This window comes from Kribbella qitaiheensis (assembly GCF_042657745.1).
Classification (GTDB): Bacteria; Actinomycetota; Actinomycetes; order Propionibacteriales; family Kribbellaceae; genus Kribbella; species Kribbella qitaiheensis.
On the sequence record NZ_JBHSKE010000079.1, the window covers coordinates 1 to 57,671 of the forward strand.

Consider the following 57,671-nt stretch of genomic DNA (forward strand, 5'->3'; position numbering starts at 1 on the left):
GGGTCGGTGGGGGGCTGAAGGAAGGGCCGGTGGGTGGGACGCCGGGGAGGGGGTCGGGCGAGGGCGGGATGTGCGTGCGGTTTGCGGAAAGTGGGGTGCGGGGTGTCGGTGGGGTGGTGTGTGATCGGGGTATGACTATCGAACTGGGGTTGGCGGGGGTCGGCGGGTTGGGTGAAGTTGCCGGGAAGCTGGGGGAGTGGCAGTACGGCGGGGGCGCGGTGCAGGTGCATCCGGGGGATCTGGGGTGGTTCTGGCGGTTCGGGGCCGAGCGGACCGCGGACGCCGTGCGGGTGTGGAGGCGCGACCACGAGATCCTCGCGGTCGGCCTGCTCGACGAGCCGGACATGTTGCGGCTCGCGCTGGCGCCGGCCGCTTTCGACGACGCGGAGCTCGCCCAGCAGATCGTCGACGACAGCTCGGACCCCGCGCGCGGAGTACTGATCGAGGGGACCGTGTACGTCGATGCTCCGGAGGGTGCGCGGGTTCGCGATCTGCTGTTCAAGGATGGGTGGGACGCCGACGAGCCGTGGGTGCCGCTCGAGCGTGACCTCGCGGAGCCGATCGAGGATCCCGGTCTTGCGGTCGAGGTGATCGGGCCTGACCAGGCGCACGTGCGGACCGCGGTCCAGCGCGCGTCCTTCGACGGGTCCACCTTCACCGACGAACGCTGGCACGCGATGGCCGCTGGTACGCCGTACGCCGAGGCCAGGTGTCTCGTCGGGAAGAACGACCAAGGTGACCCGGTGGCCGCGGTCACCGTGTGGTCGGCCGGAGCCGGCAAGCCGGGGCTGATCGAGCCGTTGGGGGTGCACCGTCAGTTCCGCGGCGCCGGACACGGCAAGGCGATCACCGTCGCCGCGGCCGCCGCGCTCCGGGACCTGGGTTCGTGCAGCGCCGTCGTCTGCACCCCCGGCTTCAACGTCGGCGCCGTCGCCACCTACCGTGCGGCCGGCTTCCAGCCCCTCCCCGAGACCCGCGCCCAGCTCCGGAAAGCCTGAAACGCGGAGCCCGAGACGCAGGGTCCGAAACGCGGAGCCGGAAACCTACCCGGCGACCTCGTCGGCGGCGCGCAGTACTCGAAGGATGTTGCCTCCGGCAAGTTTCGCGAGGTCGTCGTCGCTCCAGCCTCGGTCGGCGAGGGCGTAGAAGAGCGACGGGTACGACGCGACGTCCGGCAGCCCGACCGGGAACTCCGGGCAGCCGTCGTAGTCGCCGCCCAGTCCGATGTGGTCGATCCCGGCCACCTCGCGGACGTGCTCGACGTGTGCCACCACGTCGTCGAGGGTGATCTTCGGCTTCGGTACGCCGTACGCCTCCTTCAGCTTCTTCTGCTGAGCCGGCACCAGCGGATCGAGGCCGAGCTCACCCGCCAGTTCGCGGACACCCGCCACCCAGTCGACGTACGCCTGCGATACGAAGACCGGCACGAACGTCACCATGCAGACGCCGTCGTTGCCGGCCAGGGTCTGCAGTACGTCGTCCGGCACGTTGCGCGGGTGGTCGCAGACCGCCCGGGCGGACGAGTGGCTGAAGATCACCGGGGCACTGGTCACCCGGAGGGCGTGCCGCATCGTGTCCGCGGAGACGTGCGAGAGGTCGACCAGCATGCCGAGCCGGTTCATCTCCCTCACCACGTTCTCGCCGAACTCGTTCATCCCGCCGAGCACCGGCTCGTCGGTGGCGGAGTCGGCCCAGGACACGTTGTTGTTGTGCGTCAGCGTCATGTACCGGACGCCGAGCTCGCGCATGATCCGCAGGACGCCGAGCGACTCGCCGATCGAGTGGCCGCCCTCCATCCCCATCAGCGAGGCGATCCGGCGCTCCTTGAAGGCGATGTCGACGTCGTCCGCGGTGTCGGCGAGCTGGAGCGCCTCCGGGAAGCGCGCGACCATCCGGTGCACGAAGTCGATCTGCTCGAACGTCCGGCGGACCGCGTCGGCGTCCTGCGGCACCCACAACGACCAGAACTGGGCCGCGACCTGGCCGAGCCGGAGCCTGGGCAGGTCGGTGTTCAGCTTGGGCACCGAGACGCTCAGGTCGTACGCGTCGAGGTCGTACCCGCACAGCTCGTAGAAGGCGATCGGGAGATCGTTGTGGCCGTCGATCAGGGGATGGTTCTGCAACAGGGTCTGCACCCGGGCGACACTCGTCATTCCGGCATTTTGTCAGGCCAGGCGTCGTCTCGCATGCCCACCCGAGCCCGGGTTGTCGTCAGCGAGCAATGCCCACCCAGGCCCGTGAGCCGTCCTACCCGACCCCGGGCGGTCGGGGAGTGACGGGGGATCGGGGACAATGGGGTGGTGGATACCGAGGAGCTGACCTTCGACGCGGCCGGGCTGATCCCTGCCGTCGTGCAGCAGTACGACACCCGCGAGGTCCTGATGGTCGGCTGGATGAACGCCGAGGCCGTCCGCCGGACCGCCGAGTCCGGCCGCAGTACCTTCTGGTCGCGCAGCCGCCAGGAGTACTGGGTGAAGGGTGAGACGAGCGGTAACCGTCAGCACGTCAAGCAGATCCTGGTCGATTGCGACGCCGACACCCTGCTGGTCCTGGTTGACCAGGAGGGCCCGGCCTGCCACACCGGGACGCGAAGCTGCTTCGAGCACGGCGAGATCGAGGTCAAGGCGTGAACACTCCCGACCTCGAGACCTTCCGCGAGTACGCCAAGGACCGCCGTGTCATCCCGGTGACGCGACGGCTGCTGGCGGACGCGGAGACCCCGATCGGCGTCTACGGCAAGCTCGCGGCCGAGCGCGAGGGCACCTTCCTGCTGGAGTCCGCGGAGAACGGCGGCGTCTGGTCGCGGTACTCGTTCATCGGGGTGCGCAGCGCCGCCACCCTGACCGAGCGCAACGGTGAGGCCGTCTGGACCGGCAACCCGCCGGTCGGGCTGCCACAGACCGGCGACCCGCTGAAGGCACTGCGCGAGACGGTGGAGATCCTGCACACCCCGCGACTGCCGGACCTGCCTCCGCTGACCGGGGGCATGGTCGGCTTCCTCGGGTACGACGCGGTCCGCCGGCTGGAGAAGTTGCCAGATACAACGACCGACGACCTCGGCCTGCCCGAGCTGACCTTCCTGTTCGCCACCGACCTGGCCGCGCTGGACCACGAGACGGGTGAGATCTGGCTGATCGCCAACGCGGTCAACTGGGACGACTCCGACGAGCGGGTGGACGAGTCCTACGCGGACGCCGTCCGCCGGCTGGACGCGATGGAGAAGGACCTCGCCCAGCCGACCCCGTCGTACGTCGTGCACGCGAACCGGCAGGCGCAGCCGGACCCGCACCGGCAGCGGTCCAGCGCGGAGTACCGGGAGGCGGTGGAGACCGCCAAGGAGGAGATCCGCGCGGGTGAGGCGTTCCAGATCGTCGTCTCGCAGCGGTTCGAACTGCAGACGACGGCGAGCGCGCTCGACATCTACCGAGTGCTTCGCCGGTCGAACCCCAGCCCGTACATGTACCTGGTCCGCCTGGACGGCTTCGACATCGTCGGGTCCAGCCCCGAGGCGCTGGTGAAGGTCACCGACAACAAGGTGATCCTGCATCCGATCGCCGGCACCCGCCCGCGCGGCGCGACGCCGGAGGAGGACCGGGCGCTGGAGGAGGAGTTGCGCGCCGACGCCAAGGAGCGTGCCGAGCACCTGATGCTGGTCGACCTCGGCCGCAACGACGTCGGCCGGGTCTGCGCGCCGGGCACGGTCGAGGTGGTCGACTTCATGGACGTCCGCCGCTACAGCCACGTGATGCACCTGGAGTCGACGGTCACCGGGCGCCTGCAGGCCGGCAAGACCGCCTTCGACGCGCTCACTGCCGCGTTCCCGGCCGGAACGTTGTCCGGAGCACCGAAACCGCGGGCGATGGAGATCATCGACAAACTGGAGGTGACCCGGCGCGGCGTCTACGGCGGCGTGGTCGGTTACCTCGACTTCGCCGGTGACGCCGACACCGCCATCGCCATCCGTACCGCGGTGCTGCGCGGTACGACGGCATACGTGCAGGCGGGCGCGGGCATCGTCGCGGACTCGGACCCGGCCTCCGAGGACGCCGAGTGCCGCACGAAGGCAGCGGCCGTCCTGAACGCCATCGCCGTCGCCGGCACGTTCGCCGAGGTCTGATGCGCCCACAACGAGTGGTGGACCTGCTGGCGGTGGTGGCCCTCGTGCTGCTCGGCCTGTCGGCCTACCTGACCTGGTCGATCGCCGACCCCGGCAGCGGCCGTCCGGTGGTGAACTTCAACGGGTACGCCGTGACCCGGGCGCCGGCGACCCTGGCGCTGGCAGGCGTGGTGGCCGTCATCGTCACCAAGCTCGCCGGTACTGCGCTCCGGCGTGTCCTGGCCGCGCTGGTCGCGCTGATGGGCGTTGCCGCGATCGCGGTAGCCCTGCAGGTGCGACCGGATGCCGCGGAACTCGGTAGGCTCCGGCCAGAGCTCAGTCAAGCGGTGACGGACCGGGTGATTCTCAGCACCGGACCGGCGCCCTGGCTTGCTCTGGCGGGTGGGGTGGCTTTGCTGGCGGCGGGGGTGATCGCGCTGCTGACGGCGCATCGATGGCGGCGCCCGACGCTGCGGTACGAGCGTGATCCGGCCGCTACACCGGCCGATCAGTGGAAGGCGATCGACGCCGGTGAGGACCCGACGATCTGATTGTCGGGGGCTACCGCCACAATAGGACGGGACGACAAGAGGAGTGGCGCCAACGATGGACAATACGACCGCAGATCAGACGGTGGACTACGAGAGCGAAGAAGCTCACGCAGGCGGCCTGCACGGCAGCACTCCGGCGGCCTGGACCGCCGTGACGATCGTGCTGGTCGGGTTCACCGTCGGAGCCATCGCGATGGTGATGGGGCCGAACTGGGTGTTGTTCTGGATCTCGGTCGGGATCGCCGTGGCGGGCGGCCTGGTCGGCAAGGTGATGCAGCTGCTCGGCTTCGGTGCACGGTCCAGCGACCACCACTGACGGACGGACCACAATCATGACTGTGCTTGACGACATCCTCGCCGGGGTCCGGGAGGACCTCGCGGAGCGCCAGGCGCGGGTCAGCCTGGACGACCTCAAGCTGGAAGCCCGGCGCAAGCCCGACGCCAAGGACCCGATGCCGGTGTTCCGCGGTGACGGGATCGCGATCATCGCCGAGGTGAAGCGGTCCAGCCCGTCCAAGGGCGCCCTGGCCGACATCGCCGACCCCGCCGCGCTCGCCTCGGAGTACGCGGAGGGTGGTGCGGCGGCGATCAGCGTGCTGACCGAGCAGCGCCGCTTCGGCGGCAGCCTGGAGGACCTGCGCGCGGTCCGCGGCCGGGTCGACGTACCGGTGCTGCGCAAGGACTTCATCCTGTCCTCGTACCAGCTCTGGGAAGCCCGGGCGGTCGGCGCCGACATGGTGCTGCTGATGGTGGCCGCGCTGGAGCAGGAGGCGCTGGTCTCGCTGATCGAGCGGGCTCACTCCATCGGGTTGTGCCCACTGGTGGAGGTGCACGACGAGGAAGAGACGCTGCGGGCGGTGGACGCGGGGGCTCAGTTGATCGGCGTCAACAACCGCAACCTGAAGACCCTCGAGGTCGACCGCAACACCTTCGCCCGGGTCGCGCCGTCGATCCCGACCAACCTGGTCCGGGTGGCGGAGTCCGGCGTTCGTGGTCCGCATGATGTAATCGAGTTCGCGCGCGCCGGGGCCGATGTCGTCCTCGTCGGTGAAACCCTGGTGACCGGCCGCGATCCGCGGGCCTCGGTCGCCGATCTCGTCGCTGCGGGATCGCACCCCGCCATCCAGCAGCGTCACTGAGACGTGCCGGCCCCCGCCGAGGGGGTCGTCACCGAGACGTGAAACCCCTGTGTGAGCAGGGGTTTGGAAGGCGAACATGACTGCTGTGCTGCCCGACCAGCTCGGGCACTTCGGCCGCTTCGGCGGCAGGTTCCTGCCGGAGGCGCTGATCGCGCCGCTCGACGAGCTGACCACCGCGTGGCAGCAGGCGATGGCGGACAAGACCTTCACCGACGAGTTCGAGCGGATGCTGCGCGAGTACGCCGGCACCCCGAGCCTGCTGTACGACGCGACCCGGCTGTCGGACGTCGTCGGGGCGCGGGTGCTGCTGAAGCGCGAGGACCTGAACCACACGGGTGCGCACAAGATCCGCAACGTGCTCGGTCAGGCGCTGCTCACCAAGCGGATGGGCAAGACCCGGGTGATCGCCGAGACCGGTGCCGGCCAGCACGGGGTCGCCGCGGCGACCGCGTGCGCCTACCTGGATCTCGAGTGCGTCGTCTACATGGGCGAGGTCGACACCGAGCGGCAGGCCCTGAACGTGGCCCGGATGAAGCTGCTCGGCGCCGAGGTGATCCCGGTCAAGACCGGTAGCCGGACGCTGAAGGACGCGATCAACGAGGCGCTTCGCGACTGGGTCGCCAGCGTCGACAACACCCACTACCTGCTCGGTACTGCCGCCGGCGGGCACCCGTTCCCAGCCATGGTGCGCGACTTTGTCCGGGGGATCGGTGACGAGGCCCGGGCTCAGTCGCTCGAGCTGCTCGGCCGGCTCCCCGACGCGGCCGTCGCCTGTGTCGGTGGCGGATCGAACGCGATCGGCCTGTTCGCCGCCTTCGTCCCCGACACCGAGGTGAAGCTGTACGGCATCGAGGCCGGTGGCGACGGTTACGAGACCGGCCGGCACGCGGCGACGATCACCGCGGGCCAGGTCGGCGTGCTGCACGGCGCCAGGTCCTACCTGCTGCAGGACGAGGACGGGCAGACGATCGAGTCGCACTCGATCTCCGCCGGACTGGACTACCCGGGCGTCGGCCCGGAGCACGCCTGGCTGGCGGAGACCGGCCGGGCGACGTACCGGCCGGCGACGGACGCGGCGGCGATGGAGTCGCTGCGGCTGCTGGCCCGCACCGAGGGCATCATCCCGGCGATCGAGTCGGCGCACGCGATCGCCGGCACGCTGGAGATCGCCAAGGAACTGGGGCCTGAGGCAACCATCCTGGTATGTCTGTCCGGTCGTGGTGACAAGGACATGGACACGGCCGGCGAGTGGTTCGGCCTGATCGACGGGAACGGCAAGGCATGAGCGACGTGAGCGCCGAACTGGGCAACGCGGGCACCGCGATCCGGAAGGCGAACGACGAGGGCCGGGCCGCGCTGGTCGGCTACCTGCCGGCCGGCTACCCGACCATCGACGGTGGCGTGGACGCGATCAAGGCGCTGGTCGACGGCGGCGTGGACGTGCTCGAGATCGGCCTGCCGTACAGCGACCCGGTGATGGACGGCGTGACGATCCAGCGCGCCGCCGAGATCGCGCTGGCCGGCGGGCTGCGGATCCGCGACGTGCTCGGCACCGTCGAGAAGGTCGCCGCGTACGCCGACGTGCCGGTGCTGGTGATGACGTACTGGAACCCGATCGAGCGGTACGGCGTGGATCGGTTCGCGGTGGACCTCGCCGCCGCCGGGGGAGCCGGCCTGATCACGCCCGACCTGATCCCGAACGAAGGCGCCGAGTGGATCGCCGCCGCCGACAAGAACGAGCTGGACAAGGTGTTCCTGGTCTCGCCGTCCTCCACCGACGCACGGATCGGGCTCACCACGGCTTCCTGCCGGGGATTCGTCTACGCGACTGCCGTGATGGGCGTCACCGGGGCCCGTGACCAGGCGTCGGACCTGGCCGCGCCGCTGGTCGCCCGGACGAAGGCGGCCACCGGGCTCCCCGTCGGGGTCGGACTCGGCGTTTCCAACGCGGACCAGGCGGCGGCCGTCGCGGCGTACGCGGATGCTGTGATCGTGGGCTCGGCGTTCGTGAAGGCGCTCGACGCGGGCGGCCCGGCGGGAGTGAAATCGCTCACGGAGAGCCTCGCCGAAGGGGTCCGGCGGGAACGCCGCACCCCCGTCGCTCGTTAGAACCGCCGTGAGTCGAACCAGGAACGCGGCCGTTTTCTTCGCCGCGGTGGCTCTGCTTGCCCTCACGGGCTGCAGCAGCGCGCCGAAGCAGTCAGCCGACAACCCCGGTGGGGCGATCATCCGTACCCCGGCCGGTGATCCGAGCGGGTTGCGCGGGGCGACACTGGACCGGCCGTACTCGTTACCGGCCACCTCGCTGACCGACACCTCGGGCAACGAGTTCAACCTGGTGACGTCGACGAAGAAGCCGGTCACGCTGGTGTTCTTCGGCTACACGAACTGCCCGGACGTCTGCCCGACCGTGATGGCCGATGTCGCCTCCGCGCTGACCAAGCTGGACGAGTCGGTGCGCGACCAGGTGCAACTGCTGTTCATCACCACTGATCCGGCGAGGGACACTGGACCGGTGATTCGCAAGTACCTGGACCGGTTCGACCCGTCGTTCGTCGGGCTGACCGGCAACCTGACCTCGATCAAGGACATCGCCAAGCATGTCGGCGTGCCGGTGGAGGGCATGAAGAAGCTGCCCTCCGGCGGGTACGAGGTGGGCCACGGCGCCCAGGTGCTCGGCTTCGGGGCGAACGACAAGGCCACCGTGCTGTGGCTGTCGAACGCGGCGATCGGCGACCTTGCGCACGACTTCGGCAAGCTCGTCGAGGAGAACCAGTGAAGCAACAACCTTGGTTCCCGTGGGTGTCGCTGGTCGCCCGCCTCGTGCTCGGTGGCGTGATGCTGGTGGCCGGGGCACTCAAAGTCACCGACCCGGAGGTCGCCGCGCAGGCGGTCCGGGCGTACGAACTGCTTCCGTCCGGGTTCGACAGCATCGTGGGGCTCGTGCTGCCTTTCCTGGAGATCGCGATCGGGTTGCTGTTGATCGTCGGTTACGGTGTCCGGCCCGCCGCGGCGGTGGCCGGTGTTTTCATGGTGGTGTTCATCGCCGCGGTGTCCTCCGCCTGGGCTCGTGGTCTGGCGATCGACTGTGGCTGCTTCGGCGGCGGCGGTCAGGTTGCGCCCGGCCAGACGAAGTACTTGCAGGAGATCCTGCGGGACGTCGGTCTGCTGGTGCTCGCGGGGTGGCTGTGGTTCAGCCCGCGCAGCAAGTTCGCGCTCGAATCGGATCCGCACGTGTCGACAGGAGTAACCGCGTCGTGAGCAAGACCCAGCCCAAGCCCCCGGTCAATCCGCTGCTGCAGCAGAAGCGGCGGATCTCGCCCGGCATCGTCATCGTGGTCGTGGTGGTGCTCGCCATCATCGCCGCCGTCGGTGTCGACTACTGGCGCAAGCACTCCAAGGTCGAGGTGACCACGAGCGGCCGGCCCGAACCCGCCGTGATCACCGGACCTGGCACCAGCGGCAAGGGCGTCACGGTCGGCAAGGCCGGCGCCAAGTCTCACATCGACCTGTACCTCGACTTCCGCTGCCCGCACTGCGCGGACTTCGAGGAGGAGTCCGGCCCGACCATCGACAAGCTGGTCGAGGACGGCACCGCCACCTTGACCTACTGGCCGCTGGCCTTCGTGAGCCCGGATGACTCGCCCCGGCTGGCCAACGCGTTCTCCGCGGCCGCCGCGAACGGCAAGGCACTGAGCTACGCCGACGGCATCTACGGCGACTTCTCCAAGGCCTGGACCACCGACCAGCTGATCGACCTGGGCAAGCAGCTCGGCATCGACGACCAGAAGTTCGAGGCCGCGGTCAACGACAACAGCTACAAGGGCTGGCTGGACACGATCGCCCAGGCGGCCAACGACCGCAAGGTGGAAGGCACTCCCACGGTCTTCGTGAACGACAAGATGCTGAGTGGCGACCAGCTCACTCCTGAGGGCCTGGAGAAGGCCGTCGGTGCGACGAACTGACGCACCGAGTCCCCATCGTGACCACGTGTTGGTGGTCGCGATGGGGCCGGTCGAGTAGCGTTCCTGCTTGCCATGTCTAGTCTGCTGCCCGCCGTGATCATCCCGGCGTTCATCCCCAGTCCAAGCCAGGGTGTCTGGCACCTCGGTCCGTTGCCGCTACGTGCCTACGCCATCTGCATCCTGCTCGGCATCTTCGCCGGTTACTGGCTGGGCCGGAAACGGTGGGTCGCCCGCGGCGGCTCGGCCGAGGTGCTCGCCGACATCATCATGTGGGCGGTGCCGTTCGGCCTGGTCGGCGCCCGGATCTACCACGTGATCACCGACGCCGAGCTGTACTTCGGCGCGGGCAAGCACCCGATCGACGCGCTGAAGATCTGGCACGGCGGCCTCGGCATCTGGGGCGCGGTAGCGTTCGGCGCGCTCGGCGCCTGGATCGCCTGCCGCCGGCACAAGGTGCCGTTCCTCGCCGTCGCCGACGCGATGGCGCCCGGGATCGCGCTGGCCCAGGTGATCGGCCGGTTCGGGAACTACTTCAACCAGGAACTGTTCGGGAAACCGACGGACCTGCCCTGGGGTCTGGAGATCGCCCCGGAGCACCGGCCCGCGGGGTACATGGACTTCGCCACCTTCCACCCGACGTTCCTCTACGAAGCGATCTGGAACCTCGGCGTGATCGCGCTGGTGATCCTGGTCGACCGGCGCTACAAGCTCGGCCACGGCCGTGCCTTCGCCCTGTACGTCGCCGGGTACACCCTGGGCCGCGCGTGGATCGAGAACCTGCGGATCGACACGGTGAACGAGTTCGCCGGCCTCCGGCTGAACGTGTGGGTGTCGATGGTGATGTTCGTGCTCGCCGTCGCCTACTTCATCATCAGCCTCCGCCTGAGGCCCGGCCAGGAAGACATCTCGGTCGGCCCCGCGGCCGGCGGCGACAAGCCCTCCGACACCGCGGCGGACGCCGGCGAACCGGCGGACACCGCCACCGAGGCCCCTTCGTCGGCGGAGGAGGAGGAGGTCCCGGCTGACGCGGACCAGCCTTCCGCGGACGCCACCGCCCCCGGCGGCGACAAGGACGCCAAAGTCGAAGCCGGATCCCCGACTGACAGGCCCCGTGACTGAGCCCGTTGTACCTGCTGCCGGCGGCGAGGATTCCACCTCGCCGCCGACCTCCGGCGTACCGCCGACTTCCGGCGTACCGGGGGTGTCCGCGGAGCATTCCGGGGATCACACCCATCGCGACGTGACGGGTGGCTGGCTGCGGCCGGCGGTCTTCGGGGCGATGGACGGGCTGGTGTCGAACTTCGCGCTGATCGCCGGCATGGACGGCGGCACCGAGTCCGGATCGCAGTTCATCGTGCTGGCCGGACTCGCGGGGCTGGCGGCCGGCGCCTTCTCGATGGCGGCGGGCGAGTACACCTCGGTCGCCTCGCAGCGTGAGCTCGCCCGCGCCGAGATCGAGGTCGAACGGCGCGAGATCCAGCGCCACCCCGGCGACGAGGAACTGGAGCTCGCCGAGACCTACGAGGCGAAGGGCCTCGACCCGGAACTGGCGAGCCAGGTCGCCCAGCAGTTCCACGCGAACCCCGACCAGGCGCTCGAGGAGCACGTCCGCGAGGAGCTCGGCCTGGACCCCAACGACCTGCCGTCCCCGGTGGTCGCGGCCTCGTCGTCGTTCGTCTGCTTCGCGATCGGCGCGATCATCCCGGTCCTGCCGTACCTGCTCGGCGCCTCGAACGTGCTGCCCGCGCTGATCATGTCCCTCACCGCGCTCTTCATCTGCGGCGCGGTCGTCAGCCGCGTGACCACCCGCTCCTGGTGGTACTCCGGCCTCCGCCAACTAATCCTCGGCGGCATCGCCGCAGCCCTCACCTACTTCGTCGGCACCCTGGTAGGCCCAGGCATTTAGCGTCGCAGCCTTCTATGCCGCCTGGCGGGAGGCCTCTTCGATGACGTCACCGACCGAGACCATTCGCTCGACGTGATCGCCTCGAGCCTCCTGATCGAGGGACCAGGCTGCTCGCGAGACCGCGGTGAAAGCTGCCGTCAGAACTGCACCTCGCCGTACTGCGGAGTCCGCGCCGTGGGCGTCCAGGAGAGAGGAGAGCGGCAGGTCGGTGGCTAGCAGGAGATAGCCGAGGTCGAAGCCGGACGGGCCGAGGCCGAACTGCTCCCAGTCGAAGGCGATCACGTCGTCGCCGCGCCTGCCGCAGAGGTTCACCGGGTGGGCATCCCCATGCGTCGGAACTCGCGGCAGGGCGTCCAACTCGGTCAACGCCGCGTCCCGCCGTACCCACAACGCTTGAGCGGTCCGCCACAGAGGCTCGTCGACCACTCGGGAGAGCGCCGTCCAGCCCCCGCGGCGCTCCACAGTGCGCAGACGGTCGCGTAGGACGTCGCGAGCACCCCATGCAGGCTCGACCACCCGGGCCTGCGCAAACCGCCCGAGCGCCCGGGCGAGCGCTAGCGGATCCACCACCGCGCTCTCGACGTACTCGGACCACAGACTGATCCCCTCCGCGTCCCGGACGACCCGGAGGTACCTCGGCGTGCGCAGCCCGGGAGTCCGCGCGACGATGCCGGATTCGGCGACGAATGCCTGGCGCTGCCAGTACGCGTGATGGCGCACGTCCTCGATGCCGGGCAGCAGCCTCTTCACCACCCAGCCGTCACCGGTGACCCAGACGCCACCGTTGGCCTGCCCGGTCCCGGAGGCGAGCGGCTGCCAGTCGTCCTTCGGTCCCCAGGTCACCTGCCAGAACTACCACGCTCAAGAAGGCTTCGCGGGTGAATTCTCGGGGTCGTATCTGGTCGGTGAGAAGCGGTTGCTGTCACCATGGGTAGATCACGAGTGAGCGCTTGCTCACGAGGCGTGACGGTGGCGTGTGAAAGGCGTTGTGACGGTGGAATGGCTGTCCATCTGTCGGGCGTCATGAGGTAGTCTCGGGACTCCCGGCTTGGGCCAGTGTTGTCCCGCGGCCAGTTGTTGACCGTAGGACGACGGGAGCCCTGAATGTATGGTCGCCCCCCCTCTTTAATCGGGCACAGGCCGAGCGAGGGTCTGTACGACGGACGCCACGAGCACGACGCCTGTGGTGTCGCCTTCGTCGCAACCCTCACCGGTGAACCGAGCCACGACATCGTGGCCAAGGCTTTGACCGCCCTGCGCAACCTAGAACACCGTGGTGCCTCCGGCGCCGAGCCCGATTCCGGCGATGGCGCCGGCATCCTGCTGCAGGTCCCGGACGCGTTCTACCGCAAGGTGTGCGACTTCGAGCTCCCCGTACCGCGGAGCTACGCGACGGGTATCGCCTTCCTCCCGGAGGAGGCCGACGACGCAGCCAAGGCCGTCGCCCGGATCGAGGAGCTCGCCGCCGAGGAGAACCTGACGGTGGTCGGCTGGCGCGACGTGCCGACCGACCCCGAGCTGCTCGGGGCCACCGCGCGTTCGGTGATGCCGGTGTTCCGCCAGCTGTTCGTGGCGGCCAAGGCCGGCCGGGTGATGGGGCTGGCGCTGGAGCGGATGGCCTTCCGGCTGCGCAAACGGGCCGAGCGGGAGACCGCGACCTACTTTCCGTCGCTGTCGGGCCGCACCATCACCTACAAGGGGATGCTGACGACCGACCAGCTGGACAAGTTCTTCCCCGAGCTGACCGACCCGGACCTCGCCTCGGCGATCGGCGTCGTGCACTCGCGGTTCTCCACCAACACCTTCCCGTCCTGGCCGCTGGCCCACCCGTACCGGTACATCGCCCACAACGGCGAGATCAACACCGTGCAGGGCAACCGGAACTGGATGCGCGCCCGCGAGGCGCTGCTCGCCAGCGACCTGATCCCGGGTGACCTCGAGCAGATCTACCCGATCTGTACTCCGGACGCGTCCGACTCCGCGTCGTTCGACGAGGTGCTGGAGCTCCTGCACCTGGGCGGCCGCTCGTTGCCGCACGCGATGCTGATGATGATCCCGGAGGCGTGGGAGAACGCCACCACGATGGACCCGAAGCGGCGCGCTTTCTATGAGTTCCACTCGACCCTGATGGAGCCGTGGGACGGACCCGCCTCGGTGGTGTTCTCCGACGGCACCAAGGTCGGCGCCGTACTCGACCGGAACGGTCTGCGCCCCTCGCGGTACTGGGTGACCGAGGACGGTCTCGTAGTACTGGCGTCCGAGGCCGGCGTGCTCGACATCGACCCGGCGACCGTGACCCAGAAGGGCAGGCTCGAGCCGGGCCGGATCTTCCTGGTCGACGTCGACGCGCACCGGATCATCACCGACCAGGAGGTGAAGGCGGCACTGGCCGACGAGCACCCGTACGACGAGTGGCTGCACGCGGGCCTGATCCGGTTCGAGGATCTGCACGAGCGCGAGCACGTCGTCCACAGCCATGCTTCGGTGACCCGTCGCCAGCAGGTGTTCGGGTACACCGAGGAAGAGCTGCGGGTGCTGCTCACCCCGATGGCGAAGTCCGGTGCCGAGCCGATCGGCTCGATGGGCACGGACACCCCGATCGCCGTACTGAGCGACCGGCCGCGGCTGCTGTTCGACTACTTCGCCCAGCTCTTCGCGCAGGTCACCAACCCGCCGCTGGACGCGATCCGCGAGGAGCTCGTCACCTCGCTGTCGTCGTCGCTGGGGCCTGAGGCGAACCTGCTCAACCCGAGCCCGGCGTCCTGCCGTCAGGTGGTACTGCCGTTCCCGGTGATCACCAACGACGAGCTGGCCAAGCTGCGCCACATCAACCTGGACGGCGACCTGCCGGGCCTCGCGACAACCGTGCTGCGCGGCGTCTACGAGGTCGAGGGCGGCGGTGCCTCGCTGAAGGCCAGGCTCGAGCAGATCTGCGCGGAGGCCGACGCGGCCATCGCGGACGGCGCCCGCATCCTGGTGCTGTCCGACCGGCACTCGAACGCCGAGAACGCGCCGATCCCGTCGCTGCTGCTGACCGGCGCGGTTCATCACCACCTGGTGAGGGAGAAGACCCGCACGCAGGTCGGCCTGGTCGTCGAGGCGGGAGACGTGCGCGAGGTCCACCACGTCGCCCTGCTGATGGGCTACGGCGCGGCCGCGGTCAACCCGTACCTGGCGCTGGAGTCCGTCGAGGACCTCTGCCGCCGCGGCACCTACCTGCCCGGGATCGAGCCCGAGCAGGCCGTCCGGAACCTGGTGAAGTCGCTCGGCAAGGGCGTCCTCAAGGTGATGTCGAAGATGGGCGTCTCCACCGTCGCGTCGTACACCGGTGCGCAGATCTTCGAGGCCAACGGCCTGTCGCCGGATCTGGTCGACGCCTATTTCACCGGTACGTCGTCCAAGCTCGGCGGGATCGGGCTGGACGTCATCGCCGAGGAGGTACGGCGCCGGCACCTGCGGGCGTACCCGGCGGACGGCATCGTCGCCGCGCACCGCAAGCTCGAGATCGGCGGCGAGTACCAGTGGCGCCGCGAGGGCGAGCCGCACCTGTTCGACCCGGAGACGGTGTTCCGGCTGCAGCACTCCACTCGCACCGGGCGGTACGACATCTTCAAGCAGTACACGGCCCGGGTGGACGAGCAGTCCGAGCGGCTGATGACGCTGCGCGGCCTGTTTGGCTTCAAGTCCGGTCGCGACCCGATCCCGCTCGACGAGGTCGAGCCGGTGTCGGCGATCGTCAAGCGGTTCTCCACCGGCGCGATGAGCTACGGCTCGATCAGCGCCGAGGCGCACACCACGCTGGCGATCGCGATGAACCGGATCGGCGGCAAGTCGAACACCGGTGAGGGCGGCGAGGACTCCGACCGGCTGCACGACCCGGCCCGGCGCAGCTCGATCAAGCAGGTCGCGTCCGGCCGGTTCGGCGTCACCTCGGAGTACCTGACGAACTCCGACGACATCCAGATCAAGATGGCGCAGGGCGCGAAGCCCGGCGAGGGCGGTCAGCTGCCCGGGAACAAGGTGTACCCGTGGGTGGCGAACACGCGACACTCCACTCCGGGCGTCGGCCTGATCTCGCCGCCCCCGCACCACGACATCTACTCGATCGAGGACCTGGCCCAGCTGATCCACGACCTGAAGAACGCGAACCCGTCCGCACGGATTCACGTGAAGCTCGTCTCGGAGGTCGGGGTCGGCACGATCGCCGCCGGCGTCAGCAAGGCGCACGCGGACGTCGTACTGATCTCCGGCCACGACGGCGGTACCGGTGCGGCTCCGCTGACCTCGCTGAAGCACGCAGGCGGTCCCTGGGAGCTCGGCCTTGCCGAGACCCAGCAGACCCTGCTGCTGAATGGTTTGCGCGACCGGATCGTCGTCCAGACCGACGGTCAGCTCAAGACCGGCCGGGACGTCGTCATCGCGGCGCTGCTCGGCGCGGAGGAGTACGGGTTCGCCACGGCTCCGCTGGTGGTCTCGGGCTGCATCATGATGCGCGTCTGCCACCTGGACACCTGCCCGGTCGGCGTCGCGACGCAGAACCCGGTACTGCGTGAGCGGTTCTCCGGGAGGCCCGAGTTCGTGGTGAACTTCTTCGAGTTCATCGCCGAGGAGGTCCGGGAGTACCTGGCGGAGCTGGGTTTCCGGTCGCTCGACGAGGCGATCGGCCACGCCGACGTACTCGACATCCAGCGCGCGGTCGACCACTGGAAGTCCGACGGGCTCGACCTGACGCCGATCCTGCACGTGCCCTCGCTGCCGGAAGGTGCTTCGCGGCACCAGACGGTGCTGCAGGACCACGGGCTCGACAAGGCGCTGGACAACGAGCTGATCCGGATCTGCGCGCCCGCGCTCGAGAACGGCGAGCCGGTCCGGGCGCAGCTGCCGATCCGCAACGTGAACCGGACCGTCGGGACCATGCTCGGCCACGAGATCACCAAGCGGTACAAGGCGGCGGGGCTGCCGGACGAGACGATCGACCTGACCTTCACCGGGTCGGCCGGCAACTCGTTCGCCGCCTTCGTCCCGCGCGGGGTGACCCTCCGGCTGGAGGGTGACGCCAACGACTACGTCGGCAAGGGCCTGTCGGGCGGTCGCGTGGTGATCCGGCCGGACCGGCATGCGCGCTTCGACGCGGCCGACCAGATCATCGCCGGCAACGTCATCGCGTACGGCGCGACGTCGGGCGAGCTGTTCATCAACGGTGGCGCGGGGCAACGGTTCTGCGTGCGGAACTCCGGCGCCACCGCCGTGGTCGAGTCGGTCGGCGACCACGCCTGCGAGTACATGACGGGTGGTCGCGTCGTGGTGATCGGCGCGGTCGGCCGGAACTTCGCAGCGGGCATGTCGGGCGGCGTGGCCCACGTGCTCGACCTGGACCGCGCCCTGGTGAACCCGGAGCTGGTCGACCTGCTCCCGCTCTCCGAGGACGAGTCCGAGCTGTTGCACGACCTGGTCCGCAGGCACCACGAGGAGACCGGTTCGGAGCGGGCGGCCAAGCTGCTCGGCGACTGGACCGCCGCGGCCGCCAGGTTCACCACGGTGATGCCCCGCGACTACGCCCGGGTGCTGGCGGCCAAGGCGGCCGCCGAGCGCGACGGGCTGGACGCGGACGCCACCACGCGAGCGATGATGGAGGCCATCTGATGGCTGACCCGAAGGGATTCCTGACCACTCCGCGCGAGGTCGCCGAGCGCCGCCCGGTGGAGGAACGCAAGCAGGACTGGAAAGAGGTCTACCCCGGTGGGGCCGGCAAGGCGCTGCTGCCGATCATCACCAAGCAGGCCGGGCGCTGCATGGACTGCGGCATCCCGTTCTGCCACTCCGGCTGTCCACTGGGCAACCTGATCCCGGAGTGGAACGACCTGGTCTGGCGCGACGACTGGACCGGCGCGATCGAACGGCTGCACGCGACGAACAACTTCCCGGAGTTCACCGGCCGGCTGTGCCCGGCTCCGTGTGAGCCGGCCTGCGTGCTGGGCATCAACCAGGAGCCGGTCACGATCAAGAACGTCGAGGTCGCGATCATCGACAAGGCCTGGGAGTCCGGCGATGTCCGGCCCCAGCCGCCGGAGTGGCTGACCGGCAAGACGATCGCCGTGGTCGGCTCCGGCCCGGCCGGTCTCGCGGTCGCGCAGCAGCTGACCCGGGCGGGTCACACCGTGGCCGTGTACGAGCGGGCCTCCGCGCCCGGCGGGCTGCTGCGGTTCGGCATTCCCGAGTTCAAGATGGAGAAGTCGCAGGTCGAGCGGCGGATCCAGCAGATGAAGGAAGAGGGCACCGTCTTCCGCTCCGGCGTCAACGTCGGCGTGGACGTCACCGGCACCCAGCTCAAGCAGCGGTACGACGCCGTTGTGATCGCGACCGGTGCCACCGCGGCCCGGGACCTGCCGGTGCCGGGACGCGAGTTCGGCGGCATCCACCAGGCGATGGAGTACCTGCCCCAGTCCAACAAGGTCGCGCTGGGGGAGACGGTCGAGGACCAGATCGTTGCCACTGGCAAGGATGTGGTGATCATCGGTGGCGGTGACACCGGCGCCGACTGCCTGGGTACGGCGCACCGGCAGGGTGCCCGCAGCGTCACCCAGCTGGAGATCATGCCGCGCCCCTCGGACGAGCGGCCGGCCGGACAGCCCTGGCCGACGTACCCGATGATCTACCGGGTCGCCTCGGCGCACGAGGAGGGCGGCGAGCGGGTCTACGCCGTCTCGACGAACAACTTCGTGGCCGATGCCGACGGCAACGTCTCGGGCCTGGACCTGGTCGAGGTCGAGCTCGTCGACGGCAGGTTCACCCCGGTTCCCGGTAGCGAGCGGACCATCCCGGCGCAGCTCGTGCTGCTCGCGATGGGCTTCCTCGGCCCTGAGCGGGAGGGCTTCCTCGAGCAGCTCGGCGTCGACCTGGACGAGCGGGGCAACGTCAAGCGTGACAAGTCCTACCAGACGTCCGTAGAAGGAGTCTTCGCCTGCGGCGACGCCGGCCGAGGCCAGTCCCTCATCGTCTGGGCCATAGCCGAAGGCCGCTCCTGCGCCGCCGGCGTAGACACCCACCTAACCGGATCCTCCACCCTCCCCACCCCCATCCCCCCAACAGCCCGCCCCCTGGTGGTCTGACGTACCCCGAACAGAACCCGACCGGCCCGGGAGCCCCTCGCTGCCCCGGGCCAACCCACCCACGTCCGGCAGGAGCGATCCGCAGTACGAGACCAGCAGCGCGCCGAGGTGCGTCCGCTTGATCGGGCACTCTAGGTTGGGACGCGTGTCTGGACGCCTGGTGACGAGGTCCCGGCTCCGCAAGGCGGCGCCGTGGGCCGGGTTGGTTCTGCTCTGGCTCGTCGTCTCGACCACCATCGGTCTGCTCGGTTTCGCGAACGACTCCGAGCGCGTCACCATCGGCGCGCACGCCGCGACCGTCTCGCCGACCTTCGACAGTCACGCGACGCTCGACCTCGGCGCCGTCCTCCCGCGCCTGCGGCTGCAGACCGACCTGCCCGCGGACCTCGGCATCAACATCGACATCCAGGAGACGGATGCCGACAACCTCACCGAACTGCTCAACCGCGACGCCCTGATCGCCAGCCAGCCGGACGGTGAGATCGCCCGGATCCGCGAGGTGGTCCGGGAGATGGCGGTCGACAACGCGGTCGCCGGCGCTGGTTCGGGCCTGCTCGCCGCGGTCGTCGTCGCCACCGTCTGGGCGATGCTCGGGCCACGCCGGCGCCGCGAGTTGTTCGTCCTGCTGCACAGCTCCGAACGACGCGTCCAGCACCGGGCGGTCGTCGTACTGGTCGCGATGCTGATCACCATCGCCTCGATCTTCGGCCCCGGCCGGATGCGCGCCCCCGAGGTCGCCCCGACCGAGTGGCGGCCGCTGTCCGCGCTCCTGCCCGAGCTGTCCTTCGACGAACGCCTGAAGACGGTCGAGGTCGCCTCCGGCTTCTCCACCACGGGCGGGATCGGTGTGATCCGTACGGCGGTCGAGACGTACGAGCGGTCCACCGACTTCTACGGGCAGCTCCGCGACCGGGTCGTCCGGGTCGGCGGCCGGATCCACCAGGCGAACCCGGGGGAGACCGTCGCGCTGCTCGTCTCGGACCGGCACGACAACATCGGGATGGACCCGTTCGCCGCGGAGGTGGCGAAGGTGGCCGGGGCGAAGGTGCTGATCGACGCCGGTGACGACTCTTCCTCGGGGCAGGCCTGGGAGGTGTTCAGCATCAACTCGCTGGCGCAGCACTTCAAGGACCTCAAGGTGGTCGCGGTCGCGGGCAACCATGACGCCGGCGGCCACATCGAGGACGCGATGCGGAAGAACAAGTTCACCGTGCTCGACAGCAAGCCCGTCGAGGTCGAGGGGATCCGGTTCCTTGGCGACAGCGATCCGACCCGGACCGGCCTCGGCAGCGCCGACAGCCCGGGCGACGAGACGACCGCGGAGCAGTCCACGCGGCTGGCCGACGTGGCCTGCGAACAACCTGAGGACAAGCGGATCTCCACCATGGTTGTGCACGACCCGGCATCGTTCGCGGACACCGCCACCCGTGGTTGCGCGACCCTGCTGTTGTCGGGTCACCTGCACCGTCAGGTCGGGCCGGACACGAAGGTGGTGGACGGCAAGCCGGTGACCACCTTCACGAACGGGACCACCGGCGGAGCGGCGTACGCGTTCGCTCTCGGATACACCTTGCGGCGTCCGGGCGAGGTCACGCTGGTCACCTACTCGGAGGGTCAGCCGATCGGTCTGCAGACCGTCACGGCCGAGCTCATCGGCGAGGTGACGGTCGGCGCGTACCGGCCGCTCTCTTCTTGACCCCAACTGTTGACCGACCAGTAGTGGGGCGGACCAATCGGCGAGTGGTCTTGTAGGAGTAGGGTTTTGTGACGTGCGTCGCGCAAAGATCGTTTGTACGCTCGGCCCGGCTACGGCCGCCCCCGAGCGCGTCCTGGAACTCGTCCAAGCAGGTATGGATGTCGCTCGGCTGAATTTGAGCCACGGCGCCCACGCCGAGCATGAGCGCATCTATCAGCGGATCCGCACTGCAGCGGCCGAGACCGGCCACAACGTCGGTATCCTCGTCGACCTGCAGGGCCCGAAGATCCGGCTGGCGGAGTTCGCCGAGGGGAAAGTCACCCTGACCTACGGCGAGCGCTTCACCATCACCACCCGGGAGGTGCCGGGTGACGTCACCATCTGCGGTACGACGTACGACGGCCTTCCGGGCGACGTCAACCCGGGGGACCAGCTGCTCATCGACGACGGCCGGATCGCCCTGGTCGCCGAGGAGGTGACTGCGACCGACGTGGTCTGCCGGGTCACCGTCGGCGGGCCGGTGTCGAACCACAAGGGCATCAACCTGCCCGGTGTCTCTGTCAGTGTGCCGGCGCTGTCCGAGAAGGACGTGGAGGACCTGCGCTGGGCGCTGCACCTGCCGGCCGACATGATCGCGCTGTCCTTCGTCCGGGACGCCTCGGACATCCAGCTGGTGCACAAGATCATGGACGAGGAAGGTCACCGGGTGCCGGTGATCGCCAAGATCGAGAAGCCGCAGGCGGTCGCCAACCTGGACGAGATCATCGAGGCCTTCGACGGCTTCATGGTCGCCCGCGGCGACCTCGGCGTGGAGCTCCCGCTGGAAGAGGTCCCGCTGGTCCAGAAGCTGATCATCGACCAGGCCCGGCTGAACGCGAAGCCGGTGATCGTCGCCACCCAGATGCTGGAGTCGATGATCTCCGCCCCGCGCCCGACCCGGGCCGAGGCGTCCGACGTGGCCAACGCGGTACTCGACGGCGCCGACGCGGTGATGCTGTCCGGCGAGACCAGCGTCGGCCGGTTCCCGATCGAGACCGTCAAGACGATGGCCCGGATCGTGGCGTCCACCGAGCAGCACGGGCTGAGCCGGGTCAAGGAGATCGAGTGGGAGCCGCGCACCAAGGGCGGCGTGATCGCCAAGGCGGCCGCGGACGTGGCCGAGCGGATGGAGGCGAAGTACCTGGTCGCCTTCACCCAGAGCGGTGACACCGCACTCCGCCTGGCCCGCTACCGCACCGAGATCCCGGTCCTCGCCTTCACCCCGGTACCGTCGGTGAGCGCCTGGCTGAGCGTGGTCTGGGGCATCGAGACCCACATCGTCCCGACCGTCGACCACACCGACGAGATGGTCCGCCAGGTAGACCAGCGCCTCCTCGAACTGGGCAAGCTCCAGAAGGGCGACCTGGTCGTCATCGTCGCCGGCTCCCCGCCCAGCATCCCCGGCTCCACCAACGCCCTCCGAGTCCACCGCATGGGCGACGCCATCTCCGGCGCAGCCCCCGCCTACCGCGCCTGACCGCGCACCCACCCGGTCCCGTCACCCCACCAGGTGGCGGGACCTGCTGTCGGCACCCCCGCCGCATCGGCTCGTACAAGCAGCGGCGCGAGACCGCTCCCAGTCGGCCGCCGCCAGGGGGAACGTCAGCGAAGTCGCCGCTTGCGTCCGAAGAACTGCAGAGGCGTCTTGGCCACTTCTTCGGACGTAATGGACGGGTTCAGGTTCGGGTCTGCGGTATGGGCGGCGCGAAAGTGGGGACCTCGGACAGGCAGTGGGGACCTCGGACACCGAATACCGTGACCCCGGTCCCCAGAAGGTGTCCTAGGTCCAGGTGTTTGGCGACGGACAAGAAGGCTGGTGGTCACGCCACTCATGGAGAGTGGCGCGGCTGACGCCGAGGCGGCTGCTCAGGGATTTCAGACTCTCGCCGACCGGCATCGCAGCCAGTGCCACCCGCCGCGTGGGGCCGTCGTACATGAAGGGAGGTTCGCACCCACAACCGACAGAACCGGTCGTTTCTGGGTGCCCTGGGTGGGACTCGAACCCACACTGGATGCTGTTTGAGAGCATGGCCTCTGCCGATTGGGCTACCAGGGCATTCCGCCGAAGATCCTAGCCCATTGGCTGGCCGGATGTTCGCCATGGGCTGGCGTTTCGCGCTGGCCCATTGCACTTCGGACAACATCACTGACTGCGAACATCTTCTTATTTTCTTGAGGTCCTGGCAAATCCGGACGCCATCGGAAATTGTCGATGGCGACGGTCAAGGTGGCGCTATGCCTCGCTTCAGCTCGCAGGAGACCGTCCAGTCGGCGTTGCGAATGTCCGACCAGGGCGTCAGCGACCGTGTGAACGCCGACATCCACGGGGTGGCGATCAAGACCATCCGCAAGTGGCGTCGGCTTTACCAGCGGCAGGGTCTTCCCCGACTCGGTAGTGGGTATCCGGCGACTCCTTGTCCGCGCTGCGACGAGGCAGACCTGAACGGGTCTGCGTACGCGCACCTGTTGGGGTGGTACTTGGGTGATGGGCACATCGCCAGGGCCCGCCGAAGTGTCTATGTTCTCTCCATCTCCAACGATCCGAAGTACTCGGGGCTGTCAGACGAAATCGCCGCCACCATGCGGTTGGTCAAGCCGACGGGCAGCCCGTGTAAGCGTGGAGGCCAGGCGACGCGGATCGAGGTGCGGTGGAAGCACTGGCCATGTCTGTTCCCGCAGCACGGGCCAGGCAGGAAGCATCTACGGAAGATCGAGCTGGCCGACTGGCAGCAGGAGATAGTTGCCCGATATCCCGACCGGTTGCTTCGCGGCTTGTTCCACTCTGATGGTTGCCGCGTCACGAACTGGACGACCCGGGAGTTGAAGAGCGGGGAGATCAAGCGCTACGAGTACTTGCGATATGTCTTCGCCAACGAGTCCGAGGACATCATCGGCATCCTGACAGCTGCCCTGGATCTGCTGGAGATCCCGTGGCGGCGACCACGCCGAAACATGGTCGCGGTGAGTCAGCGGGCGGGGGTGGAGGCGCTGGATGGGTTTGTGGGTGCTAAGAGCTGAGCGGGTGGGGTCAAGGGCTGAGCGTGTCCGGCCCGGGAGGGGTGGGATCGATATGGTGGCGGGGTGAATGCGAAGCGAGTGGTGATCGCCGAGGACGAGGCGCTGATCCGGATGGACCTGGCCGAGATGCTGGCGGAAGAGGGGTATGACGTCGTCGGGCAGGCGGGAGACGGGGAGGAGGCCATCCGGCTGGCGACCGAGCACCGGCCTGATCTGGTCATCCTGGACGTGAAGATGCCCAAGCTGGACGGGCTCAGCGCGGCGGAGAAGATCGCCGGCGAGCGGATCGCCCCGGTGCTGATGCTGACCGCGTTCTCGCAGCGTGAACTGGTCGAGCGGGCCCGGGACGCGGGGGCGATGGCCTATCTGGTGAAACCGTTCTCCAAGGCGGATCTGCTGCCCGCGATCGAGATCGCCGCGTCCCGGTACGTCGAGCTCGCGGAGCTGGAGCGTGAGGTCGCGGACCTCGCGGAGCGGCTGGAGACGCGCAAACTGGTGGATCGCGCGAAGTCCGTGCTGCAGACGAAGTTCGGGCTGTCCGAGCCGGACTCGTTCCGCTGGATCCAGAAAACCGCCATGGACAAAAGAGTTTCCATGCGCCAGGTCGCCGAGTTGGTCGTTGACGAGGCGGGTAGTAACGACTGAATCACTCTGCGCTCAGGGTGTACGGGCGTGCACCGGCGTCGTACAGCTGTCACTTGTGTCCTTGCTACTTACTGGGGTAACGACCTCACAACACACGCTGTGTGCCGTTCGCTTGGAGTGCTTCCGGAGGTCTAACCTGCGGATGCTCGCGGCAATCGCGGGAGTCCGGGGGTTTGCTCGGATTATCCAGACATGGGAGGAACAGTGCACCAGCGTTCCGTAGTACGGGTCGGCGCGTCGCTGATCGTTGCGTCGTTGGCCCTGACTGCCTGCGGTTCACGCAGCGACGACAACGCAGGCGAGGACTCCGGGGGCTCGACGAAGACCGCGAAGATCGGCGTGATCGCGCCTCTGTCCGGAGACCTGTCAGCGCTCGGTCTGGGCATCCAGCACTCGGTCGAGCTGGCCGTGAAGCAGGCCAACGACTCGAACGCGATCCCGGGCTGGAAGCTCGAGGTCGACGCGAAGGACGACGAGGCCAAGCCCGACGTCGGCAAGAACGCCGCCACCGCGCTGTCTTCGGACGCCAACGTGATCGGCGTGGTCGGCACGCTGAACACCAGCGTCAGCCAGCAGGTCCAGCCGGTGCTCGCGCCGAAGAACATCGTCCAGGTCTCGCCGGCCAACACCGGTCCCGGCCTGACCCAGGGCGCCAACTGGCAGACCGACCCGAAGCGGCCGTACCCCACGTACTTCCGTACCTGCACCACGGACGCGGTCCAGGGTCCGTTCGCTGCCCGGTACCTGTACGAGACGGCGAAGATCACCAAGGTCGCCACGATCCACGACAAGAAGGCCTACGGCCAGGGCCTGGTCGGCACCTTCACCGAGGAGTTCAAGAAGCTGGGCGGCCAGATCACCGCGGCCGAGACCATCAACCCGGACGACTCGAACTACCAGGCCGTCATCTCGGCGATCAAGCCGTCCGCGCCGCAGGCTCTCTACTACGGTGGTGAGTACCCGCAGGCCGGTCCGCTCTCGCAGCAGATGAAGGCCGCCGGCCTGAACATCCCGCTGATGGGTGGCGACGGCATCTTCGACCCGAAGTACATCCAGCTGGGCGGCAAGACCAGCGAGACCGACCTGGCCACCTCGGTCGGCGCCCCGGTCGAGGCGCTGGACTCGGCCAAGAAGTTCGTCGCGGACTACAACGCGGCCGGTTACAAGGACCCGTACGCGGCCTACGGCGGTTACTCCTACGACGCGGCGAACTCGATCATCAACGCCCTGAAGGTGTCGCTGAAGGACGCCAAGGACGTCGAGTCCGCGCGTCAGGCGACGGTCGATGCCCTGGGCAAGGTCAGCTTCGACGGAGTCACCGGTAAGGTCGCCTTCGACCAGTACGGTGACACCACCTCCAAGGTCCTGACCGTCTACAAGGTTGCCTCCGGCAAGTGGGCGACCGTGGAGACCAAGGACTTCGAGACCAAGTAGTCGACCTCGTGACTCGGGGGTGGGACGCCGTCCCACCCCCGAGTCATGTCAGAACTGAGGCAGTTGGGAGGTCGACGTGGACCAGTTCTTCCAGCAGCTCGTGAACGGGCTGACTCTCGGATCGCTGTACGCCCTGATCGCGGTCGGGTACACCGTCGTCTACGGCATCGTGCAGCTCATCAACTTCGCCCACGGCGAGGTGTTCATGATCGGTGCGTTCGGCGCACTGACGACGTACCTGTTGTTCTTCAACGGCGACACCAGCGTGTGGATCCTGCCGATCATGATCATCGGCGCCATGATCGCCTCGGTGGGAACCGCCGTGGCGATGGAACGTGTCGCGTACCGTCCCCTGCGGAACGCGCCACGGCTGGCACCGCTGATCACCGCGATCGGCATCTCGGTCTTCCTGCAGGAGTTCATGCGGTTGTTCTACGAGCGCCCGGGCTGGACCGTGCCGGTGATGGCCGCCATCGCGGTCGCCATCGCCTACTGGGTCGGCGCCGGCATGACGGACGTGCCCCTGAACCACCCGATCACCAAGTGGCGTGACCGGTCCCCGCTGCTCACGGCCGCCGCGGTCCCACTGCTGCTCTGGATCGGCGTCCGGCTGGCCGAACGCGACCTCTCGTTCGTGGTCTCGGCCGGCATCGTGGTCGGCGGCCTCGTGCTCGGTACTGCGATCGGCCTGCTGGCGGCTCGCCTGACCGGCGGGGCGGAACGTGCCCGCGCACTGGTCCGCCCGCTGGCCGTGGTCGCCGTGGTGACGGCGGTCCTGCTCGAGGTGTCCTGGCTGATCTTCGAGGGCATCATCGCCAAGGTGGACTGGCCCAGCGCGAAGCAGCGGATCCCGTTCCCGCAGATCGACGTGGTCACCGGGCCTGCCCTCGAGATCGGTGGGGTCACCATCCAGCGGTCGGCGATCTTCACGATCGTGGCGCTGGCGATCTGCTCGGCGCTGCTGTGGTACTTCATCAACCGGACCCGGCTGGGCCGCGGCATGCAGGCGGTGTCCCAGGATCCTGACACCGCCCGGCTGATGGGCATCAACGTCGACCGGATCATCGTTGTCGCGTTCGCGCTCGGCGCCGTGCTGGCCGCGGTCGCGGGTGTCTCGCAGGGCCTGCAGAACAGCAACATCGACTTCCGGATGGGCTTCCTGGCCGGCCTGAAAGCGTTCACGGCCGCGGTGCTGGGCGGGATCGGCAACGTCGCGGGCGCCGTCGTCGGTGGCCTGGTGCTCGGCGTGGTGGAGGCGATGGCCACCCAGTACATCCCCGGTCGGTTCGGTGGTGGTTCCTGGAAGGACGTCTGGGCATTCGTCATCCTGATCCTGGTCCTGGTCTTCAGGCCGCAGGGTCTTCTCGGAGCAAGGGTGGTGGACCGCGCATGAGCGACGACCTGACAACTCCGACCCGCGCGCAGACGATGGCCTGGCCGCTCGGCCTGGCCGGTGTCGCGCTGGTGATCATCGGATCGTTCCTGTCGTGGAGCTTCGACGGCGGGATCCTCGGCGACCTGTCGATCAACTTCTACCCGGGCTCGCTGCAGATCCTCGCGATCATCATGGCCGTGCTCGGTCTGGTGCTGCTGCTGGTGGAGAAGGGCCCACTGAAGAAGCCGCTCGGCCAGTGGCTCGACGCCACCCTCGGCCTGCGGGCGCTCGGCCTCACGCTGACGCTGTACATGGTGCTGGTGCTGATCGCGATCTCGGTCGAGTCCGACGGCCTGATCAACGTCAACCCGGGCGGCTACATCAGCACGGTCGGCGCGATCCTGCTCCTGGTCAGCTCGCGGATGCTGCCGTTGCGGCAGTTGCGGGACCTCAGTCAGGCGAGGCTGCCCGGCTGGGCCGAGATCCTCGCCATCGCGCTGATGATGGCGGCGGTCCTGTTCGGCGCGGCCTACGCGCTAGGCCTGACGGACGCCTGGGCGTTCGTGCTCTGCCTGGTCTTCATCACCGCGGTGATCGCGGTGCTCTTCCGGACCGGCGTGATGCGGTGGTTCGGGCACGTCGCGCAGCGGCACAAGAAGGTGCTGACGCTGGCGGCCTTCGCGGTGGCGTTCTTCTTCCCGTTCACCCAGAACGGCTCTGACGCGAATATGTCGATCGCGACCCAGGTTCTGATCTTCGCGGCCACCGCGATGGGCCTGAACATCGTGGTCGGCCTGGCCGGCCTGCTCGACCTCGGCTATGTCGCCTTCCTCGGCTCCGGCGCGTACGTGGCCGCGATGCTGTCGACCTCGGCGTTCGCGACGATCGACTGGCACCCGCCGTTCCTGGTCGTGATGCTGCTCGGCGCCGGCACGGCCGCCACCCTGGGTCTCATCATCGGTTCGCCGACCCTGCGGGTCTCTGGTGACTACCTGGCCATCGTGACGCTGGGCTTCGGTGAGATCTTCCGGTTGACGATGTTCAACCTGGACGGCACCAACGGCCCGCTGCTGACCAACGGCCCGAACGGCATCCCGGGCATCCCGGAGCTGGAGATCGGCAGCTTCAACTTCGGCGACTCGCACGTCGTCGCCGGGATCGAGCTGGGCCGGTTCGCGAACTACTACTTCCTGCTGCTGCTCCTGCTCGCCTTCGTCATCCTGGTCTTCGCCCGGCTGAACGACAGCCGGATCGGCCGTGGCTGGGTGGCCATCCGCGAGGACGAGAAGGCCGCCGAGGCGATGGGCGTCAACGTCTTCGGCCTGAAGATCCTGGCCTTCGTGGTCGGCGCCTTCCTGGCCGGTCTGGCCGGCACCATCAAGGCTCACCAGGACGTTGCCGTCAGCCCTGACCAGTTCATCTTCCTGGAGTCGGCGTTCCTGCTCGCGGCGATCGTGCTGGGCGGTATGGGTACCATCGCAGGTGTCCTGCTGGGTGCGACGATCCTGAAGCTGCTGCCGGAGAAGCTGCGGTTCTTCTCGGAGTACCGGCTGTTGCTGTTCGGTCTGCTGCTGGTGCTGATGATGCGGTTCCGGCCGGAGGGTCTGGTCGCGAGCAAACGCCGGCAGCTCGAGTTCCACGAAGAGGACGAGGAGCTCGCGGTGGCCATCGAGAGCGAACTGGTCGAGGAGGCGAAATGACCGTCACGGACACGACTGCGACGCCGGCCCCGGTCTTCGGCGCACCGGTGCTGGAGGCTTCCGGGGTGACCATGCGATTCGGTGGTCTGCTGGCGGTCAACGACGTCAACCTGAGCGTCCACGAGGGCGAGATCGTCGGTCTGATCGGCCCGAACGGGGCTGGCAAGACGACCTTCTTCAACTGCCTCACCGGTCTCTACAAGCCGACGGCCGGTGAGGTCCGCTTCGCCGGTACTCCGTTGCCGCCGAAGCCGCGGGCGGTCGTCCAGGCGGGGATGGCGCGGACGTTCCAGAACATCCGGCTGTTCGCCAACATGACGGCGCTGGAGAACGTGATGGTGGGCCGATACTGCCGGACCTCCTCCGGCGCGTTCACGTCGGTGCTGCGCGGGCCGAAGTTCCGGCGCGAGGAGGCGGCCACCCGGACCCGGGCGCAGGAGCTGCTGGACTTCGTCGGCCTCGGCCGGTCGACCGAGCACCTGGCCCGGAACATGCCGTACGGCGACCAGCGGCGGCTCGAGATCGCCCGGGCGCTGGCCACCGAGCCGAAGCTCATCCTGCTGGACGAGCCGACGGCAGGGATGAACCCGCAGGAGACCCGGCAGGCCAGTGACCTGATCTTCAAGATCCGGGACTCGGGGTTGTCGGTGGTGGTGATCGAGCACGACATGCGCTTCATCTTCAACCTGTGCGACCGGGTGCTCTGCCTGGTCCGCGGGGAGACGCTGGTCGAGGGAACCCCCGGCGAGGTGCAGTCCGACCCGCGGGTGATCGAGGCCTACATCGGCACCGGTGAGGACGACGACGAGGACGAGGCCGAGGCCGCCCAGGTCCAGGACACCGCGGTGGCCGACGAGGAGGGCAAGTCATGACCGCCATGCTCGAGATCAAGGACCTGGAAGTTGCCTACGGCAAGATCGTCGCCGTCAAGAAGATCAGCTTCTCGGTGGAGCAGGGCCAGGTCGTCTCGCTGATCGGCACGAACGGCGCCGGCAAGACGACCACGCTGCGGACCATCTCCGGGCTGCTCCGGCCGACCCACGGCGAGATCCTGTTCCAGGGCCAGCGGATCGAACAGACGGCGGCCCACGACATCGTCACGATGGGGCTGGCGCACTGCCCGGAGGGCCGGAAGATCTTCCCCCGACTCTCGGTCGAGGAGAATCTGCTGCTCGGGGCGTTCGCGCGCAACGACCACTCGGCGGTCCGGGCCGACCTGGACGCGGCGTACGAGCTGTTCCCGATCCTGGGGGAGCGGCGCAAGCAGCCGGCCGGCACGTTCTCCGGTGGTGAGCAGCAGATGCTGGCGATGGGCCGGGCGATGATGAGCCGGCCCAAGCTGATGATGCTGGACGAGCCGTCGATGGGGCTGTCGCCGATCATGATGAAGCGGATCATGTCGACGGTCACCGAACTGCAGAAGCAGGGCACCACGATCCTGCTGGTCGAGCAGAACGCCCAGGCCGCGCTGAAGCGGGCGGACTTCGGCTACGTGCTGGAGGTCGGCAAGATCGTGCTGTCCGGCACCGGCCGCGACCTGCTCACCAACGACGAGGTCCGCAAGGCCTACCTCGGCGAGGACTGAGCCACAGCGTCAACGCAAGGAGCCTCGGCTGGAATCCGGCCGAGGCTCCTTGCGTGCGGCAACAACTCCTGCGGTCAGCGTCTGATGACGACGAGGAGTTGGACCAGCAGGGGAGCGACGATCAGGGCCGGCAGGAGGTCCGCTACGGCGATCTGCTTGATCTTGAGCAGGCGGAGGGCCACACCGACCAGCAGCAGGCCCCCAGTGGCCCCCAGAGCCGTTACGTGGGCGTCTGGGAGCACGTCGCCCAGCAGAGCGCCGACCGCCGTCATCAATCCCTGGATGACAAGCACAACGATCGCGGAGGCCGCGACGCCCCAGCCGAGCGAGGCAGCGAAGGCGATTGCCGCGAAACCGTCCAGCACGGACTTGAGGAAAAGCTGGTCCGCACCCCGGCCCAGGCCGTCGGACAGCGCGCCCAGGAACGTCAGCGGGCCGACGCAAAAGACCATCGAGGCGGTGACGAATCCTTCGACGAAGGTGCTCTCGCTGTCGCCTCCGCTGAACCGGTGCTGCATCCAGGCGCCGAATCCCTCCAGCCGCTGCTCGATCCGCAGGATCGAACCGATGATCCCGCCGATCAGCATCGCGCCCAGCACGATCAGTACGGGGGCGCTGTCGCCGACCGCCGCGCTGAGCACCTCGTCGCCGACGGCGAGGGCCGAGGTGATCGCGATCAGCAGCGTCACCAGGCCGAGCGCGTCGGTGACCAGATCACGCGTCCGATGACTCAAACGATGGCCGACGAGCACGCCGAGTACCGAGCCGACGAGGACCGCCGCGACGTTGACGACGGTGCCGATTCCGATGAACAAACCCTGGTCTCCGATCGCCGGCTGTGTCAGCCGGTGTGGCGGTCGTGTGCAGGGCGAGTCACTGCTTTGCAAGTGACCCCGGAAGCCCTACTGTTGCGCGGGGATGAGCGTATCGGCTCGTCTGTTCACCTCGGGGGTGGATCAGAATCTAGGAGGGGCCGACGTGGCACCAGTCATCGAGGTGCGCGACGCCCGTCCCGACGACGCCGACACTTTGGTGATGCTCTGGCGTGAGCTGGCGACCGGTACCGGGCACCAGGCCCGGCTGCTGGCGGCGCCGTCCGCGGAGTCCGCCCGGGCCGCGGTGGCGAGACATCGGGACGACCCGTCGGGCCGGCTCATCGTCGGCGAGATCGACGGCGTGCTGGGCGGGATGGCTTATCTGCGGCAGACGCCGCTCAGCCCGCTGCACGACGAGACCACCGTGATGGTGGAGTACCTGCACGTCAGCGACCATGCCCGCCGGCACGGCCTGGGCAAGGCCCTGATGGCGGAGGCCGCGTCGTGGGCCGAGCACGGGAATTGCCCGCACCTGGCGGTGCTCGCCCCACCGGTCGCGCGGGAAGCGAACAGGTTCCTTGCGCGGTTGGGACTCGGACAGGCCGGCATGGTGCGATTCGCGAGCACTCACACTGTTCGCCGTCGCCTGGCCGCGGAGCACGCGCCGAACATGCTCGGCCTGCTCTCGTCGCGGCGCTCGGTGATCGCCCGCCGGGCCCAGTTGCCCCGCTCGCCGCTGGTCGAGGACCCGTCGTACGCCGACGCGTCGTACGGGGATCCCCAGTACGACGAGGCGCAGTACGAGGACCAGCAGTACGACGGTCCGCAGTACGGGGCGAACGGGTTCGACGATCCGGCCTACGAGAAGCTGGAGGAGCTCAGGCTCCCGGCGGAACCTGAATCAGCTGGCACGTGATCCGGGCGGTGCAGACCCGCTTCTCGCGCTCGTCGGTGATGACGATCTCGTACGACGTGGTCGTGCGGCCGAGGTAGATCGGGGTAGCGACGCCGGTGACGACGCCTTCGCGGACGGCGCGGTGGTGGGTGGCGTTGATGTCGACGCCGACCGCGACCTTGCCGTAGCCGGCGGCGTGCAGCGCTGAGCCGATGGAGCCGAGGCTCTCCGCGAGCACGCAGGAGGCGCCGCCGTGCAGCAGCCCGTACGGCTGGACGTTGCCCTTCACCGGCATCGTCGCGACGACCCGCTCGGGGCTCGCCTCGGTGACAACGATGCCCATCAGTTCGAGCAGCGTGCCCTCGGTCGCCATCCCCGCCGGAAGCTCCGCCGCGGCCTTCTCGTCACTCACAGGGGTCTCCTCCGGGGTCGCACGACATGTCGTTTGGAAGACTACGTGAGCCCCAGCGTGCGCGTGTCAGAACTGTCGGCGGGACCCACTAGAGTCGGTACGTGGCTCCTGAAACAGACTCCTCGACGATGACCAAGGACCCGGGCACGGTGACCGGCGGCGGCACCGGCCGGCCGCGGATCCTGCTGCTGGACGGGCACTCGCTCGCCTACCGGGCGTTCTTCGCGCTGCCGGTGGAGAACTTCTCCACCACCACGGGTCAGCACACCAACGCGGTGTACGGGTTCACCTCGATGCTGATCAACATGCTGCGCGACGAGCAGCCGACGCACATCTGCGTGGCGTTCGACGTGTCCCGCAAGACCTTCCGCTCCGAGCAGTACACGGAGTACAAGGCCGGCCGGTCGAAGTCACCGGACGAGTTCAAGGGGCAGGTCTCGCTGGTCAAGGAGGTGCTGGAGGCGCTGCGCATCCCGACCACCGAGATCGACGGGTGGGAGGCCGACGACATCATCGCGACCCTGGCCACCCAGGCCGACGAGCAGGGCTTCGAGGTGCTGATCAGCAGCGGCGATCGCGACTCGTTCCAGCTGATCAACGACAACATCACCGTGCTGTACCCCAAGCGCGGCGTCTCCGAGATCGCCCGGATGGACCCGGCGGCCGTCGAGGCGAAGTACGGCATCCCGCCGCGGCTGTATCCGGATCTCGCCGCGCTGGTTGGGGAGAAGAGCGACAACCTGCCCGGAGTGCCGGGAGTCGGCGACAAGACCGCGGCGAAGTGGCTGAACCAGTTCGGCTCGCTGAACGACGTGATCGACCGGGTCAACGAGATCAAGGGCAAGGCCGGTGAGTCGCTGCGCGAGCACCTGTCCGACGTGATCCGCAACCGCCAGATCAACGAACTGGTCCGCGACCTGACCCTGGACGTGGCGGTCGACGACCTGGTCCGGCACCCGTGGGACCGGGACAAGGTGCACACGCTCTTCGACAGCTTGGAGTTCCGCGTACTGCGCGAGCGGCTGGTCGCTGAGCACGAGCAAGTCGAGGAGACCATCGAGGAAGGGTTCGACCTCGAGGGTGCCCAGCTGAAGCCCGGCGAGGTCGCGGCCTGGCTGAAGGAGCACGTGTCCACGGGCGCGCGGACCGGTGTCGCCGTGCAGGGCAGCTGGGGCCGGGGGACCGGCGAGATCACCGGCCTGGCGCTGGCCACGTCGACCGGCGCGGCCGCCTGGTTCGACCCGACAATGCTGACGCCGGACGACGATTCCGCCTGGCAGGCGTGGCTCGCGGATCCCGAGCAGCCGAAGGCGCTGCAGGACGCGAAGGGCCCGCTGCTCGGATTCCTCGAGCGCGGCTGGACGCTGGCCGGACTCACCTCGGACACCCAACTGAGCGCGTACCTGGTCCGCCCGGATCAGCGGTCGTACGACCTTGCCGACCTGACGGTGCGTTACCTGCGGCGGGAACTGCGCAACGAGGAGGCCGACAACGGCCAGCTCAGCTTCGACGACGTCGAGGGCGGCCCGGCCGCGGACGCGACGATGCTGCGCGCCCGGGCGATCGCCGACCTCGCCGACACCCTCGACGCCGAGCTGGAGAAGCAGGCCGGTACTGCGCTGCTGGCCGACGTGGAGCTGCCGCTGATCGACGTGATCGCCGGGATGGAGCGGGACGGGATCGCCGTCGACCGGCCGTACCTGGAGGAGCTCGAAGAACGGTTCGCTACCGGCGTGCGGGAGGCGGCCGCCGCGGCGTACGAGGTGATCGGCAAGGAGATCAACCTCGGCTCGCCCAAGCAGCTGCAGGTGGTGCTGTTCGACGAGCTGCAGATGCCGAAGACCAAGCGCACCAAGACCGGGTACACCACGGACGCGGACTCGCTGCAGTCGCTGTACGAGAAGACCGAGCATCCGTTCCTGGCCTACCTGCTCGCGCACCGGGACGCGACCCGGCTGCGGCAGACCGTCGAGGGGCTGCTGAAGACGATCAGCCCGACGGACGCGCGGATCCACACCACGTTCAACCAGACGATCGCGGCGACCGGGCGGCTCAGCTCGACCGACCCGAACCTGCAGAACATCCCGATCCGGACCGAGGAGGGTCGCCGGATCCGCGAGGCGTTCATGGTCGGCGAAGGGTTCGAGGCGCTGATGTCAGCCGACTACAGCCAGATCGAGATGCGGATCATGGCGCACGTGTCGGAGGACGAGGGCCTGATCGACGCCTTCAACTCCGGGATGGACTTCCACTCGGTGACCGCCGCGCGGGTCTTCTCGGTGGAGCCTGCCGAGGTGACGCAGGAGATGCGCGCCAAGATCAAGGCGATGAACTATGGCCTGGCGTACGGGCTGTCGGCGTACGGGCTGAGCCAGCAGCTGAAGATCGGCGTGGACGAGGCCAAGGGCCTGATGGACGAGTACTTCGAGCGCTTCGGCGGCGTCCGCGACTACCTGCGCAGCATCGTTGGCGAGGCGAGCAAGAGCGGCTATACCGAGACCATCCTCGGTCGCCGGCGCTACCTGCCGGACCTGACCAGTGACAACCGCCAGCGGCGCGAGATGGCCGAGCGGATGGCGCTGAACGCCCCGATCCAGGGATCGGCCGCGGACGTGATCAAGATGGCGATGCTCAAGGTGGACGCGTCACTGCGCTCCTCCGGCCTCAAGTCGCGGATGCTCCTGCAGGTGCACGATGAACTGGTCTTCGAGATCGCCCCGGGCGAGCGCGAGGCACTGGAGGAACTGGTCCGCCGCGACATGGGCGCCGCCGTCGAGATGGCCGTGCCGCTCGACGTCTCGGTCGGCGTCGGCCGCACCTGGCACGAGGCCGCCCACTAAGGGGCCTCAGTCTTCGGACCGCACGTAGATCGGCAGCGGATCGGGGGAGAGGGCGTTCGCGATGGACTCCCGCTCCCGGTCCGTGAGGTCCGGCATGTCGCTCAGCGGCCACCAGCGGACGTCGAGGGACTCGTCGTCGTTGACCCGCGGTTCGCCCCGGAGCGGGCGGCACCGGAAGCACAGGTCGAGGAACTGGACCTGGTCGCCGTTCGGGTAGCTCGCCGGCGGCAGTGACTCGATGCTGACCAAGCGGTCGATCGCGGCCTCGACCGCGGTCTCTTCCTGGATCTCGCGGAGCAGGCCGACGGCGGGCTGCTCACCCGGCTCGAGGATGCCGCCGATCAGGCTCCACCGGCCATTGTCGACGCGCCGTACCAGCAGGATCTCGTCGTGCTTGTTGAGGATCACGCCGGTGAGGCCGGTCAGCCAGAGCAGGTCGTGTCCGACCTTCTCGCGCAGCTCGAGGATGAACTCCGGAGTCGCCATAACCGCGACCCTATGTGACAGCCTGAGCGCGCCGCCGACCTCGCCCGAAGAAGACCGCCTCAGTCGCTGTCGGCCGTCTGCTTGTGCAGTCCGGCAGCCAGGGCGGCCGACAGCGCCAGAGCGCAGGTCGCGGTCATCGCGGCGAGCACCTTGACCGCGGTCATGCCGGTGGCGATGTCGAGCCCGAGGATGATCAGCGCGGCCACTACCAGAGCGGCCAGGCCGATCCAGATCACCAGCGCCGCACGCTTCTCCGGCTGCGCGATCGCGGCGTACACGACCAGTTGCAGTACGGCGTACGAGGAGCCGGCGAGGGCGAAGATCCAGGCGTACGAGCCGAGCGCGGCGTAGTTCTCCTTGCCACCGGCCACCGTCACCACCAGGTCGGGGAGCAGGAGTGCGCCGAGCACGCAGCAGACCCCGAGCGCGGCCACCGCCTGGATCGCCCGGCGGAGTCGCAGGGTGTCGCCGGGGGAGTTGGCCAACGAGGGGAACACGATCACGATGACGAACTGCGGCAGGAACAGGCACGCCTTCGCCACGATTACGCCGGCCGCGTAGTACCCGCTGTGCTGGCCGTCCATCAGGCTGCGCGCCAGGAGCACGTCGACGTTGGCGATGGCGAAGAAGGCGAGCAGGGTGTGCGTGCCGTGCACCGCCTCCCGCAGTACCTGCTTCACCTGCTCCGGCGTGCCGCCGCTCGAGCCGCGCAGCAGGAAGGTGCCCAGCAGCGGCGGTACCGCGGCGCCGAGCGCCAGCCCGATCATGGCTGAGGTGAGGGAGGGGTGGATCGCCAGAGCGCCGGCGCCGAAGAGGAACCGGCCGACCCCGACAGCGGTGTAGAGGGCCGCCAGTTCGGTCCAGTTCTTGCCGCCCTGCAGCACGCCGAGCTGGGACCCCATGATGCTGAGGCAGCCGAGAGTGGGCGCCAGGAGCAGGACGGCGATCAGCGAATCGATGTGCAGCAGCCACATCAAAAGCGGAGTGGCGACCAGGCACACTGCGGTCAGCGCGAGCGCGGCACGACGGCCTGCCTTCAGCAAGGAGTCGGCCAGCGCGGCCTGGCCCGGACCGGTGTGCGTGGCGATCCGCCGGGCGCCGGACGCCTGCAGCCCGAGCGGCACCACGTTGCCGATCAGGAGCAGGCCGAGCAGAGCGATGACCGCGCTGAACTGCTCCGGCGCTAGCTTGTGGACCGCAAAGATGGTGAAACCGTAGGCGCCGACGTTCATGATGGCCATGCCGACCGCTACCACGGTCGCGCTGCCCAGGAAGGTCAGTTTCGGCGCGGGGGGCTGGCCGGGCGTCGTCTCAGAGGTCATGCGGCTTCTGTTCTGCTGGCGGTTCAACGGATCGCGGGTAGGTTTCGCTGGAACAGTACTGCGAGGAGGTAGGCGTGGAGGGGGGATCCGCCCGGCCGGCCCGGTTCTTGCCGTGGGCCTGGCCGGTACTGCTCACCGTGTTGATCACCGTGCCGCTGCTCGCTCCTGGTTACGTGGTCGGCTACGACCTGGTGTTCGTGCCGGACCTCACGCTACGGCTTGATCTGTTCGGAGTCACAACCGCACTGCCGCGCGCCGTGCCCTCAGATGTGCTCGTCGCGGTGCTCGACGAGGTCGCCGGTGGTCAGTTCCTGGACAAGGCCGTCCTCGTCGCCGTGCCGTTGCTGGCCGGCTTCGGGATGACTGTGCTCTGGAGGGAGCTACGGCTCGGCGGCCCGTTGGCAGGCTGCGCCGCGGTGACGCTCTACGTCTGGAATCCATTCGTCGCTGAGCGCCTGCGGCTGGGTGCCTGGGCGCTACTGCTCGGGTACGCCGCGCTGCCGTGGCTGGTCCGTTCGGCGCTGAAGGTACGTCGCGGGGAGGGCTGGGCCGGGTTCCTCCTGGCTTCGGCAGGGTGTGCGCTGACTGCGTCGGGCGGGTTGACCGGACTGCTGGTGGCGGCCTTGATCCTCCTCTGGCCCGGACGTGGCCGCGTATGGCCACTGGCGGGCGCGGCTCTCCTGAATGCGCCGTGGCTCGTCGCCGGGCTGGCACGCTCCTCGGCCGCGACGTCGGACCCTGCGGCGGTCCCGGCCTTCGCCGCGCGTGACGAGGGCTACGGGGGAGTGCTGCCCACTCTGCTGACTCTCGGCGGAGTCTGGAACGCCGATGTGGTCCCGGCCAGTCGCGGTGACCTGGTCCCGCTAGTGCTCGGTTTCGCGATCCTGCTGGTCTCCGTGATCGGCGTGGTGATCTGGTGGCGCCAGGATCGCTTGGCAGTGCCACTCGTCGTGGCGGCTGTCGTCTCCGTCGCTATCGCGATGGCGGGCGTGGTCCTCCCAGACGCCTTCGCGCGGGTGGTCGAGGTGGTCCCGGGCGCCGGGTTGTTCCGCGACGGCCAGCGCTACCTCGGCCCGCTGGTGCTGCTCGAGGCCGTGGGGTTCGGAGCCGCCGTGGCCGCGCTGCTGCGCGTAGTACCGCTGAAGTGGTTGGTCGGGGCGACTGCGGCGTTGATGCCGATCGCGGCGTTGCCCGGGCTGGTCGGCGGCGGGGGGATGAAGGTGTCCGACTACCCGGCCGATTGGGCGCAGGCGCGACAGGTGCTGGCGAGTGACACCCGGCCGGGGGAGTTCATCCCGTGGCCGTTCGAGTCCTACCGGGCGCCGGGGTGGAACGGGCGAAGGCCGGTGCTGGACCCGATGCCGCGGTACTTCAGCAGGCCGTCGATCGTGCCGGACGAGTTGATCGTCGGCGGGCATCGGCTGGCCGGCGAGGACCCGCGGGCGTTGGCGATCGCGACCGCGCTCAGGGCGGCCGCGCGCACCGGCGCCGATCCGACGCCGGTCCTTCTGGAGCAGGGCGTGGGGTGGCTGGTGGTCGACCGCGAGGCCGGAGGCCCGTCACCCCGGGACTTGGTCCCGCAGCTCACCGAAATGTTCAGCGGCCCGTCGGTGACGATCTACCGGGTTCCCGGAACACCTGCGGAACAAGAGGTTCGGCCGTGGGCGGTCATCCTCGTCCTGGCGGCCTGGGCGGCCGCCGGCGCGGTCCTGGTTGCTGCGATACTCGCTCCGATCTTCCGGCGGACAACGGCCCGTTCCAAGCTCTAGCGAAGTTACTGGCCGGTTGTTACCATCCGGTTTACTTGTCGAGGAGGGGACACGCTTTCATGGGAACACTGATCGGTGCTGCGATCGCAGTACTCGCCGGATTGGCCGTTGCCACCACCACCGTCGTGGGGGTCGTGCAGTCGGTCAAGGACGACCCGGCGCCACCTGCCGGCCAGACACAGGGGCAGGCGGACGTTCCGATCGTCAACTACGGGGACAAGTAACCGGATCACCAGCCCTGCACTCAGGGGGCTAGATCTCGAGAGGCCGGCCGGCGTCAGCGCGGGCCGGCTTCTCTGCTGCTCGGCGACCATTCGCGCCTTCGACCACCTGGCCGGTCAGGACGCGGTCCATGCCTCGCACGGTGGTCGACCAGTTGAAGTTGCCCGCGCAGGCGAGGGCCTCGGCCGACAGCCGGCGACGGACCGCCTCGTCCTGCAGCAGCAAGGTGATGGCCGCACGGAACTCGGCCGGGTCGTCCACCAGGAGTCCAGTGCGCCCGTCCTGCACCGACTCGGTCGGACCGCCCGCACTGCGGTACGCGATCGTCGGTACGCCGTGCCCGGCCGCCTCGCCCACCACGAGTCCCCAGCCCTCCTTGAGGCTCGGCAGAGCCAGCACCCACGCCTCGTCGTACGCCGCGTGCTTGTCGGCCTCGCTCACGTGCCCCCGGAACTCCACAGCCTCCTGCAGCCCGCGCTCGGTCACGTACTCGCGCAACGAGTCCTCCCACCAACCAGAGCCGACCACAACCAGCCGGGCCCCGGGCAGTACCTCACGAGCTTCGGCGATCGCGTCGACAGCGTGCTCGATCTGCTTGTGCGGCACGATCCGCCCCACGCACACCACGGTCGGCTGTGCGGCCCGCGGAGCCTGCCTGGCAGGCGCCGGATCAGTCCCGTTGTGCACTACGTCGATGCGTGCGGCATCCACCCCCAGTGCGACTAGTTCGTCGCGTGAGGCCGAGGACACCGTCACGTACCGGCAGTCGCGGTACAGGCGGGGAGCGGCCCGGGACTCGAGCCACCAGCCGAGCCGGCCCTTCCAGCCCGGGTACACCACCTGCCACTGCTCCTGGTGGACGTGGTGCACGAGCACGACCACCCCGGTACGACGTACGAGGCGGGTAAAGAATGGGAGGCCGTTCTGAACGTCCACCACGCGGTCCGGGCGGTGCAGCCAGGTGTGCAGCAGGCCGCGCAGGTACACGGTCACCTTGCTGCCCCTGTAGAGATACCGGACGCCGTGGCGGCGGGCTTCCCGGGGACTGCCCGGGTATGCCGCGCACAGCATGGTGACCGACCAACCCAGTTCTGCAAGGCCTCTGGCGACCTCCTCCACGTACCGCTCGGAGCCACCACCTTCCGGGTTCGTCGTGTCCCGCCAGTTCAGCAACAGCACGGTCTGCTCGCGCACCGTCAATGCCCCACCCTCTACTCAATGCCTTCGGCCCGCCCCCGGGGGATAAGGCCGCGAGGTTACCAGGGAGTAACGATGTCCGCCAGATCTCGCGAAATCGGTTAGGGTCCGCCTGTGTCCGCAGCGATTCCGAGTCCCCGATCCGCCGTCCGGTGGACCGCCGACGTCGGCCGCGTCGTGCGCCTGTTCAAGGCGTTCGGCGTGGAGCAGACCGACCCGGATCTCTTCTACGGAACGCTCGCCGACGACTCCGTCGGCCAACTCTCCGAGTACGCCGACCTGCGCGGCGCACGGATGCTCGACGTCGGCGGCGGGCCCGGGTACTTCGCCGACGCCTTCCGCGCAGCGGGTGCGACGTACTACGCGATCGACTCCGATCTCGGCGAGCTTAGTGGCCGAGGTGAACCTGTGGAGGGGACCGTCCTCGGCAGCGGTATGGCGCTGCCGGTCGGGGACGCCCAGGTCGACATCTGCTTCTCGTCGAACGTGCTCGAACACGTCCCCGATCCCTGGCTGATGGCTGACGAGCTGGTTCGCGTCACCCGGCCCGGCGGGACGATCTTCCTGTCGTACACGGGCTGGTGGGGCCTGCACGGTGGTCACGAGACAGCCCCCTGGCACTTCCTCGGCGGCCATCGCGCCGCCCGGCGGTACGAACGGCGCCAGGGCCACCCGCCGAAGAACAAGTTCGGCGAATCGCTCTTCCCGATCACCGTGGCCGGCGGACTCCGCTGGGCCCGAGCCTGCGCCGATGCCGACCTGGTGGCCGCCCTGCCGCGCTACCACCCGCGCTGGGCGTACGGCGTACTGGCTGTTCCCGGGGTGCGGGAGTTCGCGACCTGGAACCTCGTCCTGGTGCTCCGGCGCCGATGAAGACGGCCGACAGGGAGCGGGTGGTCTGGCGGACGAGGCTGGTGCTCGGCTGCCTCGTCCTGATCGCCCTGTGCTTCCACCAGGCTCCCGGCAAGATCGTGCCGGACACCAAGCTCGACCTGACCGCCGGACCGGGTGCCTTCCTGGCTCGCTCCCTGCACCTGTGGGATCCCCAGGGCGCCTTCGGTCAACTGCAGAACCAGGCCTACGGCTACCTGCTGCCTATGGGTCCGTTCCACTGGCTGCTGGACGCGTTGTCCGTGCCCGGCTGGGTCACGCAGCGGCTGTGGTGGTCACTGGTGTTGTGCGTGGCCTTCCTCGGCGTGTGGAAGCTCTGCGGCGCTCTCGGGTACGGCGCTCCCTGGGCTCGCTTCGTCGTGGCGATGCTGTACGCGTTGAGTCCACGGATGCTCGGTGAGGTGGCGATCACCTCCATCGAGGTCTGGCCGCTCGCGATGGCGCCCTGGGTGTTGCTGCCGCTGGTGACTCCGCGAGCGCGCTCCGGCTGGTGGCGAGTCGGTTGGTCCGCAGTGGCCTTCGGCCTTGTCGGCGGCGTGAACGCGGTAGCGACAGGAGCCACGCTGATCCTGCCCGCGCTGTGGCTGATCACGCGACGGCTGGACAGGTCGACGCTGAAGCTCGCGGTCGCCTGGTTCGGCTGTGTGGTGGCGGTGTCGTTCTGGTGGTTGGTGCCGCTGGTACTGCTCGGCCGCTACAGCCCGCCCTTCCTCGACTGGATCGAGAACGCCGCCATCACCACCGGCACGGCGAGCGTCTTCGAGTCTTTCCGCGGCACGTCGCAGTGGCTGAACTTCCTGACCACCGCCAGCGGTCCGAGCTGGCCCGCGGGCTGGCTGTTCGTGACGCAGCCGGCACTGATCCTCACGACGGCCGCTGTCGCGCTACTCGGGCTGGTCGGCCTGGCGATGGGGTCGCTCAAGCACCGTGGCTTCCTGCAGTTGTCGCTTGTGGTCGGCCTACTCCTGGTGACGCTCGGGCACGTCAGCTCGCCGCTGTCGCCACAGCTGCAGGATCTGCTCGACGGGCCGCTCGCAGCCTTGCGAAACACCCACAAGTTCGAGCTGGTCGTCCGCCTGCCGTTGATGCTTGCTGCGGCTCACGCCCTCACCCGCGTGACCAGCTGGTCGACGGCCCGCGGTGTTCACCGCCGCCTCGTGCCGGTGTTGGCAGCCTTCCTCGTCGTGTCGGTGGCCACGCCTGCGATCTTCGCGCAGCTACCGAGGCCCGAGGGCTACCAGGCGATCCCCGAGCACTGGCGTGCGGCGGCCCGCTGGCTCGACAGTCAGCAGACGAGCGGCAGCGTGCTCGTCGTACCGGCTGCGTCGTTCGCGGACTTCACCTGGGGCTCGACGAAGGACGAGCCCTTCCAGGCTTTGCTGAAACGCCCGATGGCCGTGCGGGACGCAGTACCGCTCGGCTCCGCCGGTACTACGCGCTGGCTGGACGAGGTGGAGCGCCGGCTCGGTACAGGTGTCGGTGACAGGACGCTGCAGCAGACCCTCGCGCGGGCAGGCGTCCGGTATGTCGTCGTGCGGAACGATCTCCGGTACGACGCTCGGGTCAGTCCGACTCTCGCGGTCCATGAGAGCCTGGCCGAGTCCGCCATCAAACGGGTGGCCTCGTTCGGCCCGCTCACGGGCAGCACCATAGAGCAACCCGGGGTGACCCTCGACGGGCGTACCCGGCTGCCCTACCCCAGCGTGGAGATCTACGACGTCGGCACGACGACGACGGCCCGCCTGGTCCCGCAGTCGCAGTTGGTGGAGGTCCGCGGGGCGCCAGAGGACGTGCCGGGTGTCCTAACCGCGCTGGGTGGGGACCGTGAGGCCGTAACCAGCACGGACGCGGCTGGTCGCTTCCATGACCTCCCATTGGTCCAGACGGACGGCATGCAGCGTCGCGAGGTCTCCGTCGGCCGGGCGTCGGACAACTATTCGGCCGTGCTGACCGGCTCCGATCCCGGCACGCTGCGCAGACGAGCTCTCGGGTACGTCGTCGACCCGGCCGCGCTCAGTACTACGAGGACGTGGGCCGACGGACTGGTCGACGTACGGGCGTCGTCGTCCGCGGGCGACGCCAACGCCACGCTGTGGACCGGCCCGGGCAACGGCCCGTTCGCGGCCGTCGACGGTGACCCGTCGAGCCGCTGGATCTCGGGCACGTTCGGCCGCAGCAGTGGCGAGTGGCTCGAGCTCAGCTTCTCGGCGCAGCGTTCGGTGGAGGGTCTGAAGATCCAGTTCTCGCTGGCGGCGCCGACCACCGAGCCGGTACGGACGCTGGAGGTGGAGACCGATGCCGGCTCGTTGACGACCCTGGTGGTCGGCACGAACAAGGCGCAGCACATCCCCACGCCGCCCGGTCGCACCAAACGACTGCGGATCCGCGTCGGTGTGACGGATGGCAAGAATCCGAACGGGGTGTCGATCGCCGAGCTGACCGTGCCCGGTCTCACCCCGGTCAGCCGGCTGGCGGTGCCGTCGGGGCTGGCCCGTCAGCCGGACGCGCTGGTGTTCAGGAATCAGGAGATCGGACGATCGGCCTGCCTGCACGTGGACACCCGTCCGTTGTGCCGGCAGGCGGCCGCCTCGGACTCCGAGGAACCGACGGGCCTCCTGCGCAGTGTGGACCTGCCCGGGGCGGCGTCCTACCGGCTCCAGGGCACCGCGCTTCCCAAGGACGGGACCGCACTCGACCGGCTGCTCGCCACGCCAGGCGCCATCACTGCCTCCGCTTCGTCCCGCGCCGTGGCCGCGCCGGAAGGTCGTCCCGGTACCGCGGTGGACCGCGATCTCGGCACGGGCTGGGTCGCGAACAGCGCCGACCTGCGACCGCGACTGACCCTGAGGTTGCCTCGGGCAAGGAAAGTTCAGGGGTTGCAGTTCCTCACCGATCCCTACCTGGCCGCGTCCCAGCCCGCCAACGTCTCGGTCCGGCTAGACGGTGCCGCTCCGGCGGAGCTCACGGTGGACCCGGAAGGATATGTCAGGTTCCCCGCCCGTGCGGCCAGGTCGATCGAGGTCTTCTTCACCTCGGCCAAGCCGCTGATCGACTTCGACTCGGCCAGCGGGGCTGCCCGGACCGCGCCGGTCGGCGTCTCCGAGATCCGGGTCCTGGGTGCGGACGACCTGCGGAGAGCGTTGGATCCGGACGCCCGCACCGGCGCGTACTGCGGGTTCGGCCCGGCTTTGCGAGTGGACGGAGTCCCGGCTGACACCGAGGTGAAGGCAACCGTGCGAGACGTCCTGCAGCGTCGGCCGGTGACGTTCACCACCTGCGGGGAGCACACAGCGGTTCCCTTGCAGGCCGGGCGGCACAACGTCGATGCGCTGGCTGGAGGCGGCTTCGTGCCGGTGGCGCTCACGCTGACCAGGGCAGGTCTCGCCAGGGCGGCTGTCACGCCGGTGAAGAACGTGGAGGTCTGGCGACCCAACCCCGCCGAGCTGACCATCGAGGTGCCGGCTGCCGAGGAGCAGTCGGTACTGACAGTCGCCCAGAACTACAGCGACGGCTGGGTGGCGTACGACGGCACCGGGCACAAGCTGGCGCCGATTCGGATCGGCGGCTGGCAACAAGGCTGGCTGCTGCCTGCCGGAGCGGAGCAGGTCGTCACTGCGCGGTTCATGCCCGACCGTACGTACCGGGCTGGCCTGCTGGTCGGTCTTGTCGCGATGCTGGCCGTGCTCGCCCTGGCGGTGTTTTTCCGCCATGGATCAAGGTACTCGGGCCACCGGCTCCGGGAGGCACGCAGAGTCAGGCCGTGGGTTGCGGTGGTGTGGGGCCTGGCCGCAGGCACGTTCATGTCCGGCTGGATCGGCCTGGGAGCGGTCATGCTCGCAGCAGCGTGCTCGTGGTTCCTGTCCGACCGACGGATCGCGATGCTCGCGGTGACGGCCGGCGCGGTTCTGGCGGGGACCCTGGTCGCAGTGGTTCAGCCCTGGCCGGCCGGGGGAGCAGGGCTGACCTCGGGTGTCGTCCAGGCGTCTGTCCTGTTCGGCTGCGCGCTGGCCCTCTTGTCCAGGCCTACCGGCGAGACGTCGTAGCTCCTGTCCCGTCGGCCCCGGCGCATGATCGGCCGCTCCAGGCAGTAGTAGCTCACGGCCGCGAGAGCGGCTGACCCGGCCAGGGTAGAGAAGAACAAGAGCGCGAGCTGGCCGTGGAACAGCTCGAAGCCGATCAGTCGCTCGACCAGGCTGAGCACGATCAGGTGGTAGAGGAACACGCCGTACGAGATGTCTCCGGCGATGTGGCCGACCCGTCCACCCAGGACCTTGGCCGTCCTGGCCGTCGGGGTGACCGCGGGCAAGATCACGCACGCGGCGATCGCCGTGTAAAGAAGGCTCTTCGTGAAGGCCTGCCCAGGAGTCGGCGCTATCAGGCTGAACGGACCGGCTACCGGGGTGCTCGCGATCACGAGGAGTGCGACTGCGGCGGCCCAGACCGTACCTGGCAGCTTGGTCAACGTGTCGAGCGCTGACGGGCCGAGCCGCCCACTGCTGCGAGCCACCTGCCACAGGGCGAGGGCCATACCGACTGCGAACCAGCCGAGGTAACCGGGCAACCAGAGCCCGGCGATCGCATGCTTGCCGGCGTTGACTCCGGCCATCCAGGCCGGGCCGAGCAGCGTGAACGTTGCGAGGACAGCGAGCCGCCAACGCACACCGCGCCGAGTCGGGCGCTCGTAGCCGGTCAACAGCTTCGCCAGGATCGGCAGCAACAGGTAGAACACGACCTCCGTTGCCAGGCTCCACAGCTGGGTGAGCCCGTCCGCAGGTGGATCGTGCGCGTAGATCTGGGTCAGCGTGGCATGCCGCAGGTACACCACCCACGACACTGCCCGGTCGTGCGGTACGACGAGAGCGGCGAGCAGTACGACGACCCACAGGGCGGGCAGGATCCGCAGGGCGCGATTGCGCAGGTACGGCAGGACGAGGGGCGGCTCGGTCTCCTCGAACCAGGCGACCACCCAGGGCCGGTAGAGCAGGAACCCGGAGATCGCGAAGAAGATCGCCACTCCGACGTCCAACCGGGCCAGCAGCCCCGAGAACGGGCCGTGCAACGCGTCACCGCTGTGGAAGCCAATGTGCGTGCCGAGGACCGCGAGTGCGCCGACCGCGCGCAGGCCGTCGAGGGCCGGGAACCTGGTTCGTCTCACCTGCTCACCTCCGGCAGTCCGACCTCGATGTGGCCCAGGCAGAGGTTCGTCCCCGGATCCGTCGAACGCAGCCGCACCGCGGTGGCACGGATGTGGTCCGACGGACCGAAGTACATGTCGCCCGGCAAGGCGGCCGGCCAAGTGACGGCCGGCATCGCGGCGACGGAGCCGTTGTCGTCGAGCAGTTCGACCACTAGGTGGTTCTCCCGGTTGGAGAAGTAGCTGATCTCGGCGTACCAGTTGCCGGTGGCAGCTTCGGTCGGGGTGGACCGCAGCGGCAGCGTCACGGGTTCCGTCCCCCGCACGAGCAGATCGCAGATGGTGTTGCCGGTCTTTGGTGGTTCGGCCTGCGACCACACAGTCAGGGTCGCCGGCCGGAACCGGCCGGTGTCATCCGCGATGGACGGCTCGCTGCCGGGTGCCTGTGACTGGAACGGGATGCCGGTCAGCCGCAGCATCGATGAGAGCCGGATGTCGGGCGACAGCAGGCTGACGATCGTCGGTGGCATCGTGGTGTCCCACAGGTTCGCCGTCGGCCCATACCGATCGAGCTCGCCCCGGACGGTCGCGAAGTACGGCTTGGCGGGGTTCTTGGCCCACTGCTCGGCGAAGCCGGTGGCTGTCACCACAGTCCCGGCGAACCAGGCGACCAGGCAACACAGCGCTGCCACCGGCACGAAGCGGGCGAAGACGATGCGCGGCCGGATGGAGGTCGCCGTCAGCACCACGGCCAACGTCAGCGGGATCGAGAGGTCCGACCAGTAGTGGTAGTGCGCGGTGAAGATGCCGCCGAACAACCTGAACCGCCCGTAGGACACCAGCAGCAGGGTCACCAGCACGTAGACGACGACCGATCCCCACAGCAGCAGAGCTCGCCGATCTCGGCGCCAGGCGGTCAGCAGCAGGAAGGCCGCGACAAGCCCACCGAGAACCGAGGCCGCCGCCGGCGGCGTCGCCAGGCCCATCGGGGTGCCGAAGGCGTTCCACTCCCACGGTCCACCGACCAGCGCACCCAGCGGTACGGCGAACGCGCGGCCGGCCAGGTCGAGCAGCTGCCGCGGTTCCGGTAGCCTGCCCGCCGACGGATTGCCGTGCTGCAGATAAACGATGCCAAAGGCAACTACTGGCATCAGTAGCGCGGCCGCGTACGGCAGCGTCCGGCGCAACCACGGCCCGAGCGGCTCAGTCCGCTGATAGAGCGCCAGGGCGACGACAGTGACGAGGATGAGGGCCGACTTCTCCCAGCAGGCCAAGGAGATCAGCAACGAAAGGGGGCCGTAGGCAATCGCCCGGAGCCGGCGGCCGAAATACCAGTCGAGGGTCGCGTGCAGCAGCAACAGACCGAAGACGTGGGCGGGCAGGTTGTTCACGCCGCTGGACAACGACATGAACGAGGGCATGCTCAGCGGGGTCAACGCGTAGAGGAGAGTTCCGGTGACAACCCACCAGCTGGAGCCGAGAAGCCTGAGCAGCAGGAGGCCCATCAGCGTGATCGCCAAGGCCTGCATGATCATCCGCCACGCGATGGTCACGTCCCAGTTCAGCGGAGCCAGCTCGGCGAAGCCGGCGTACACGAAGCGCAGACCCGGCGCGATGTGGTCGTTCACGGGGGTCAGCAGCTCGCGCGGCGCGAAGCCACGGCTGCCCTGCACGAGGAAGTCAAGGTCGTCGCTGAGCCAATAGCCACGTCGCGCCAGCAGGCCGAGCACCCCAGCCTGCACGACGGCGACAGCAACCACCACGCCTCGCAGCACGGCCTGGTGCGGTGGTCGGCGAAGCAGCGCGACTGTACCCCAGATCCCCCTCATGGAGGCGGACTATATGACAGTTCGGCCACTGCCGGATTTTGTCGCCCCCGTTCTCTGTTCAAGCGTCCCTACTCGCTGGTAGCGTCCCGCGGACAGACCGGGAGGGGTTGTTGTGGGGAATCGCAGTCGTGCACTGGTGATCGCGCTGGGCATCTTCTTCGTCGGCGTTGCCGCGCTGGCGAAGTTCTACGCGTATCCGACGCTCGCCGTCGCACCTTCCGACCAGGTCGCGCACACGGTGTCGGTGGGCAAGGACGCCACCATCTTCAGCGTGGCTGACCTGGCGGAGAAGAAGAACGTCGACCTGTACTCGCGCCGGACCGTCCGGGGCGACGTGGTCGCGGCCGAGAAGATCAGCAAGGCACTGAATCGCAAGGTGGTGGTGTTCGACACCGCCGTGGTGACGGACACGGAGAAGGACTACCAGTTCCCCGAGTCCGCGAGTGACACCGCGAAGGCGCCGCTGAGCTTCGTGCAGGAACGGGTCGTGCTGGACGCGACCACGGGCGAGTCGGTGCGCTGGAACCCGGACGCCTCGAAGGACAACAGCGGGGAGTACATCACCACCACGCTGAGGAAGGAGGACCGGCTGACGCCCAAGGAGGACAGCCCGTTCTTCAAAGGACACCAGGGTCTGGTGCTGAAGTTCCCGTTCGGCACCGAGAAGAAGCGGTACCAGTTCTGGGACACCACCACGCGCAAGGCGTACCCGATCGACTTCAAGGAAGAGACCAAACTCAACGGTCTCACCGTGTACCGCTTCGAGCAGGATGTGCCCAAGCAGGACCTGCCGTTGGCCACCCCGCTGATGGTGCCGGGCAACCTCGTCGGTGAGCCCGGGATGGACTCGGTCGAGGTCCAGCGCAGCTACCAGAACACCCGGACGCTGTGGATCGAGCCGGTCACCGGCGCGATCATCAAGGGCCGGGAGCAGCAACTCGCCTCGCTCAGCTACAACGGCGAGGCGAAGGTCACCGCGACCCAGGTGCAGATCGAGTACGACGCGGACACGGTGAAGAAGAACGTCGAGGGCGCCAAGGAGAACGGTGTCGACGAGGGCGGCTACAAGGCGAAGGCCGCGCAGTTGCACGCGATCGGCTTCTGGGTGCCGCTCGTCTCGCTGATCATCGGCCTGCTGTTGCTGGGCGTGGTCGTGTTCTTCCAGCTCCGTCCGCGGCGGGCCGCCGAGCCGGACGACTCTTCGGAGCCGGCGGAGTCCGTCTGACCCGTTCAGGGTCGGTGGCGGTTCAGGGTTTGTGGGCCGACCAGATCGCGGTGCCTGGAACCAGGCGGCCGCGGTCTGGTCCCCACCCACCCCAGACCTGGTCGTGCCCGGCCGGCCACTCGGGTTCGAGCAGATCGTCGATGACCAGGCCGGCGCCGGTGAGCGCCCGGACCCAGTCGCCGGTGGTGCGATGGTGCTCGGCGTAGATCGCGGTGCCGTGGTCGTCCACCTCGACGTACGGCGTCCGGTCGAAGTACGACTGGGTGATCCGCAGGCCGGTCGGCGTCGGGTCGTCCGGCATGCTCCACCGGATCGGGTGCGTCACCGAGAACACGAGTAGTCCGCCGGGCTTCAAGGTCCGGGCGATCTCCCGGAGTGCGGCTTCCGCGTCGGCGACGAACGGGAGCGCGCCGAACGCCGAGCACACGATGTCGAAGGCGCCGTCCTTGAACGGGATGGCCATCGCATCGGCAGCAACAGTCCGTACTGCGGTGCCGGTGCGGAGGTCGAGCTCGTGCGCGATGCGGAGTTGTTCGACGGAGATGTCGAAGGCAACCGTGTTCGCGCCTTGGCCGACGAGCCACCGGGAGCACTGGGCGGCGCCACAGCCGACCTCGAGGATGCGCTTGCCGCGGACCTTGCCTAGGAGCTGGGCGGTTGCTTCGTCCACACCCTCGGGGCACCAGATGAACTTGTCGTCGCCGAGGAACGCGCCGTGCTCCTCGAGATACTCGTCGGCGGCCGAGTCCCAGTAGGTCCGGCTGGCCCTCGAGGTCTCCGGCTCGCTCAACTCCACCCGCCGCGGCTCCACCACCGCATCACCCTAACCGGCGGCGCGTTCTGCGAGGGCCTGGTTCATCGCCTGGAACTGGGGCTTGATCGTGTCGTTCAGCATGCCGACCGTGAACGGGACGGCGACGCCGTTGAACCTCTCCTCCTGGATCAGCTTCGACCGGCCGCCGTCGAGGGGCTCGATCCGGAACGAGTGCTCGCCGTCGAAGATGCCGCCGAAACCGATCTTGCCGATCCACCGCAGCTCCTTGCCCGGCTCGACCGCGAGCAACTCCGGGCTGAAGGTCGTCTCCTTGCCGTTCGTGTCCTTGAGCACGTTGGTGATCCTCGCGCCGACCTTCAGCTCACCCGTCGACGACACCATGAACGGGTTCCACTCGGGGTAGGCCTCGCGGTCGGCGAGCACCTGCCAGACCTGCTCCGGCGTCGCGTCGATCTCGATCTCCGTGTGGAGCACGGTCGTGTGCGCGATCGCGTAGACGCAGTACCCGGCGAGCAGGACGGCGAAGGCGCCGACGCCGGCGAGCACACGACGGCGTACCGGGCTCTTCTTGTTCTTGTTCTTGGTCTTGTTGGTGGTGGCGGTGGTCATCGGGACTCCTCAGGTCCGAGGACGCTGCGGACGAGCTTCCTCGCGTAGTCGGGGGTGAGCGGCTCGCCGGTGACGAGGAGCCGGTAGTACAGCGGGCCGACGAGTTGGTCGACCAGGACCGCGGGGGAGACGTGGTCTAGGACCAGGCCCGCGTCCTGGGCCTTGGCGACGACGGCGGTCACGTCGCGATGGCGCTCGGCCCAGAGGGCTCTGACGCTCTCGCCGACGCGCGGTTCGCGGGCGGCGGCCGCGGCCAGGTCCGCGATCAAGGCGGGCGGGGTGGACGCGAGGTTGGTCGCGACCGCGGTGACGAGGCCGGTGAGGTCGCGTCGTGGGTCGTCGGTGGGCTCGAAGGGGACGTCCTCCCGGAGGCTGGTGATCAGCGCGACCACCAGTTCGGCCTTGCTGGGCCACCGGCGGTAGAGCGTCGTCTTGGCCACCCCGGCCTGCTCGGCGACCCGGTCGACCGAGAGCCCGGCGTACCCGCCCTGCCGGATCTCGTTGAGCGCGGCGGCCAGCACCCGCTCCTCGACGCCGGCGTCCCGCGGTCTTCCTCGCCCGACCATCGCTCCTCATTTCCGCTACCGCGGTTTCGTAATGAGCTTAGGAGTCGGGATTGATTTACGCAACTGAGGTAGCGGAAATGGTTGTCGGCGACGTGCGGAAGGATGCGGCGGCATGGATGACTTCGAGGCTCTCGCTGCCAGCGCGGTACCGCTCACCGGCGGCTACGGCGGGGAGACCTACGCCGTGAGTGCGGCCGGGGAGGACGCCGTGCTGCGGCTCTATGCCCGGCACCCGGAGCGCGCGGCCGTGGATGTCTCGCTGCTGCGGCTCGTCCGGGGACTGCTCCCGGTGCCTCGGGTGCTGGACGCGATGCCCGACCCGGCCGGCGACGGGGCGCCTCCTTATGTACTGACCGAGCGGCTGCCTGGGATCAACCTGCAGACGTATCTCGACACCGCCGGGGACAAGGAGCGCCAGAAGGTGGGCGAGCAGTTGGGTGACCTGCTCGTCCGGCTCAGCGGCATGCCCTTCCTCACCTTCGGGGAGTTCGTCGGCCGCGACCTGGTGATCGAGTCCTACGGCGCGGGCGGACTGACCCAGTGGTTCAACCGGTACGTCGAGGACCTGGGCCTCACCCGTGACCAGGTGGAAAGCCTGTACTCCGTGCTGGACAGGGCGGAGGACCTCGCCGACACCGGGGTGGACCGGATCTGCCTGGTGCACAGCGACTTCAACCCGAAGAACCTGCTGGTCGACCCGGACACCGCCGAGCTCACCGGGCTGATCGACTGGGAGTTCGCGCACGCCGGATCGCCGTACACGGATCTGGGGAACCTGCTCCGCTTCTGCGAGGACCCGGTGCTCGGGAGGGCGTTGCTCGGCGTCGTACGGGAGACCGGTCCGGACCTCGGGGACCGGCTCGAGGAGCGGGGGCGCGCGGCGGATCTGTGGGCTCTGATCGACCTCGCGGCCAGGCGGCCGGCGAACCCGGTGGCGACCGCCGCGCACGCCCTGCTCACCCGGATCGCCGACACGGGGGACCTCGCGGGCGGCCGACCCGACCTGGACGTCGTACATTGAGTGCAGTGATACGTCGGGAGGCCTCGGCGGGTGCCTGGTTCGGACCGGGTGCCCCGGGTTGCCGTGCCCGAGTCAATACACGTATTCTGTGAGATGCGCTATGGGCCCGCGCGACCTCGGACGGAGCAGGCTCGTGCTCGCAAGCAGTCGGTGGTGAATCTGTCCTGTTCAGGCAATCCAGCGGTTGGGTGCGATCCAAGGGTCCTTGCGCACCCGTACGACACCATCAGCCCACGGAGCAACCCACCACATGACGGCCAGCATCGAGGCACCTCTCGACCCCGCAGTACGCACCACCCCGCAGGTAGCGGTCAATGACATCGGGTCGGAGGAAGACTTCCTCGCGGCGATCGATCAGACCATCAAGTACTTCAACGACGGCGACATCGTCGAGGGCACCATCGTCAAGGTCGACCGGGACGAGGTCCTCCTCGACATCGGTTACAAGACCGAAGGCGTCATCCCCTCGCGCGAGCTGTCGATCAAGCACGACGTCGACCCGAACGAGGTCGTCAACGTCGGAGATCACGTCGAGGCCCTGGTTCTCCAGAAGGAGGACAAGGAAGGCCGTCTGATCCTGTCCAAGAAGCGCGCTCAGTACGAGAAGGCGTGGGGCACGATCGAGAAGATCAAGGAAGAGGACGGCGTCGTCACCGGCACCGTCATCGAGGTCGTCAAGGGTGGACTCATCCTGGACATCGGCCTCCGTGGCTTCCTGCCGGCCTCGCTGGTCGAGATGCGCCGGGTCCGCGACCTCCAGCCGTACGTCGGCCAGGAGATCGAGGCCAAGATCATCGAGCTCGACAAGAACCGCAACAACGTGGTCCTGTCGCGCCGTGCGTGGCTGGAGCAGACGCAGTCCGAGGTGCGGATGAACTTCCTCACCCAGCTGCAGAAGGGCCAGATCCGCAAGGGTGTCGTCTCCTCGATCGTCAACTTCGGTGCGTTCGTGGACCTGGGTGGCGTCGACGGTCTGGTACACGTCTCCGAGCTGTCCTGGAAGCACATCGACCACCCGACCGAGGTCGTCGAGGTCGGCCAGGAGGTCACCGTCGAGGTGCTGGACGTCGACATGGACCGCGAGCGCGTCTCGCTGTCGCTGAAGGCGACCCAGGAAGACCCGTGGCAGCAGTTCGCCCGGACCCACCAGATGGGCCAGATCGTGCCCGGCAAGGTCACCAAGCTGGTTCCGTTCGGTGCGTTCGTCCGCGTCGAGGAGGGCATCGAGGGTCTGGTGCACATCTCCGAGCTGGCCGAGCGTCACGTCGAGATCCCGGAGCAGGTCGTCCAGGTCAACGACGACACGATGGTCAAGATCATCGACATCGACCTCGAGCGTCGCCGGATCTCGCTGTCGCTGAAGCAGGCCAACGAGGGGCTGGACCCGGTCTCCGACGACTTCGACCCCACGCTGTACGGCATGGCGGCGACGTACGACGACCAGGGCAACTACGTCTACCCGGACGGCTTCGACCCGGAGACGGGCGAGTGGCTCGAGGGCTTCGACAAGCAGCGTGAGGAGTGGGAGCGGCAGTACGCCGAGGCCCACGCGCGCTGGGAGGCCCACAAGAAGCAGATCGAAGATGCCAAGACGGCCGACGTCGAGGCAGGCGAGGCGTCCACGTACTCCTCCGCCGCCGCCCCGAAGGACGACGTCCCCGTCGAGGGTGCGCTCGCTTCCGACGAGGCCCTGCAGGCCCTCCGCGAGAAGCTCACCGGCCAGGGCTGATCCACCCGCAGTACCCGAGACCCCCGCACCCCCGTACTGGGTGTGGGGGTCTCGCCCGTACTACGAGGCGAGGTCCCAGGTTCGTGTTCTATGTCCCCGGCTTCGACTGGACGATGGCGGGGCTCGGGCTCTGGGTACGTGCTTAGAGGGCGTCGCGCCAGCCGGCTGGGTCTTCGCCGGGTGGGATTGCCTGGATGGCACGGTGGAGCGTCAGGGCTTCGAGCCACTGGTGTTCGGCGGCCGTGAGTGGACGGATCGACTCGTAGCCGGCGAGGAACGTACGCCGTACCGCGGGTGGGGTCGGTTGCCAGTTTTTGAAGTGGGTGCCGAGGACGACTAACGTCTGCGCAAGGTCTTGGACGCAGTAGTTCCAGGCGAGTTCGTCGAAGTCCAGGACGGCGATGACCTCGGTGCCTGACATCACGATGTTGGAGGCGCGGTAGTCGCTGTGGATCAGTTGTGGTTGCACATCGAGGGGTGGCAGGGCGGCGACCTGGACGGCGAGTCGGGCCGAGGCTTCTGGTGCTAAGCCCGGATCTCCTGACTCCAGCCAATTCAACAAGTGCTGCATTGGCTGTGGGTCGTCTCGAGGGCCGGTCTTGTGCTCGGCCAGGGCGGCATGGAGATCGGCCAGGGCGACACCGGCTTCGTAGACCGCTTGGTTGTTGGCGATGTCGAGCAGGTTGCCGTCCATGTGCGGCTGGACTGTCACGGATAACTGGCGGGAAGGGGCGTCGACTATCTCGCGGTGCTCGCCGGTGAGCGCGGTGAGTGGAGCGGCTACTGGGATTCCCTGCTGGTGCAGCTCATGGAGCAGTTCTGCTGTGGTGGCGAACTTCGCGAACTGGGCTGTGGCTCGGGACCACTTCACGACCAGGTGTCCGTGGTCGGTGTGGACCCAGGCGATGGCGTTCTGGTCGCTGATGACGATGCGGTCGCAGGTCTCTGTTCTGACTGCCCAGGTCTCGTCCAGCACGGCAGTCAACCATTCGACCGCCGCGTTGAAGGTCTGGAAGCCGAACCTCTCCTGGAGTGCCTGGCGGGCGTCGACCGACTCCCAGAGCATTGACAGACCGTTGGGAAACACCCGGTCGACTGTACGACGTGAGGGGCTTCGGGTTTGGGGACTAGGGTTCTGGGCGTGTTGAGAGTTGGGTTGACTGGTGGGATCGGGGCCGGGAAGAGTGCTGTGTCTTCGCGGTTGGGAGAGCGCGGGGCGCTGGTGATCGATTCGGATGTGCTGGCGCGGGAAGTGGTTGCGCGGGGCACTGATGGGCTTGCCGAGGTGGTGGCGGCCTTTGGGGATGTCCTGACGGCTGAGGGCGAGATGGATCGGCCGGCGGTGGGGCGGATTGTGTTTGGGGATGAGGTTGCCCGGCGGAAGCTGGAGGCGATCATTCATCCGCGGGTGCGGGCGCGGGCGGCTGAGATCGAGGCCGGGGCGCCTGACGATGCCGTTGTGGTGCACGACATTCCCTTGCTGGTGGAGACCGGGCAGGCGGATAAGTTTGACCTGGTGCTGGTGGTCGACGTACCGGCGGAGGTGCAGCTCGAGCGGTTGACCGGTGCGCGCGGGATGGCTGACGAGGAAGCGAAAGCGAGGATCGCGAGTCAGGCGTCGCGCGAAGAGCGGCTGGCCGTGGCTGATCTGGTGGTGGAGAACTCGGGGAGTCTCGAGGACCTGGATGGGCGCGTCGACGAGGTCTGGCGGGAGCTCTCGGCGCGGGCGGCGGAAGCGGGGTCTGGACGGGCGGGACACGGTCCGGACACGGCGGATTCAGGGCACGGTCCGGACACGAAAGGGTGACCCCCGGGCGAGAAATGATGAATCCGGGTCGACCTGTACGAGAATCTGTGCGGGTTCGTCCGGCTGAGGCCTGGCCGACCTGACCACCCCTCGGCGCGCGCTCGCGTCGGTCCGCAAGTCCAATGTTGGGAGGATGGCGTGGAATGTCCGCGCTGTAGCTCTGATGTTCCCGAGGTGTCGCACTTCTGCCATCACTGTGGCAACGACATGCAGTCCGGGGATGCTCAGCGCAAGAAGGCGTACGCGGCCAGACCGGACGAACCGGTGGCCTCGTTCAAACTCGTCTCCACGATCATGCCGCAAGGCGCCGGCCGCCAGCCGTACACCTACAAGGTCGCGCTGGGCTTCGCCCTGCTGCTGACCGTGGTGACGGCCGCGCTGGGCGCTCTGCCGGTCGCGATCATGGTGGCCGCCTTCGCCATTCCGATCGTCTACATCCTCTACCTGTACGACGTGAACCTGTGGGAGGACGAGCCGGTACCGGTCGTCGCCGCGGCGTTCGTGCTGACCGGCGTCCTGGCCGCGGTGTTCACCTGGATCTGGTCGGACAAGATCGGCCTGAGCACGGACACGATCGGCAGCAACCCGGCAGGTCCGGCCGGTCGTGACCTGCTGATCCTGATGCTGCTGGTCCCGGTCGTGTCGGAGCTGATCCGCCAGATCGGCCCGATCTACCTGGCCTCGCGGCCGCGGTACGACGATCTGATGGACGGGTTCACCTTCGGCGTCGTGGCGGGCGTGGGTTTCGCCTGCTTCGAGACGCTGGTGCTGCACTGGGGCTGGATCAGCGGCGGATTCGCCGGTCCGGGCAGCAGCGCCGGCACCTGGATCTCCGTGGTCCTGCTGCAGGGCTTCGTGAAGCCGCTGATCTACGGCTCGGCGACGGGCCTCGCGGTCGCGGAGTTCTCCGGGCTCGGTGAGAAGTACGACGGGTTCACCCCGCGCTGGGTGGCCGGCCTGATCCAGGCGATGGTGGTGAACGCGCTGTTCCACGGCGGTGTCTACCTGCTCAGCTTCGTCGGCGGGCACGGCTCCACGCTCGGCGCGATCCTCGGCGTGGTCTGGGGTCTGCTCCTGCTCGGCGCGTTGATCATTCTGGTCCGCACCGTGCTGCACAAGGGTCTGCTCGAGGCGGCCCTGGAGTCCGCCGCGCGCGGCGGCTCGAACCACGCCTCCGGCGAGCTGGCGTTCTGCTCGCGCTGCGAGATGCCACTGCTGCCGCACTCGGACTTCTGCTCCGCCTGTGGCAACTCGGTCCGCTCCGTGCCGAAGTCCGAGCGCGGGGTGGCGATGCAAGGGAGCATGCCGGCGGCCGGCTTCGACGGAACCACTGGGGAGACGCAGGCATGAGCAACCAGCAACCGCCGTACGGCCAGGGCGGCCAGGGCGGCCAGGGCGGCCAGCCAGGACAGCCGCCGTACGGAGGCCAGCCGGGCTACGGCCGGCCGCAACAGCCGCCGCCCGGCTACGGCCAGCCGGGCCAACCGCCGTACCAGGAGCAGCCGCAGCAACCCCCGTACCAGGGCCAGCCTCCGCAGGGCCAACCGCCGTACCAGGGTCAGCCGGGGCAGCCGCCATACCAGCAGGGGCCTCCGCCGCAGCCCTACCCGGGCCAGCAGCAGTACCCCGGCCAGCAGCCGGGCTACCCGCAGCAGCAGGGATACCCCGGCCAGCAATACCCGGGGCAGCAGCAGTACCCCGGCCAGCAGTACCCGGGGCAGCAGCAGTACCCCGGCCAGCAGTACGGCGGCGGCAACCGGGACAAGGGCGGCAACAAGATCCTCCTGCTCGCAGGCGGAGGTCTTGCCGCTGTAGCGGTCATCGGTGTCGTACTGGCGCTGGTGTTCGGCGGCGGTGACGACGACAACG

The 57,671-nt window shown here is 68.6% G+C and carries 49 protein-coding genes and 1 tRNA gene (1 of these 50 running past the window's edge); 36 read left to right on the forward strand and 14 right to left on the reverse strand.

Features of this window, described 5'->3' with window-relative positions; genetic code table 11:
- Positions 1-131: 131 nt before the first annotated feature.
- A complete protein-coding gene (locus tag ACFPJ1_RS41040) occupies positions 132-998 on the forward strand; it encodes a GNAT family N-acetyltransferase (protein WP_380111812.1) in 867 nt (288 codons plus the stop codon).
- 45 nt (positions 999-1,043) lie between these two features.
- Here the strand turns inward: ACFPJ1_RS41040 and ACFPJ1_RS41045 are convergent, their stop codons facing one another.
- Positions 1,044-2,153 carry a dipeptidase gene (locus ACFPJ1_RS41045; RefSeq protein WP_380111813.1) on the reverse strand — a complete coding sequence of 370 codons (1,110 nt, stop codon included), beginning with the start codon at positions 2,151-2,153 and terminating at the stop codon, positions 1,044-1,046.
- Between the two features lie 147 nt (positions 2,154-2,300).
- Between ACFPJ1_RS41045 and hisI the strand changes: the two genes are divergently transcribed.
- The 12 genes from hisI (at position 2,301) to ACFPJ1_RS41105 (ending at position 11,657) form a co-directional block, all read left to right on the forward strand.
- Complete coding sequence (gene hisI, locus ACFPJ1_RS41050; protein ID WP_380111814.1) at positions 2,301-2,630, forward strand: phosphoribosyl-AMP cyclohydrolase; 330 nt, start codon at positions 2,301-2,303, stop codon at positions 2,628-2,630.
- Positions 2,627-4,117: an anthranilate synthase component I gene (locus tag ACFPJ1_RS41055; protein ID WP_380111815.1), complete on the forward strand. Its 1,491-nt coding sequence runs from the start codon at positions 2,627-2,629 to the stop codon at positions 4,115-4,117. The genes hisI and ACFPJ1_RS41055 overlap by 4 nt, the downstream gene beginning before the upstream one ends.
- Positions 4,117-4,647, forward strand: a complete 531-nt coding sequence (locus ACFPJ1_RS41060) for a Trp biosynthesis-associated membrane protein (RefSeq protein WP_380111816.1) — start codon at positions 4,117-4,119, stop codon at positions 4,645-4,647. The genes ACFPJ1_RS41055 and ACFPJ1_RS41060 overlap by 1 nt, the downstream gene beginning before the upstream one ends.
- A 55-nt stretch (positions 4,648-4,702) precedes the next feature.
- The gene (locus ACFPJ1_RS41065) at positions 4,703-4,963 is read left to right on the forward strand and encodes an HGxxPAAW family protein (RefSeq protein ID WP_132188199.1); all 261 of its coding nucleotides are present in this window, start codon (positions 4,703-4,705) and stop codon (positions 4,961-4,963) included.
- Positions 4,964-4,979: 16 nt separating this feature from the next.
- Positions 4,980-5,786, forward strand: a complete 807-nt coding sequence (gene trpC, locus ACFPJ1_RS41070) for an indole-3-glycerol phosphate synthase TrpC (RefSeq protein WP_380111817.1) — start codon at positions 4,980-4,982, stop codon at positions 5,784-5,786.
- A gap of 76 nt (positions 5,787-5,862) precedes the next feature.
- Positions 5,863-7,071, forward strand: a complete 1,209-nt coding sequence (gene trpB / locus ACFPJ1_RS41075) for a tryptophan synthase subunit beta (protein WP_380111818.1) — start codon at positions 5,863-5,865, stop codon at positions 7,069-7,071.
- On the forward strand, positions 7,068-7,895 hold the full coding sequence (trpA, locus tag ACFPJ1_RS41080; protein ID WP_380111819.1) for a tryptophan synthase subunit alpha: 828 nt from the start codon (positions 7,068-7,070) through the stop codon (positions 7,893-7,895). The genes trpB and trpA overlap by 4 nt, the downstream gene beginning before the upstream one ends.
- A 7-nt stretch (positions 7,896-7,902) precedes the next feature.
- Entirely contained in the window at positions 7,903-8,565 is a 663-nt protein-coding gene (locus tag ACFPJ1_RS41085; RefSeq protein ID WP_380111820.1) for an SCO family protein, read from the forward strand.
- Positions 8,562-9,047 (forward strand): MauE/DoxX family redox-associated membrane protein, encoded by a 486-nt coding sequence (locus tag ACFPJ1_RS41090; RefSeq protein WP_380111821.1) that lies wholly within the window; start codon positions 8,562-8,564, stop codon positions 9,045-9,047. Before ACFPJ1_RS41085 ends, ACFPJ1_RS41090 begins: the two co-directional genes overlap by 4 nt.
- Complete coding sequence (locus ACFPJ1_RS41095; RefSeq protein WP_380111822.1) at positions 9,044-9,751, forward strand: DsbA family protein; 708 nt, start codon at positions 9,044-9,046, stop codon at positions 9,749-9,751. The genes ACFPJ1_RS41090 and ACFPJ1_RS41095 overlap by 4 nt, the downstream gene beginning before the upstream one ends.
- Before the next feature lie 72 nt (positions 9,752-9,823).
- The gene (gene lgt, locus ACFPJ1_RS41100) at positions 9,824-10,870 is read left to right on the forward strand and encodes a prolipoprotein diacylglyceryl transferase (RefSeq protein ID WP_380111823.1); all 1,047 of its coding nucleotides are present in this window, start codon (positions 9,824-9,826) and stop codon (positions 10,868-10,870) included.
- Complete coding sequence (locus ACFPJ1_RS41105; RefSeq protein WP_380111825.1) at positions 10,863-11,657, forward strand: VIT1/CCC1 transporter family protein; 795 nt, start codon at positions 10,863-10,865, stop codon at positions 11,655-11,657. The genes lgt and ACFPJ1_RS41105 overlap by 8 nt, the downstream gene beginning before the upstream one ends.
- Before the next feature lie 12 nt (positions 11,658-11,669).
- Here the strand turns inward: ACFPJ1_RS41105 and ACFPJ1_RS41110 are convergent, their stop codons facing one another.
- Positions 11,670-12,500: an aminoglycoside phosphotransferase family protein gene (locus tag ACFPJ1_RS41110; protein WP_380111827.1), complete on the reverse strand. Its 831-nt coding sequence runs from the start codon at positions 12,498-12,500 to the stop codon at positions 11,670-11,672.
- A gap of 261 nt (positions 12,501-12,761) precedes the next feature.
- Here ACFPJ1_RS41110 and gltB point away from each other — a divergent pair, with 261 nt between their 5' ends.
- The 4 genes from gltB (at position 12,762) to pyk (ending at position 21,978) form a co-directional block, all read left to right on the forward strand.
- Positions 12,762-17,300, forward strand: coding sequence for a glutamate synthase large subunit (gene gltB, locus ACFPJ1_RS41115; protein WP_380111828.1), 4,539 nt, complete (start codon positions 12,762-12,764; stop codon positions 17,298-17,300).
- A complete protein-coding gene (locus ACFPJ1_RS41120) occupies positions 17,300-18,766 on the forward strand; it encodes a glutamate synthase subunit beta (RefSeq protein WP_380111830.1) in 1,467 nt (488 codons plus the stop codon). Before gltB ends, ACFPJ1_RS41120 begins: the two co-directional genes overlap by 1 nt.
- A 145-nt stretch (positions 18,767-18,911) precedes the next feature.
- Positions 18,912-20,462, forward strand: coding sequence for a metallophosphoesterase family protein (locus tag ACFPJ1_RS41125; RefSeq protein WP_380111831.1), 1,551 nt, complete (start codon positions 18,912-18,914; stop codon positions 20,460-20,462).
- 73 nt (positions 20,463-20,535) lie between these two features.
- The gene (pyk, locus tag ACFPJ1_RS41130; protein ID WP_380111832.1) at positions 20,536-21,978 is read left to right on the forward strand and encodes a pyruvate kinase; all 1,443 of its coding nucleotides are present in this window, start codon (positions 20,536-20,538) and stop codon (positions 21,976-21,978) included.
- 505 nt (positions 21,979-22,483) lie between these two features.
- Here pyk and ACFPJ1_RS41135 read toward each other — a convergent pair.
- Positions 22,484-22,557: transfer RNA gene (locus ACFPJ1_RS41135), tRNA-Leu, on the reverse strand.
- A 35-nt stretch (positions 22,558-22,592) separates the two neighbouring features.
- On the opposite strand from ACFPJ1_RS41135, the gene ACFPJ1_RS41140 reads away from it, so the two are divergent.
- From ACFPJ1_RS41140 to ACFPJ1_RS41175, 7 genes are all read left to right on the forward strand, one after another.
- Positions 22,593-23,519 (forward strand): transcriptional regulator, encoded by a 927-nt coding sequence (locus ACFPJ1_RS41140; protein WP_380111833.1) that lies wholly within the window; start codon positions 22,593-22,595, stop codon positions 23,517-23,519.
- Positions 23,520-23,582: 63 nt separating this feature from the next.
- Positions 23,583-24,164 (forward strand): ANTAR domain-containing response regulator, encoded by a 582-nt coding sequence (locus ACFPJ1_RS41145; protein ID WP_132188209.1) that lies wholly within the window; start codon positions 23,583-23,585, stop codon positions 24,162-24,164.
- A gap of 192 nt (positions 24,165-24,356) precedes the next feature.
- Positions 24,357-25,598 carry a branched-chain amino acid ABC transporter substrate-binding protein gene (locus ACFPJ1_RS41150; protein ID WP_380111834.1) on the forward strand — a complete coding sequence of 414 codons (1,242 nt, stop codon included), beginning with the start codon at positions 24,357-24,359 and terminating at the stop codon, positions 25,596-25,598.
- A 76-nt stretch (positions 25,599-25,674) separates the two neighbouring features.
- The gene (locus ACFPJ1_RS41160) at positions 25,675-26,991 is read left to right on the forward strand and encodes a branched-chain amino acid ABC transporter permease (RefSeq protein ID WP_465261107.1); all 1,317 of its coding nucleotides are present in this window, start codon (positions 25,675-25,677) and stop codon (positions 26,989-26,991) included.
- On the forward strand, positions 26,988-28,673 hold the full coding sequence (locus ACFPJ1_RS41165; RefSeq protein ID WP_380111835.1) for a branched-chain amino acid ABC transporter permease: 1,686 nt from the start codon (positions 26,988-26,990) through the stop codon (positions 28,671-28,673). The genes ACFPJ1_RS41160 and ACFPJ1_RS41165 overlap by 4 nt, the downstream gene beginning before the upstream one ends.
- Positions 28,670-29,545 (forward strand): ABC transporter ATP-binding protein, encoded by an 876-nt coding sequence (locus tag ACFPJ1_RS41170; protein ID WP_380111837.1) that lies wholly within the window; start codon positions 28,670-28,672, stop codon positions 29,543-29,545. Before ACFPJ1_RS41165 ends, ACFPJ1_RS41170 begins: the two co-directional genes overlap by 4 nt.
- Positions 29,542-30,258 (forward strand): ABC transporter ATP-binding protein, encoded by a 717-nt coding sequence (locus tag ACFPJ1_RS41175; RefSeq protein ID WP_380111838.1) that lies wholly within the window; start codon positions 29,542-29,544, stop codon positions 30,256-30,258. Before ACFPJ1_RS41170 ends, ACFPJ1_RS41175 begins: the two co-directional genes overlap by 4 nt.
- 74 nt (positions 30,259-30,332) lie before the next feature.
- Here the strand turns inward: ACFPJ1_RS41175 and ACFPJ1_RS41180 are convergent, their stop codons facing one another.
- Positions 30,333-31,073, reverse strand: coding sequence for a DUF554 domain-containing protein (locus ACFPJ1_RS41180; protein ID WP_380111839.1), 741 nt, complete (start codon positions 31,071-31,073; stop codon positions 30,333-30,335).
- A gap of 163 nt (positions 31,074-31,236) precedes the next feature.
- Between ACFPJ1_RS41180 and ACFPJ1_RS41185 the strand changes: the two genes are divergently transcribed.
- On the forward strand, positions 31,237-31,989 hold the full coding sequence (locus ACFPJ1_RS41185; RefSeq protein ID WP_380111840.1) for a GNAT family N-acetyltransferase: 753 nt from the start codon (positions 31,237-31,239) through the stop codon (positions 31,987-31,989).
- Here ACFPJ1_RS41185 and ACFPJ1_RS41190 read toward each other — a convergent pair.
- Positions 31,952-32,380, reverse strand: coding sequence for a hotdog fold thioesterase (locus ACFPJ1_RS41190; RefSeq protein WP_132188215.1), 429 nt, complete (start codon positions 32,378-32,380; stop codon positions 31,952-31,954). The genes ACFPJ1_RS41185 and ACFPJ1_RS41190 overlap by 38 nt on opposite strands.
- A gap of 128 nt (positions 32,381-32,508) precedes the next feature.
- On the opposite strand from ACFPJ1_RS41190, the gene polA reads away from it, so the two are divergent.
- A complete protein-coding gene (polA, locus tag ACFPJ1_RS41195; protein ID WP_380111933.1) occupies positions 32,509-35,220 on the forward strand; it encodes a DNA polymerase I in 2,712 nt (903 codons plus the stop codon).
- 6 nt (positions 35,221-35,226) lie between these two features.
- Here polA and ACFPJ1_RS41200 read toward each other — a convergent pair whose 3' ends face one another.
- Complete coding sequence (locus tag ACFPJ1_RS41200; protein ID WP_380111841.1) at positions 35,227-35,706, reverse strand: NUDIX hydrolase; 480 nt, start codon at positions 35,704-35,706, stop codon at positions 35,227-35,229.
- 59 nt (positions 35,707-35,765) lie between these two features.
- Positions 35,766-37,028: a lipopolysaccharide biosynthesis protein gene (locus ACFPJ1_RS41205; RefSeq protein ID WP_380111842.1), complete on the reverse strand. Its 1,263-nt coding sequence runs from the start codon at positions 37,026-37,028 to the stop codon at positions 35,766-35,768.
- 74 nt (positions 37,029-37,102) lie between these two features.
- On the opposite strand from ACFPJ1_RS41205, the gene ACFPJ1_RS41210 reads away from it, so the two are divergent.
- Positions 37,103-38,797: an MmpA family trehalose lipid delivery protein gene (locus ACFPJ1_RS41210; protein WP_380111843.1), complete on the forward strand. Its 1,695-nt coding sequence runs from the start codon at positions 37,103-37,105 to the stop codon at positions 38,795-38,797.
- Between the two features lie 59 nt (positions 38,798-38,856).
- On the forward strand, positions 38,857-39,021 hold the full coding sequence (locus ACFPJ1_RS41215; protein WP_132188219.1) for a DUF2613 family protein: 165 nt from the start codon (positions 38,857-38,859) through the stop codon (positions 39,019-39,021).
- Between the two features lie 28 nt (positions 39,022-39,049).
- Here the strand turns inward: ACFPJ1_RS41215 and ACFPJ1_RS41220 are convergent, their stop codons facing one another.
- Positions 39,050-40,213 carry a glycosyltransferase family 4 protein gene (locus ACFPJ1_RS41220; RefSeq protein WP_380111844.1) on the reverse strand — a complete coding sequence of 388 codons (1,164 nt, stop codon included), beginning with the start codon at positions 40,211-40,213 and terminating at the stop codon, positions 39,050-39,052.
- 117 nt (positions 40,214-40,330) lie between these two features.
- On the opposite strand from ACFPJ1_RS41220, the gene ACFPJ1_RS41225 reads away from it, so the two are divergent.
- A complete protein-coding gene (locus ACFPJ1_RS41225) occupies positions 40,331-41,089 on the forward strand; it encodes a class I SAM-dependent methyltransferase (protein ID WP_380111845.1) in 759 nt (252 codons plus the stop codon).
- Complete coding sequence (locus tag ACFPJ1_RS41230) at positions 41,086-45,150, forward strand: alpha-(1->3)-arabinofuranosyltransferase (RefSeq protein ID WP_380111847.1); 4,065 nt, start codon at positions 41,086-41,088, stop codon at positions 45,148-45,150. The genes ACFPJ1_RS41225 and ACFPJ1_RS41230 overlap by 4 nt, the downstream gene beginning before the upstream one ends.
- On the opposite strand, the gene ACFPJ1_RS41235 is transcribed toward ACFPJ1_RS41230, so the two are convergent.
- Together ACFPJ1_RS41235 and ACFPJ1_RS41240 are read right to left on the reverse strand one after the other, a co-directional pair.
- Positions 45,039-46,262 carry an acyltransferase family protein gene (locus tag ACFPJ1_RS41235; RefSeq protein ID WP_380111848.1) on the reverse strand — a complete coding sequence of 408 codons (1,224 nt, stop codon included), beginning with the start codon at positions 46,260-46,262 and terminating at the stop codon, positions 45,039-45,041. The two genes, ACFPJ1_RS41230 and ACFPJ1_RS41235, sit on opposite strands and share 112 nt — an antisense overlap.
- On the reverse strand, positions 46,259-48,070 hold the full coding sequence (locus ACFPJ1_RS41240; protein ID WP_380111849.1) for a hypothetical protein: 1,812 nt from the start codon (positions 48,068-48,070) through the stop codon (positions 46,259-46,261). The genes ACFPJ1_RS41235 and ACFPJ1_RS41240 overlap by 4 nt, the downstream gene beginning before the upstream one ends.
- Positions 48,071-48,182: 112 nt before the next feature.
- Here ACFPJ1_RS41240 and pgfA point away from each other — a divergent pair, with 112 nt between their 5' ends.
- Positions 48,183-49,295, forward strand: coding sequence for a cell envelope lipid trafficking protein PgfA (gene pgfA, locus ACFPJ1_RS41245; protein ID WP_380111850.1), 1,113 nt, complete (start codon positions 48,183-48,185; stop codon positions 49,293-49,295).
- A gap of 22 nt (positions 49,296-49,317) precedes the next feature.
- Here pgfA and ACFPJ1_RS41250 read toward each other — a convergent pair whose 3' ends face one another.
- The 3 genes from ACFPJ1_RS41250 to ACFPJ1_RS41260 are packed head-to-tail and all read right to left on the reverse strand — an operon-like array spanning position 49,318 to position 51,245.
- A complete protein-coding gene (locus ACFPJ1_RS41250) occupies positions 49,318-50,109 on the reverse strand; it encodes a class I SAM-dependent methyltransferase (protein WP_380111851.1) in 792 nt (263 codons plus the stop codon).
- Between the two features lie 9 nt (positions 50,110-50,118).
- Positions 50,119-50,679, reverse strand: coding sequence for an SRPBCC family protein (locus ACFPJ1_RS41255; protein WP_380111853.1), 561 nt, complete (start codon positions 50,677-50,679; stop codon positions 50,119-50,121).
- Positions 50,676-51,245 carry a TetR/AcrR family transcriptional regulator gene (locus tag ACFPJ1_RS41260; protein ID WP_380111854.1) on the reverse strand — a complete coding sequence of 190 codons (570 nt, stop codon included), beginning with the start codon at positions 51,243-51,245 and terminating at the stop codon, positions 50,676-50,678. Before ACFPJ1_RS41260 ends, ACFPJ1_RS41255 begins: the two co-directional genes overlap by 4 nt.
- A gap of 112 nt (positions 51,246-51,357) precedes the next feature.
- Here ACFPJ1_RS41260 and ACFPJ1_RS41265 point away from each other — a divergent pair, with 112 nt between their 5' ends.
- Both ACFPJ1_RS41265 and rpsA read left to right on the forward strand, forming a co-directional pair.
- On the forward strand, positions 51,358-52,266 hold the full coding sequence (locus tag ACFPJ1_RS41265; RefSeq protein ID WP_380111855.1) for a phosphotransferase family protein: 909 nt from the start codon (positions 51,358-51,360) through the stop codon (positions 52,264-52,266).
- Positions 52,267-52,516: 250 nt separating this feature from the next.
- Entirely contained in the window at positions 52,517-53,995 is a 1,479-nt protein-coding gene (rpsA, locus tag ACFPJ1_RS41270; RefSeq protein ID WP_380111856.1) for a 30S ribosomal protein S1, read from the forward strand.
- Positions 53,996-54,137: 142 nt separating this feature from the next.
- On the opposite strand, the gene ACFPJ1_RS41275 is transcribed toward rpsA, so the two are convergent.
- Positions 54,138-55,082, reverse strand: a complete 945-nt coding sequence (locus tag ACFPJ1_RS41275) for a phosphotransferase enzyme family protein (RefSeq protein ID WP_380111857.1) — start codon at positions 55,080-55,082, stop codon at positions 54,138-54,140.
- 54 nt (positions 55,083-55,136) lie between these two features.
- Between ACFPJ1_RS41275 and coaE the strand changes: the two genes are divergently transcribed.
- The 3 genes from coaE to ACFPJ1_RS41290 all read left to right on the forward strand — a co-directional run.
- Positions 55,137-55,802, forward strand: a complete 666-nt coding sequence (gene coaE / locus ACFPJ1_RS41280; protein WP_380111858.1) for a dephospho-CoA kinase — start codon at positions 55,137-55,139, stop codon at positions 55,800-55,802.
- A gap of 207 nt (positions 55,803-56,009) precedes the next feature.
- Positions 56,010-57,152 carry a PrsW family glutamic-type intramembrane protease gene (locus ACFPJ1_RS41285; protein WP_380111859.1) on the forward strand — a complete coding sequence of 381 codons (1,143 nt, stop codon included), beginning with the start codon at positions 56,010-56,012 and terminating at the stop codon, positions 57,150-57,152.
- On the forward strand, positions 57,149-57,671 hold the 5' portion of the coding sequence (locus ACFPJ1_RS41290; RefSeq protein WP_380111860.1) for a PT domain-containing protein. It continues 560 nt past the right edge of the window; the window shows 523 of its 1,083 coding nt (coding positions 1-523); the start codon lies at positions 57,149-57,151; the stop codon falls past the right edge of the window. The genes ACFPJ1_RS41285 and ACFPJ1_RS41290 overlap by 4 nt, the downstream gene beginning before the upstream one ends.

Bases quoted from the DNA above. Each gene is read 5' to 3' on its own strand.
- ACFPJ1_RS41040 (WP_380111812.1), top strand. From the start codon at position 132: ATGACTATCGAACTGGGGTTGGCGGGGGTCGGCGGGTTGGGTGAAGTT.
- ACFPJ1_RS41045 (WP_380111813.1), bottom strand. From the start codon at position 2,153: ATGACGAGTGTCGCCCGGGTGCAGACCCTGTTGCAGAACCATCCCCTG.
- ACFPJ1_RS41060 (WP_380111816.1), top strand. From the start codon at position 4,117: ATGCGCCCACAACGAGTGGTGGACCTGCTGGCGGTGGTGGCCCTCGTG.
- ACFPJ1_RS41065 (WP_132188199.1), top strand. From the start codon at position 4,703: ATGGACAATACGACCGCAGATCAGACGGTGGACTACGAGAGCGAAGAA.
- trpC (WP_380111817.1), top strand. From the start codon at position 4,980: ATGACTGTGCTTGACGACATCCTCGCCGGGGTCCGGGAGGACCTCGCG.
- trpB (WP_380111818.1), top strand. From the start codon at position 5,863: ATGACTGCTGTGCTGCCCGACCAGCTCGGGCACTTCGGCCGCTTCGGC.
- trpA (WP_380111819.1), top strand. From the start codon at position 7,068: ATGAGCGACGTGAGCGCCGAACTGGGCAACGCGGGCACCGCGATCCGG.
- lgt (WP_380111823.1), top strand. From the start codon at position 9,824: ATGTCTAGTCTGCTGCCCGCCGTGATCATCCCGGCGTTCATCCCCAGT.
- gltB (WP_380111828.1), top strand. From the start codon at position 12,762: ATGTATGGTCGCCCCCCCTCTTTAATCGGGCACAGGCCGAGCGAGGGT.
- ACFPJ1_RS41120 (WP_380111830.1), top strand. From the start codon at position 17,300: ATGGCTGACCCGAAGGGATTCCTGACCACTCCGCGCGAGGTCGCCGAG.
- ACFPJ1_RS41140 (WP_380111833.1), top strand. From the start codon at position 22,593: ATGTTCGCCATGGGCTGGCGTTTCGCGCTGGCCCATTGCACTTCGGAC.
- ACFPJ1_RS41150 (WP_380111834.1), top strand. From the start codon at position 24,357: ATGGGAGGAACAGTGCACCAGCGTTCCGTAGTACGGGTCGGCGCGTCG.
- ACFPJ1_RS41165 (WP_380111835.1), top strand. From the start codon at position 26,988: ATGAGCGACGACCTGACAACTCCGACCCGCGCGCAGACGATGGCCTGG.
- ACFPJ1_RS41170 (WP_380111837.1), top strand. From the start codon at position 28,670: ATGACCGTCACGGACACGACTGCGACGCCGGCCCCGGTCTTCGGCGCA.
- ACFPJ1_RS41175 (WP_380111838.1), top strand. From the start codon at position 29,542: ATGACCGCCATGCTCGAGATCAAGGACCTGGAAGTTGCCTACGGCAAG.
- polA (WP_380111933.1), top strand. From the start codon at position 32,509: ATGACCAAGGACCCGGGCACGGTGACCGGCGGCGGCACCGGCCGGCCG.
- ACFPJ1_RS41200 (WP_380111841.1), bottom strand. From the start codon at position 35,706: ATGGCGACTCCGGAGTTCATCCTCGAGCTGCGCGAGAAGGTCGGACAC.
- ACFPJ1_RS41205 (WP_380111842.1), bottom strand. From the start codon at position 37,028: ATGACCTCTGAGACGACGCCCGGCCAGCCCCCCGCGCCGAAACTGACC.
- ACFPJ1_RS41215 (WP_132188219.1), top strand. From the start codon at position 38,857: ATGGGAACACTGATCGGTGCTGCGATCGCAGTACTCGCCGGATTGGCC.
- ACFPJ1_RS41230 (WP_380111847.1), top strand. From the start codon at position 41,086: ATGAAGACGGCCGACAGGGAGCGGGTGGTCTGGCGGACGAGGCTGGTG.
- ACFPJ1_RS41240 (WP_380111849.1), bottom strand. From the start codon at position 48,070: ATGAGGGGGATCTGGGGTACAGTCGCGCTGCTTCGCCGACCACCGCAC.
- ACFPJ1_RS41255 (WP_380111853.1), bottom strand. From the start codon at position 50,679: ATGACCACCGCCACCACCAACAAGACCAAGAACAAGAACAAGAAGAGC.
- ACFPJ1_RS41260 (WP_380111854.1), bottom strand. From the start codon at position 51,245: ATGGTCGGGCGAGGAAGACCGCGGGACGCCGGCGTCGAGGAGCGGGTG.
- ACFPJ1_RS41265 (WP_380111855.1), top strand. From the start codon at position 51,358: ATGGATGACTTCGAGGCTCTCGCTGCCAGCGCGGTACCGCTCACCGGC.
- rpsA (WP_380111856.1), top strand. From the start codon at position 52,517: ATGACGGCCAGCATCGAGGCACCTCTCGACCCCGCAGTACGCACCACC.
- ACFPJ1_RS41285 (WP_380111859.1), top strand. From the start codon at position 56,010: ATGCAGTCCGGGGATGCTCAGCGCAAGAAGGCGTACGCGGCCAGACCG.